We start from the raw sequence: 57,671 nt of genomic DNA on the forward strand, positions 1-57,671 counted from the left end.
TTTCTAAAGACGAAGGTGGCCGTCACACTCCATTCTTAAATGGTTACCGTCCACAGTTCTACTTCCGTACTACGGACGTAACTGGTGCGATCCAGCTGAAAGAAGGCGTTGAAATGGTTATGCCAGGCGACAACGTTGAAATGTCAGTAGAATTAATCCACCCAATCGCAATGGACGCTGGCTTACGCTTCGCGATCCGTGAAGGTGGTCGTACTGTAGGTGCGGGTGTAGTTGCTAAAGTAACTGCATAATTATAAAATAAGTTTCACAAGCCGAAGTTTGCGGATTTCGGCTTGTTCTACAGGCCAGTAGTTCAATTGGTAGAGCGTCGGTCTCCAAAACCGAATGTTGGGGGTTCGAGTCCCTCCTGGCCTGCCATTTTTCAAAAAAAGCTTGATGCTGGCAAAACTGGTCATATAATAAGTCGCGAATCCTACGACGAGTACAAAAATGTCGAATGATAAATCGCGTGACGCATTAAGCGAAGCGCCAATTCCTCAAAGAAATAATCCTGCTGAAGTTGTAAATTCGGGTTCTCCATTAGACTACGTGTTGTGGATTATCGCCTTGATTTTATTCATTGCGGCAACCATGGTGAATCAGCATCTACCAGCGTACTGGGCACCGGCAAATGATATTTGGGTGCGCGTTGGGGTAATTTTGGCTTGTATCGTAGTGGCTTTAGGTTTATTATACGCCACCCATCAAGGCAAAGGCTTTGTTCGTTTATTGAAAGATTCACGAATCGAGCTGCGTCGAGTGACTTGGCCAACCAAGCAAGAGACAGTGACCACATCTTGGCACGTACTTGCAGTTGTAGTTGTAGCATCCATTTTATTGTGGTGTTTTGACTACGTTTTAGGTTGGGCAATTAAATTTATTATCGGGTAAGAGAGCTATGAAACGTTGGTACATTATTCATGCCTATTCTGGTTATGAAAAACAAGTGATGCGTTCGCTTAATGATCGAATCCAGCGTAGCGCTGTTGCCGATAGCTTTGGTGAAGTCCTGGTTCCTACCGAAGAAGTGGTAGAAATGAAGGATGGTAAGAAACGTAAATCTGAGCGTAAATTCTTTCCGGGCTATGTGCTAGTCGAAATGGAAATGAATGATGATACTTGGCACATTGTAAAAGAATGTCCAAAAGTATTAGGTTTTATTGGTGGTACACCGGAAAAACCTGCGCCAATTACGCAGCGTGAAGCTGATGCAATTCTTGCACGTGTACGCAATACTGGTGAAGCACCTCGTCCGAAGACGATGTTTGAACCAGGCGAAGAATTACTGGTAATTGACGGTCCATTCACCGACTTTAAAGGCGTGGTGGAAGAAGTCCTTTACGACAAGTCACGTTTAACGTTGACGATTAATGTATTCAATCGACCAACACAGGTTGAGCTGGAATTTCGCCAAGTCGAAAAATCAGTTTAATTCACTGCTGGTTGAAAACGCCCGATTTGTTATGGATCGGGCATTGTTGTTGTAACGGTATCGTTACTTAGAAATCATTGGGGAGCCTAGCGGCGTTTGTACCCAGAGGTAATTGAAAATGGCTAAGAAGATTGACGGCTATATCAAGCTGCAAGTTCCAGCTGGTAAAGCAAATCCATCTCCACCAATTGGTCCTGCACTAGGTCAACGTGGTGTTAACATCATGGCATTCTGTAAAGAATTCAATGCTGCGACACAAAAAGTTGAAGCTGGTCTTCCAATTCCAGTAGTGATCACTGTGTACAACGACAAGTCGTTCACATTCATCATGAAAACTCCACCTGCTGCTATTCTGCTTAAGAAAGCTGCTGGTATCCAGAAGGGTTCAGCTGTACCAAACAAAACTAAAGTTGGTAAGTTGACTCGTGCTCAGTTAGAAGAGATCGCGACTACGAAAGAACCAGACTTAACTGGTGCTGACTTAGACGCGCGTGTACGTACCATCGCTGGTTCTGCACGTTCTATGGGCTTGGAAGTGGAGCTATAAGACATGGCAAAGTTAACTAAACGTCAAAAAGCCATTGCTGCTGCTGTAGAAGCAAACAAAGTTTATACTTTGGAAGAAGCAGTACAAGTTCTTAACAGCCTTCCTGCAGCTAAATTCAAAGAATCTTTGGATGTATCTGTAAACCTAGGTGTTGACCCTCGTAAATCTGACCAGGTTGTTCGTGGCGCGACTACACTTCCTGCAGGTACAGGTAAAACTGTACGTGTAGCTGTGTTTGCTCAAGGCGCTGCTGCTGAAGCTGCTAAAGCTGAAGGCGCGGACGTAGTTGGTTTTGATGACCTGGCTGAAAGCATCCAAGCGGGTAACCTTGACTTTGACGTAGTAATTGCTGCTCCAGATGCAATGCGCGTTGTAGGTAAATTAGGTACAATCCTTGGTCCACGTGGCTTAATGCCAAACCCTAAAGTGGGTACGGTTACTCCTGACGTAGCAACTGCAGTTAAAAATGCAAAAGCTGGTCAAGCACGTTACCGTGTAGACAAAGCGGGTATCATCCACGCTGCGATCGGTCAAGTAGGTTTCACTGCTGAAGCTGTTCGTCAAAACGTTGAAGCTCTTGTAGCTGACCTGAAGAAAGCAAAACCTGCGACTTCTAAAGGTGTATACATCAAAAAGATCACTCTAAGCTCAACTATGGGTCCTGGTCTGACTGTTGATGTAAACAACGTTTCTAACTAAGTTTAACTTAGACAGAATTTTAAAGTCCTGAAAGGTCTCCTTCTCCCTCTGGGAGAAGGTTGGGATGAGGGTTAAACCTCTCCCTAGCCCTCTCCTGAAAGGAGAGGGGACATTCAGGCGGACTTTGAATTGGTAAATGAGAATTTATCAGCGTCAAAGACCTCAGGCGAGGGGAGTTTTATGCTCTTCTCTTAAAATCCCAGCCTGCGTAGACGCGGTGGTGTGATTTATTCCTCCTCCGCGTGTGAGTTCAGTGATGAATTCACGAATTGGGAGTGTATCCCTTGTGGGTACATAAATCACCGTTAGGAGGTTTTACAATGGCTCTTCTTATCGAAGACAAAAAACAGATCGTAGCAGAAGTAAACGAAGTTGCTTCTCGCGCGTTCTCTGCTGTTGTTGCTGACTATCAAGGTTTAACCGTTGAGCAATTAACTGCTTTACGTGTTGAAGCGCGTAAGCTTGGTGTTACGACTCGTATCGTGCGTAATACTTTGGCTAAGCGTGCATTCGAAGGTACTCAATTCGATATCTTGAATGCAACTCTTGTTGGTCCAACAATCTTAGCTTTCTCGACTTCTGAAGACGACATGGGTGCAGCTGCACGCTTGTTCGAAGATTTCGCTAAAACAAACAAAGCATTTGAACTTAAAGCTGCTGCATTTGACGGCAAGGTTTATGAAGGTGCTGAAGTTAGCGTGATTGCAAATCTTCCGAACCAAGAAAAAGCGCTTACTATGCTTGCAAACGTTCTTCAAGCTCCTATTTCGAAATTGGGTCGCCTTATTACAGCACTCAAAGAGAAAAACGAGTCAGAAGCAGCTTAAGCTTAAATCAATTTACACACCATTCAATTTCCATTTGGAGTTATTCTCATGGCTTTAACTAACGAAGAAATTTTAAACGCAGTTGCTGAAAAAACTGTTCTTGAACTTGTTGAACTGATCTCTGCTTTCGAAGAGAAATTCAACGTATCTGCTGCTGCTGTTGCAGTTGCTGCTGCTCCAGGCGCTGGCGCTGCTGCTGCTGAAGAGCAAACTGAATTCAACGTTGAGTTGACTTCTTTCGGTGCAAACAAAGTTGCAGTAATTAAAGCAGTTCGTGAAGCGACTGGCCTTGGTCTTAAAGAAGCGAAAGACATGGTTGAAGGTGCTCCAGCAGTACTTAAAGAAGGCGTTTCTAAAGAAGAAGGCGAAGAGCTTAAGAAGAAACTTGAAGAAGCTGGTGCTACAGTTACACTTAAGTAATAGCTTAAGCGGAGTCGATTTTTTTATAATCGACTCCAAAAAATGGCTGATGGCTCTTGGGTCATCAGCCTTTTTGCGTTACAATAATCGGCTCGATTTTTGTTTGCATGATATAAATTTCATACAAATTAAAAATAAAGATAACAATCAAACGCTTACCAATATTTTTCAATGTTAAAAAATATTGTTAAGCGTTTTAATACCACTAAAAATTGCAGCATTTGTAAAGAGTGGTGGCCATATCGGCCTGCGTAATTCCTTCTGAGCCCGTTCTGCAGGCGGGCTTGGTTTACTTTCCGAGGACTCCAGATGGCATACTCATATACCGAAAAGAAACGGATCCGTAAGAATTTTGGTAAATTGCCCCAAGTCATGGAAGCACCGTACCTGTTGGCGATTCAAGTCGACTCGTACCGTACTTTCTTGCAAGATGGCAAATCTCCAAAAAACCGCGAAGATATCGGTCTCCAAGCCGCATTTCGTTCAGTTTTTCCTATAGAAAGTTATTCTGGCAATGCTGCTTTAGAATTTGTTGAGTATAGTCTTGGTAAACCAGAGTTTGATGTACGCGAATGTATCCTTCGCGGCTCAACTTATGCGGCACCAATGCGCGTTAAAATTCGTTTGATCCTGAAAGATCGTGAAACGAAATCAATCAAAGACGTACGTGAACAAGAAGTCTATATGGGCGAAATGCCATTGATGACGGATAACGGTACTTTTGTGATCAACGGTACCGAGCGTGTAATCGTATCGCAATTACACCGTTCACCAGGCGTATTCTTTGACCATGACAAAGGTAAGACTCACTCAAGCGGTAAAGTGCTGTATTCAGCGCGTATTATTCCTTACCGTGGTTCATGGTTAGACTTTGAATTTGATGCCAAAGATTTAGTCTATGTACGTATCGACCGTCGTCGTAAATTACTGGCGACTGTGGTTCTGCGTGCCCTGAACTATAACAACGAACAGATTCTTGACCTGTTCTACGAAAAAGTTCCTGTTTACCTGGATATGGGTAGCTATCAGATCGACTTGATTCCAGAACGTCTGCGTGGCGAAATGGCACAATTCGATATCACTGATGCCGATGGTAAAGTCATTGTTGAACAAGGTAAGCGTATCAACGCACGTCATGTTCGTCAAATGGAAGCCTCTGGTCTGACCAAACTGTCAGTGCCGGATGAATACCTGTATGAGCGCATTACTGCCGAAGACATCGTGCTGAAAGATGGCGATGTGATTCCGGCCAACACACTGTTAAGCCATGAAGTGATGGTGAAGCTGGCTGAAGGCGGCGTGAAGCAGTTCAATATCCTGTTCACCAACGACATCGACCGCGGTTCATTCATTGCAGATACGCTACGTGCCGATACGACTACAGGTCGTGAAGAAGCACTGGTTGAAATCTACAAAGTGATGCGTCCAGGCGAGCCACCAACCAAAGAAGCAGCTGAGAACCTGTTTAACAACCTGTTCTTCTCTTCTGAGCGTTATGACCTGTCACCAGTCGGCCGTATGAAGTTCAACCGTCGTCTGGGTCGTCCTTATGAAGTCGGTACTGACCAGAAGTCGCGCGAAGTTGAAGGCATCCTGTCGAACGAAGACATTACCGATGTACTTAAAACATTGATCGAAATCCGTAACGGTAAAGGTGAAGTCGACGATATCGACCACTTGGGTAACCGTCGCGTACGTTCAGTGGGCGAGATGACTGAAAACCAATTCCGTGTTGGTTTGGTACGTGTTGAGCGTGCTGTAAAAGAGCGTTTGTCACAAGCTGAAACAGACAACCTGTCTCCGCAAGATTTAATCAATGCGAAGCCAGTGGCTGCTGCAATCAAAGAATTCTTTGGTTCAAGCCAATTGTCTCAGTTCATGGAACAAAACAACCCGTTGTCTGAAATTACCAACAAGCGTCGCGTATCTGCGCTTGGTCCAGGTGGTTTGACCCGTGAACGTGCAGGCTTTGAGGTACGTGACGTACACCAAACTCACTATGGTCGTGTGTGTCCAATTGAAACGCCTGAAGGTCCAAACATTGGTTTGATCAACTCGCTGTCTGTTTATGCAAAATGTAATAATTTTGGCTTCTTGGAAACGCCATACCGTAAAGTGGTTGATGGTCGTGTAACAGACGAAGTTGAATATCTGTCTGCGATTGAAGAAGTGGGTACCGTGATTGCACAGGCCGACTCGGTTGTAGATCAGGACGGTAACCTGACTGAGGAATTCGTCTCTGTACGTCACCACGGTGAATTCGTACGTATGTCACCTGAAAAAGTGACCCATATGGACGTATCTGCTCAGCAGGTGGTTTCTGTTGCAGCATCACTGATTCCATTCCTTGAACACGATGACGCCAACCGCGCATTGATGGGTTCCAACATGCAACGTCAGGCGGTACCTACACTAATCGCGGACAAACCGCTGGTTGGTACCGGTATGGAAGCCAACGTGGCACGTGACTCAGGTGTGTGTGTGGTTGCAGGCCGTGGTGGTGTGATCGAGTTTGTTGATGCATCACGTATCGTAATTCGTGTGAATGAAGATGAAATGATCGCGGGTGAAGCAGGCGTAGATATCTACAACCTGATCAAATACACGCGTTCAAACCAGAACACCTGTATCAACCAGAACGTTGTGGTACGTTTAGGCGATAAAGTTGCACGTGGTGACATCCTGGCGGATGGTCCATCGACAGATGGCGGTGAACTGGCACTGGGTCAAAACATGCGCGTGGCGTTCATGACCTGGAATGGTTACAACTACGAAGACTCGATCTTGCTTTCTGAGCGTGTACTTCAAGAAGACCGTTTAACGTCGATTCACATTCAGGAACTGTCATGTGTTGCACGTGATACCAAACTGGGTGCTGAAGAAATCACGGCTGATATTCCAAACGTTGGTGAAGCTGCGCTGTCTAAACTGGACGAATCAGGTATTGTTTACATCGGTGCAGAAGTGACTGCCGGTGACATCCTGGTGGGTAAAGTTACGCCAAAAGGTGAAACCCAGTTGACGCCTGAAGAAAAACTGCTTCGTGCCATCTTCGGTGAAAAAGCAGCGGATGTGAAAGACTCCTCTTTACGTGTTCCATCGGGCACCAAAGGTACAGTCATCGACGTTCAAGTCTTTACCCGTGATGGTCTGGAAAAAGACGAACGTGCACTGGCGATTGAGAAAGCGCAGCTTGATGCATACCGTAAAGACTTGAAAGAAGAATACAAAATCTTCGAAGAAGCAGCACGTGAACGTATTGTCCGTCTGTTAAAAGGTCAGGAATCGAATGGCGGTGGCGGCACTAAACGTGGCGACAAACTGTCTGAAGATATGCTGTCTGGTCTTGAACTGGTTGATCTGCTTGAAATCCAGCCAAGTGACGAAGCGATTGCGGAACGTTTAACGCAAATTCAAACCTTCCTGAAAGAGAAGAGCTTTGAAATTGACGAGAAATTCGCTGAGAAGAAACGCAAACTGTCTACAGGTGACGAACTGACCACTGGCGTACTGAAAGTGGTTAAAGTTTACCTTGCAGTGAAACGTCGTATCCAGCCAGGTGATAAGATGGCGGGTCGTCACGGTAACAAGGGTGTTGTATCCAACATTCTGCCGGTTGAAGACATGCCACACGATGCCAACGGTGTGCCGGTAGACGTGGTACTGAACCCGCTGGGTGTACCATCGCGTATGAACGTGGGTCAGATTCTGGAAACGCACTTGGGTATGGCAGCCAAAGGTCTGGGTGATCAGATCGACAAGATGCTGAAAGAACAGCGCACCATTCTTGAACTGCGTGAATTCTTGGACAAGATTTACAACAAGGTGGGCGGCGAGCAAGAAGATCTTGACAGCCTGACGGATGATGAAATCTTGGCGCTTTCTGACAACCTGCGTGCTGGTGTTCCATTGGCAACACCTGTATTTGACGGTGCTGAAGAAGGTCAGATCAAAGACTTGCTTGAACTTGCGGGTCTGTCACGTACCGGTCAAACCGTATTGTATGATGGCCGTACGGGTGAGCGTTTCGACCGTCCAGTTACTGTTGGTTACATGTACATGCTGAAACTGAACCACTTGGTTGATGACAAGATGCATGCGCGTTCGACAGGTTCTTACTCATTAGTAACACAGCAGCCGCTGGGTGGTAAGGCACAATTCGGTGGTCAGCGTTTCGGTGAGATGGAAGTCTGGGCACTGGAAGCATACGGTGCAGCTTATACGCTTCAAGAAATGCTCACTGTGAAGTCGGATGACGTTGAAGGCCGTACCCGCATCTATAAGAATATTGTAGATGGCAACCATTATATGGATCCGGGCATGCCTGAATCGTTCAACGTATTGACCAAAGAGATCCGTTCTTTAGGTATCAACATTGAACTGAAAAATGGTGACTAAGAATCTCCATTAAATCTCCCTAAATCCCTCTTTGTAAAAGAGGGACTTTTCTCCCTTTGAAAAAGGGGGATTAAGGGGGATTAAAATTCAGTTAAAAAACAATATTTGTGACCCAGTCGGAAAGTGAAAATCTTACCGGCACACGGAGAAAAAAATTGAAAGACTTGCTCGATATCATGCGCAAAAAGACGGACTCAGACGGTCATGCTCCTGTAGAGTTTGATCGCATCCGTATTGGTCTTGCGTCACCAGAAATGATTAAGTCGTGGTCTCATGGTGAAGTTAAAAAGCCTGAAACCATTAACTACCGTACCTTCAAACCAGAACGTGACGGTTTGTTCTGTGCCAAAATCTTTGGTCCAGTCAAAGATTACGAATGCTTGTGTGGTAAATACAAGCGTATGAAATACAAAGGCGTCATCTGTGAAAAATGTGGCGTTGAAGTAACAACTGCAAAAGTTCGTCGTGAACGTATGGGTCACATCGAGCTGGCATCTCCAGTAGCACACATCTGGTTCTTAAAATCACTGCCGAGCCGTATCGGTCTGTTATTAGACATGACCTTACGTGATATCGAACGTGTTCTGTATTTCGAATCTTATGTAGTGACTGACCCAGGTATGACTCCATTTGAGAAATACCAGCTTCTGAACGATGAAGAATACTTCAATGCGTTGGAAGAGCACGGTGATGAATTCACAGCGAAAATGGGTGCAGAAGCAGTTCAGGACCTGTTAAAAGACATCGATCTTGAAAACGAAATCTCACGCCTGCGTGAAGAAATTCCACAAACAACCTCTGAGACGAAACTGAAAAAAGCGTCTAAGCGTTTGAAATTGATGGAAGCGTTCAAAGAGTCGAACAACAAGCCAGAATGGATGGTGATGAATGTACTGCCAGTACTTCCGCCAGACCTTCGTCCGCTGGTTCCGCTTGAAGGTGGCCGTTTCGCAACGTCTGACCTGAACGACCTTTACCGTCGTGTGATTAACCGTAACAACCGTTTGAAGCGTCTTCTTGACCTTGCAGCGCCAGACATCATCGTACGTAACGAAAAACGTATGTTACAAGAGTCTGTAGATGCATTGCTTGATAACGGTCGTCGTGGTCGTGCGATTACCGGTTCGAACAAACGTCCGCTGAAATCTTTGGCCGATATGATCAAAGGTAAGCAAGGTCGTTTCCGTCAGAACTTGTTGGGTAAACGTGTTGACTATTCAGGCCGTTCGGTGATTACCGTAGGTCCTACTTTACGTTTGCACCAATGTGGTCTTCCGAAGAAAATGGCGCTGGAACTGTTCAAGCCGTTCATCTTTGCGAAACTGCAAGCCTCTGGTCAAGCCACTACCATTAAAGCTGCGAAGAAAATGGTTGAGCGCGAGACGCCAGAAGTTTGGGATGTTCTTGCATCTGTGATCCGTCAGCATCCAGTGATGTTGAACCGTGCGCCAACCCTTCACCGTTTGGGTCTGCAAGCGTTTGAACCGATCCTGATTGAAGGTAAAGCGATCCGTCTGCACCCGCTCGTTTGTGCTGCATTTAACGCCGACTTCGACGGTGACCAGATGGCGGTACACGTACCATTAACACTTGAAGCGCAATTAGAAGCGCGTGCGTTAATGATGTCGACCAACAACATTCTGTCTCCAGCCAACGGTGAGCCAATCATCGTACCGTCTCAGGACGTGGTCTTGGGTCTTTACTACATCACCCGTGATGCGGTAAATGCCAAAGGTGAAGGCATGGTGTTCGCGGATACGCATGAAGTTAACCGTGCCCTTGCAACCGGTCAGGTTGATTTGCATGCTCGCGTAAAAGCGCGTGTATACCAAACTGTCATCAATGACAACGGTGAGCGTGAGCAACAAACTATTGTTGTGGATACGACACCAGGTCGCTGCCTGCTTTGGGAAGTTGTGCCAGAAGGTTTAAGCTTCGAGCAAATTAACGTTGAGATGACCAAGAAAAACATCTCCAAGTTAATCAACTCTTGCTATCGTAAACTGGGTCTGAAAGACACGGTCATCTTTGCTGACCAATTAATGTACTTGGGCTTCCGTCAAGCGACGCGTTCAGGTGTATCGGTTGGTATGGAAGATATGGTTATTCCACCAAGCAAACAGGCGATCATTGACAAGGCAGAAGCTGAAGTTCGTGAAATCGAACAACAGTTCGAACAAGGTTTCGTCACTGCTGGTGAACGTTATAACAAAGTCGTCGATATCTGGGCACGTACCAATGACCAGGTAGCGAAAGCGATGATGGACAACTTGTCTTTCACCACTGTGAAAAACAAACAGGGTGAAGACGAGAAGCAGAAATCATTCAACTCGATCTACATGATGTCGGATTCTGGTGCCCGTGGTTCGGCAGCTCAGATTCGTCAGCTTGCAGGTATGCGTGGTCTGATGGCGAAGCCGGATGGCTCGATCATTGAAACGCCAATTAAGGCGAACTTCCGTGAAGGTTTGACCGTACTTCAGTACTTCATTTCAACGCACGGTGCGCGTAAAGGTTTGGCCGATACTGCACTGAAAACTGCGAACTCGGGTTACCTGACGCGTCGTCTGGTTGACGTTGCGCAAGACTTGGTGATCACTGAGCCAGATTGTGGCACCATGGCTGGTCTGGTGATGACACCATTTATTCAGGGCGGTGACGTGATCGAGAACCTGGGTACGCGAGTACTGGGTCGTGTGGTTGCTGAAGACGTGAAGAAAGCCGGTTCAGATGAAGTGATCCTGCCACGTAACACCTTAATTGACGAAAAACTTGCCAACTTCCTGGAAGAGCAAGGTGTCGACGAAGTGAAAGTACGTTCAGTAGTATCATGTGAATCGACCTTCGGTGTGTGTGCGAAATGTTATGGTCGTGACCTTGCACGCGGTCACTTGGTAAACCCAGGTGAATCTGTGGGTGTTATGGCGGCACAATCAATTGGTGAGCCAGGTACACAGTTAACCATGCGTACCTTCCACGTGGGTGGTGCGGCAAGCCGAACTTCTGCTGCCAACAGCGTTCAAGTGCGTAACAAAGGTACCGTACGTTTCCACAACGTGAAAACCGTACAACATGCCAAAGGTCACTTGGTATCGACTTCACGTTCAGGTGAAATCGGTATTGCAGATGACTTAGGTCGTGAGCGCGAGCGCTATAAACTGCCTTACGGTGCATCTATCTTGCTGAAAGATGGCGAAGCTGTAGAAGCTGGCGGTATCGTGGCAACTTGGGATCCGCATACACATCCATTGGTAACAGAAGTTGCTGGTAAAGTACGTTTCAGCCAGATCGCTGATGGCGTAACCGTAACGTCGAAAACTGATGATGCAACAGGTATGTCAACAATCGAAATCCTGCCAGTGACTTCACGTCCTGCGTCAGGTAAAGATTTGCGTCCTGCGGTTGTATTAGACACAGTGGATGGTGGTGAACAGTTCTACTTCCTGCCACAAAACACCATTCTTTCTGTCCGTGATGGCGAAACAATTGGTGTCGGTGACGTTATCGGTCGTGTACCACAAGAATCTTCACGTACCCGTGATATTACCGGTGGTCTGCCGCGTGTAGCTGACTTGTTCGAAGCACGTAAGCCGAAAGAGCATGCGATCCTTGCAGAAGTGTCTGGTATCGTAAGCTTCGGTAAAGAGACCAAAGGTAAGAACCGTCTGGTGATTACTCCGGATGATGGTTCTGAAATCTACGAAGAGCTGATTCCGAAATGGCGTACCATCAACGTGTTCGAAGGTGAGCATGTGAACCGTGGTGAAACCATTTCTGATGGTCCACAAAACCCGCATGATATCTTACGTCTGAAAGGTGAAGTGGCGTTGACCAACTACATCGTGAACGAAGTTCAGGACGTTTACCGTCTGCAAGGTGTAAAAATCAACGACAAGCATATTGAAGTCATCGTACGTCAAATGCTGCGTAAAGTTGAAATCACTGACGGTGGTGATACCAGCTTCATCAAAGGCGAACAGGTGGATTACATCCGCGTGGTTCAAGAAAACCAGGCTGTACTTGCACAGAACAAGTTCCCAGCGAAGTTTGATCGCCAGTTGATGGGTATTACCAAAGCATCGCTGTCGACGGATTCGTTCATCTCTGCTGCATCGTTCCAGGAAACCACACGTGTGTTAACTGAAGCGGCTGTAACCGGTAAAGAAGATGATCTACGTGGTCTGAAAGAAAACGTCGTTGTTGGTCGTCTGATCCCAGCGGGTACAGGTTTGGCTTACCACTTAGAGCGTCGTCGTCAGGAAGCAGAAGCTGCAGAATTTGAACTGCAAAATGACTTCTCTGATGTAGACCAAGCATTAAGTCAGGCATTTAACCAGGAATTCTAAGCTGGCGAAATGACAACCAAGAGACGCCTTCGGGCGTCTTTTTTTATGCCTGAAAAAAGGGTATCGCGCTGTACTTTGGCGTTAGATGGGCCGGGTTGCTGCTGCAAAGCGGGTGTTTTTACATAAATCCTCTATTGGTTACCAAGTTGGTAACATATTGCTCAGATTCGACCCATCAATATCGAATAAGCTAAAGCTATGACCAAAACAGGGGAAGAGCGATCATGAAAAAAGTTATCGGTGTTATGGCAGCCGCCACCTTATCTACCTTTATGCTGGCCGGCTGTGAAAGTATGTCTCCAAATGAACAGCGTATTGGTGCAGCGGCCTTAGGTGGTGCAATTGGTGGTGGTGTCGGTGGTAATGTCGGCGGTACTGCAGGTGCAGCCATTGGTGGTGGTGCCGGTGCAGCGGTCGGTAGTAAAACCCAGGATGGTTCAAACCGTAACGCGACCTATAGTGGTGTCGGCGGTGCAATTGGTTCTGCGGTAGGTAAAAGCATCTTCGGTGGTAGTACTGGTGCAGCGATTGGTGGTGCGATTGGTGGCGGTGCAGGTGCCGCGATTGAGCAGAACCGCTAAGTCTGGTTTAGACGATCTCACATAAAAAAAGCGCTTAAAGATAAGCGCTTTTTTATTTAGCCGGCAGCATGCGGCTTTTTGCGGCGGATGTATACCGTCTTTTCTACCTCGGCAATACGTACGCCGGCTTCATCAAAAATATTCAGGCGGTAGTTGCGATATACCGGTGCATAATTCTCGGCCAGTTCGCGAATGGTGTCGACTTCCATGGCATTGAGGCGGATATCGGCATAGACCATACGGCGACCGGGCGCTAAAAAGCGGATGGTCGCGGCTTTATCCCAGACAATATATTTTGAGCCAAGATGATGCATCAACAGCAGCATATAAAACGGATCAACCATGGCATACAGGCTACCGCCAAAATGTACCCCGACAATATTCTGGTTTTTACGTGTCAGTGGCATTTTGACACGAATGTGGTAATTGGCCAGATCCATTTTCTCGACCGCAATACCGGCGCCGCGATAGGGGGCATAGCGATTGATCAGGAATTTGGACAGGGTCGGAATTGTCTGTAGTTTTTTTAAAAGGCTCATAAGGGTCAATTATTTTTATTGCACTGATCTGCATACTAGAACAGAAACCGGCAGGTGGCATTGATTTGATTGACTGCGCTTGCCAATAAACAGCCAATACAAGAAATCACCCATAAACAGAACAGGATGTCATCATGCACGCTCATACGCAGTGGATTCATACCTCAGACCAGCAGCGCCTGTATGTCAAAAGCTGGGGCAAGCCCGACAATCCGGCGCTGGTACTGGTTCATGGTTATCCCGACAATCAGGAAGTTTGGGAAGCTGTTATTGCCCAGCTGATTCAGGATTTTTATATTGTGACCTATGATGTGCGTGGGGCCGGTCAGTCTTCCATTCCAAAGCATATTCGTGATTATCGGCTGGCACGCCTGTCTGAAGATTTACTGACCGTGGTGGATGCGGTGCTACCTAACCGGCCATTTCATCTGGCTGCGCATGACTGGGGTTCAATTCAGTCCTGGGAGTCGGTGACCGATGCCCGGTTTCGCCAGCGGATTCTCTCTTACAGCAGCATTTCCGGGCCTTGTCTGGATCATGCTGCATTCTGGATGCGCGCCCAGTTACAGCAGGGTAAGGCCAAATTCTTAAAACAGCTGGGCAAGTCCTGGTATATCGCTGTGTTTCAATTGCCCTTACTGGCACCGACGGTGTGGCAATACATGAGTGCAGAGCGCTGGGGCAAAATGCTACAGCAGCTGGAGCAACGCCCGGGTCTGGCCTTAAACCCGAATATCCAGCAGGATGGTCAATATGGCGTCAATCTGTATCGGGCCAATTTTATCCCGCGTTTGCTCAAACCACGTCAGCGTGTGGCGATTTGTCCGGTACAGGCCGTGGTGCTGACCGAAGACCGCTTTGTCAGTCCGGAGCTGATTGATGAAGTGCCGAACTGGGCAGCAGACTTCCAGCGCGTGGAGATTGCGGCCAATCACTGGGCAATTTTAAGCCAGCCGGAGCGGATTGCCCAACATCTTCGGGATTTTGCATTTTCAAAATCAGGCAGTTAATTTGACTGTTACTGGCAAGGTCAAGACAAATATCGGACAGCGCAACAACAGCAGCTAAATAGCGATCAATCTCTGATAAAATAGCGTTTTTTCTCGATCCGTCTTTTCTTATGTTTGCAATTCTTGCCGCCATCGCAGTCATGTTCGGGCTGTCGTTGGCACGTGTTCCTGTTGTTTTTGCACTGGTCATTGGTGCCGTTACGGGTGGTTTGCTGGCTGGTTTGGGCCTGCAAGGTACTTTAGAGGCGTTTAATAATGGCCTGGGCGGTGGTGCTAAAATTGCTTTGGCCTACGGTATTTTAGGTGCTTTTGCACTGGCTCTGGCGCGTTCAGGTTTACCTGATTTATTGGCCTATAAAATGATTCACACCTTAAAGGGTGAGGCCGATCTGAAAGCGCAAAACCGGGTCAAATACTTTATTTTCCTGGTGGTGGCCATTGCCGCGGTATTCTCCCAGAACGTGATTCCGGTACATATTGCCTTTATTCCGGTATTGATTCCGCCATTGTTGATGGTATTTAACCACCTGAAACTGGACCGTCGTCTGGTGGCCTGTTTATTGACCTTTGGTCTGGTGGCCACCTATATGCTGGTGCCGGTCGGATTTGGCGCCATCTTCCTGAATGATATTCTGGGCCATAATATTAATACCTTTGGCAAGCCGTATGGATTTGAGATCAGCTATGACCAGATTCCAACAGCGATGGCCATTCCGGTATTCGGGATGTTTGTCGGTTTGCTGATCGCGGTGTTTTTCTCATACCGTAAGCCACGTGAATATAAAGACGTGCATATTGAAGAGCAGCAAAGCATTTCGGCTGAAATGGGTGTGGCACAAAAATCAGGTCAACCTGAAGTGGCGACGTTCACCATCTGGATGGCAGTCATTGCGATTCTGGTAACCCTTGGCGTGCAGCTGTATTCAGATTCGATGATTCTGGCCGGTCTGGTTGGTGTAGCGATTCTGAGCTGTGCCGGGATCTTTAAGTGGAAAGAAGCGGACGATGTTATTATTACCGGTATGCGGATGATGGCACTGGTTGGCTTTATTATGATTGCTGCGCAAGGTTTTGCTGCCGTGATTGAGGCAACAGGACAGGTTTCTGCGCTGGTTGAAGCGTCGGTTGACTGGATTGGTAATAGCCAGGCACTTGCAGCCTTTTTAATGTTGTTGATTGGTTTGCTGATTACTCTGGGTATCGGTTCATCATTCTCTACCATTCCGATTCTGGCGATTATTTATGTACCGCTCTGTATTCAATTTGGTTTTAGTCCTGCAGCAACTATTGCGATCATTGGGACTGCGGCTGCACTGGGCGATGCCGGTTCACCTGCTTCGGATTCGACCTTGGGGCCAACCTCAGGCCTGAATATGGATGGTCAGCATGACCATATGAAAGACAGTGTAGTGCCGACCTTTATTCACTTTAATATCCCGCTGATGATTTTTGGCTGGATTGCCGCCATGGTGCTTTAACCTGAAATATCCCGGGAATAAAATCCCGGGATTTTTTTTGAATCATAGATGTATTTATAATGAATCTTATAATCATTCTGATAATCTAATAATAGATGTATTTAAAATATATATTATAGAGCGTTTAAAATAAACCTGAGTATTTTAATCTGAATATTATTATTTAATCTTGATAAATCAGGTTGGTATTTAAAACCAAGTTGTGTGGTTGGTTAAAATAAATTAATTTAATAATCAATAGTTTGAAAATAATATAAAATTATTATATCGGATAAGTATTGCATATTAATTTATAACGTGTTTATTATTAATTAATGTTTAATTTTTGAATAAATAATCTTCCAGTGGGGTATTAAAATGTTAAAGCAAATTACACTCGTTGCATTAATGGGTCTTTCTGCTTCTGCGATGGCAGGCCAATGGCAAGTCAAGCTGGGTGGTTCGGTTGTAGCACCTACTCAGGATACTCAGACTGCGTTAGGTGTTGTTGAAGCTGATCATGAATATGCATTTACCCCGTCAGTTGAATATTTCTTTAATGACAATATTTCGACAGAACTGCTTTTAGCTGCACCAATTAGCCATGATGTTCAGTTAGCGGGTACAGATGTGGTACGTATTAAACATTTACCACCAACGCTGACGGCAAAATACCATTTTAAAAACAATACCGGTTTTACACCGTACATTGGTGTCGGTGGTACCGCATTTGTGGCTTGGGATGAGCGTACCAAAGGTCTGGGTGATACCGATGTGAAAGTAAAAGAAGATTTTGGTTTTGCCGGCCAGATTGGTTTTAACTTCCAGCCAGCAGATGCCAAAAACTGGGGCGTATTCTTTGATGCACGTTATGCACAAATCAGCCCAGAAGTTCAAATTGAAGGTCTAGAAAGCTTCGATTTAGATATCGATCCAATGGTGTACACCATCGGTTATAGCTACAAATTCTAATTATAAAAAAGTACCAATAATAAAATTCAGCGTAGCCCCATCCTGGTGATGGGGCCTTTTTATTGCAAAATGATAACAATAGAACAAAATCAGAATATTGAGTTAAGTATTCGTTTTCATTTAATTTGTAGTGAAAGAAATGAAAGAAATGAAAAAGTGAGAAGATCAAATATGAATAGAAATACAACCTTTGCCTTGGTCTTCGCCAGTTTGATCAGCCTGCCTGCCGCTGCAGCCAGCTTTAATTGTGAACGTGCTCAAACCCCAACCGAACATGCCATTTGTGAACATCGTAATGTTAATGATGCCGATGTGAAGATGGCCACCACCTATAAAATTATTAACCGTCTGGTACCGATGGGGACACGTTCGGCCATACGGGATGAACAGGTGCGCTGGCTGGCCCTGCGTGACCGCTGTGGCCAGTCGGTTGAATGTCTGACCCAGGTTTACCAGATGCGTCAGCAAAAGCTGGAGCAGTATATGCAGCGGGTCTATCAGCAGGGCCCATTTTAATATTTTTTTGTTTTCCTATTGAAAAATCGTCGCCTCACTCCAATTCATAAGGCATTCCAATACAACAATGCTGTCAATTTAAGGAGTGATGAATGAGCGAACAAAGCGCACAAAAACACAGTTTCCAGGCTGAAGTGGCTCAGCTTTTACATTTGGTGACGCATTCTCTTTATTCCAACCCTGAAATTTTTCTGCGTGAACTGATTTCTAACGCCTCTGATGCCTGCGATAAATTGCGTTTTGAAGGCATCAACCATCCTGAATATTATGAAAATGATCCGGACCTGCGCGTACGTGTACGTCTGGATGCCGAGAACAATACCCTGACCATTTCCGATAACGGTATTGGTTTAAGCCAGCAGGAAGCGATTGATAACCTGGGCACCATTGCCAAATCGGGCACCAAAGACTTTATGTCCAAGCTGACCGGTGATCAGAAGGCCGATGCCCAGCTGATTGGCCAGTTTGGGGTGGGGTTCTACTCCGGCTTTATTGTGGCCGATAAAATTACTGTGGAATCGCGCCGTGCCGGTCTGGATGCATCGGAAGGTGTACGCTGGATCAGCGGTGGCACCGGTGAATTTGAAGTCGAGCAAATCAACAAGGAAGGTCGTGGTACCGACATCATCCTGCATTTACGTGAAGATGCGCTGGACTATCTGCAAAGCTATAAAGTGAAGCAGATTATCAATAAATATTCTGATCACATCAGCCTGCCCATTCAAATGCAAAAAGAAGTCTGGCAGGAAGAGGAAGTGGCGGAAGGCGAACAGCCAAAAGGCGGCCAGTATGTGAAAACTGATGAATGGGAAGTGATTAACTCGGCCAGTGCTTTATGGACCCGCAGTAAAAACGAGATTAGCGAAGAACAGTATATCGAGTTTTATAAAAACCTGAGCCATGATTTTGAAGCGCCGCTGGCCTGGTCGCATAACCGTGTCGAAGGCAGCACCGAATATACCCAGTTGCTGTATATTCCACCAAAAGCACCACATGATATTTTTACCCGCGAAGCCAAAGCTGGCATCAAGCTGTATGTCAAACGCGTGTTTATTATGGATGATGCTGACAACCTGATTCCAAACTATTTGCGCTTTGTACAGGGTGTGGTGGATAGCGCCGATTTACCGCTGAACGTCAGCCGTGAACTGCTACAGGAAAGCCGCGATGTGAAAACCATACGTGAAGGTAACGCACGCCGTGTGCTGACCATGCTGGATGGTCTGGCCAAATCTGAAGATGAAAAAGACCAGAACAACTTCAAGACTTTCTATCGTGAATTTGGTTCGGTCTTAAAAGAAGGCCTGGGCGAAGACTTTGGTAACCGTGAGCGTATCCTGAAATTATTACGCTATGCGACCTCCACCCAGGATGAGGTCAGTACCTCACTGGCAGATTACAAAGCGCGGATGCAGGACGGCCAGAAAGCCATTTACTATGTAACCGCAGATAGCCTGACCGCGGCCAAGAACTCGCCGCAGCTGGAGCTGTTCAAGAAAAAAGGCATTGAAGTCCTGCTGATGACTGAACGTGTTGATGAATGGGCCATGAACTTCGTACATGAGTTTGATGGTACACCGCTGCAAAACGTGTCTAAAGGTGCGGTCGATTTGGGCGATCTGCAAGATGCTGAAGAGAAGAAGGCACTGGAACAGGCGGCAGAGCAGTTTAAGCCAGTGGTGGAGCAGCTGTCTGAATCGCTGAAAGATAAAACCAAAGAAGTGCGCGTGACCACACGATTGGTTGATTCTCCGGCCTGTCTGGTTACGGCTGACGGGGAATTGTCGCCACAGCTGATCCGGATGCTGAAAGATGCCGGTCAGCCGGTGCCAGAAATGAAACCGATTCTGGAAATTAACCCGCAGCATCCGTTGGTGCAAAAACTGCAAGGTTCGGCTCAGTTTGATGATCTGGCCAATGTGATTTTTGATCAGGCCCTGATTGCAGAAGGGGGACTGCCAGAAAATCCGGCAGAGTACCTGAAACGCATCAACAGTCTGCTCTTAAAATAAGCCTATTAAAAAAACCTCCTGCGGGAGGTTTTTTAATGCACGATTATATTGTTGACGGCTTTAGAACAGGGCTTCTAAACGCAGCAAGACACTCGGGTAATGGCTGCGGTCTTCACGGTCATCATTATAGTAATTCAGGTCGCCCTGCACAAAAAACCATTCGCGCAAGAACGGCTGACGCCAGGACACAAATGGCCCCCAGCTGTTCAGGCGTAAATCATCATTATGATAATAACCGCCGGTGTAGAGCCCGTAGTTAAAACGGTTGCCGTGGAAGAACTGGTGCTGTCTAAAGCTGTAGTTGTCCCATCTGAGGTCATCATCCTGTTCATCGGCATAGGTCAGGCTAAACTGGTTGCTTAAAAACGGATGATCAGGCCGGGCATGAATAAGTTCCAGGTTGGTTCTTAAATAGTTTTCACTGTCGAGACCGTAACGGTAAATCTGCTCGGCATGAAAGGAAAAATCATTGACCAGTTCCCAGTCCTTGGCAATTTTTAAACGGGCATAAATATCATCGCCAGAACGCACCCCGAGGTCGGCATCAGTTTCAAAGGGTAAGCGTTCAGTGAAGTCAGACCAGCGTAAGGCCAGAGAGCTGTTGTCTTCACGTGCCCGTCGGCCATCCAGGGTTTTGTCCGGGCTGTTGCTGGGGTTTTCATTGGTAATGGCAACACTATTTTGCAGTTCGTTATCCAGTGAGTCATCACCAAAGACCAGACTTAATTTGCGTTCCAGCGTCGGCAGTTTAATCCGGCCACGTACCCGCGGTTTAATATCGTAGTCATCATATTTGTTCCAGCGACTGTCGACCAGAATACGCAAGGTCGCAGAGGCCGGTTCCTCCGGGCTGGTTTCTCCAAACCAGTTATCAATTTTATGTGCGGTATTGTCTGCCCAGTGGCGAATCTGTTTCTGGCGCCGGTCTACCCAGCTTTGTTCTTCGGTTTCATGCGTGGGCGGTACAATCGGTTCATTCGACTGTTCCGGCAAAATGGTCGGGGTGGCATCAATCAGGCGCGGCAGGGTATAGAAAAAACCATTACCCGCCTCACTTTCGGGCACCAGTGGCACCTCATAACCTGGTGGTGCGGTCTGCTGTTCTGTCTCCAGGTTGGTATTGTTGTCTGCAACCGTATATCCACTGCCTAACAGGCAAAATAATAATAATGGCGCTATAAAATGTACTTTTCTTGGCATTATTTACTGATCTTTAAGCTCTTTTTGCTAGTGTTGAAAATCTTCAGGCGAAAAGCAAGATGCAGCTACAAAAACATAAACATTAACTGGCGGTGAGCCGTTGAATGGCCTGAACCAGACGTAAAGGGTCGACCGGCGCAGGCAGGTGATTCAAGACTTTTTGAATGATTTGCCAGCTCACGCCCTGCTGACGATCGAGCAGAATATAGGGATAGGCCGGTTCGGTACGCGCCAGTTGTAAACGCTGCTGGCCATGAATCAGGCGAATTTTTTGTCGCTCTTTTAATAAAATCAGCGGGGTGGCCAGCGTGGCTGCTGTTTCCTCAAACTGGATAAATTTCTGGGTATGAATCAGGTGCAGCGGAATAAACGGATAATAATCTTCTTTGTGCCAGATCATCTGCTCGGCATGTTGATAGCACTGAAACAGGCTGTCCAGCGCAAACAGCTGGCTTTCCAGTACAGCGCTGTCTATTTCACGAATTGCGGCAATTTCATGTTCATGCTGCTGGCTAAAGGCGTGGGCAAAACGGGTGGCTTGCATGGCATCCAAGGCGCCAAACAAGACCAGATATTTAATAAAACGACCTTGGGCATTGATCTGCTCGGCCACATAACCGGGGCGCTTGAGCAGAGCTGCTTGCTCTGCATCATGAACCAGCACATCGGCATACTGCATCACTTCAGGCCGGTCTGGTAAAAATACCCGGCACAGTTTTTCCGCCGGCAGATGGTCCAGGGGTAATTCGGAAATCGGGCAGCTGAGCTGATTGAGCAGCAGATGACGGGCGCTAGACTCTGCTTGCTGTTCAGGCTGAACAGGTGCGGCTTTGGTAGGCTTGAGTTGCTGAGCTGCTGCTTCAGGTTCTATCGCTACAGCTGTACGTACTGCGACGGTATGCTGAAAGGCCTGCGTTGCGGCATAGTTTTGCTGGTTAAGTAATTCCAGATCGGTGTGCAGACTGCGATACTGATGCTGCTGTTGCAACATCCAGCGATAGACCTGTTCCAGATTGCCCCAGTCACTGAGCAGGGCAGTACGTGCGGGTGCCGGAATCAGCCAGATTTGCCAGCCGGAGGCGGGCTGATACAAGATAGCCCAACCTGAATCGGGCTGGGTATATAAAGCTTGTTCTAGAGCCTCAACCTGCTGAAACACCCCCCGAAAAGAACATGCATAAATGGTGTCGCGCGCAAATTCTTCGGCAGAACGTTCCGGCTGCACCTGTGCCTTATAGGCCAGAATCTGTTTTTTAAACAGCGGCTGGTCGCATTCAACAAAAATACTTTTAATCCGGCTTTTGGCCTTGGCGGTTTCATACAGACTCAAGGAACGACGCTCCAGTGCGCCCGTCAGGTCATGCAGTTCTTTAATCAGCCGGGATTTTTCTAAAGTATTCATGGTGGAAACTTAAACCAGTTGTTGTGCTTTTTCCAGATAACTGGCCAGGACAATATTCAGGGCCAGTTCAACCAATTTGTATTCGGCAGAATGCGGCTGTGAATAATGTTCCGCCAGCGCCACCAGATTTTCTACATTAATCTCTTGTGGAGAAATTTTTCTCTGAATCAGGGCTTGAAGTTCGTGCATTGCTCTCTCATCAACCTGTACTTAAATAATTGTTTTGGATCACTTTGATTATAGGTATTTCACTAAAAATTACATGAAAAAAATGTCAGCTTTTGTGGATTTTTAGGCATTTATGACATAAATTGGGATTTCAATATAAGAAATATTAAAAAATTTTTTAGATAAATTTCAGTTAAATCAGAGAATAAACAGATCATGCTGCCGAATTGACAAAAAATGTCAGTCTCAAATTGTCCGGTCGGATCAGGTGTCAGCCGCAGAATTGTTCTAACCCGCAATAAAAAAAGCAGACCTGAGGTCTGCTTGTATTTAAAGAAGTGCTTAAGCTTCTTTGTTCTGTTCAGCGCTTACAGGCTGATCGTTGCTCACGGTTTCAGTGTGGGCTTTTTCAGTCGGGAAGCTTGGTACATAAACCATTTCTGCTGATACATTGGCTGCATACAGGGTGACCATAAACAGGCCAAGCGCTTTTAAAAAGTTCATCAATCTTACCTTCACAAAAAAGGATGACTTGGGAGAAAAGTCATCGTGAGAGAGTGTATTCAAACAACAGCTATGATAGCGCGTTGTGATTGAGAGAAAATGATCATATCGGCAAGTTTAAGACTTTTTGTTAAAAAATAACATTTAAAAACAATAAATTAGAATAATTGCTCTAATCATTTAGCTACAAGATTTAAATTAATGATGATTTTTACAAGAACGAGATCATCCTGTTTTAAGATGAAAAAATCTCCAGATTTTTTGCCCCATCCATGCGTCATCTCTGTACAAATCCCTTGATCTGTATAGAGATGTAAGTTTTTGACGCGGTATGGTTAAGCGCTCTTTTATTGTCTATTTTTTATTCTAAGATGAACGTTTATACCAACACTGAGGGATCAATCATGGCGATTGCAAAAGTAGTAGAAGTGAATGCCAGCAGTAATAAAAGTTTTGAAGATGCCATTCAAAGCGGCATTGCCAAAGTCGGTGAAACAGTCAAAAACCTGCAGGGTGCCTGGATTAATGAACAGAAAGTGGTGATTAAGGACAATAAGATTACCGAGTATCGGGTCAATTTAAAAATCAGTTTCCTGGTGGAATAAGGCACATAGAAAAAATCCCCGTAAGGGGATTTTTTTATGGCAGCGATGCTTAAAGATACAACTGCTTATTGTTCCGGTACATCGCACTGGTCATCCTGACATTGCGCGCCGTTGTCTGCAGGTGTTTCCAAAGCTTTTTTCAGCACCTGTTCAAACACTTCCCGTGGCTGTGCACCGGCTAAAGCGACGCGCTGGTCAAATACAAAAAATGGGACGCCCGTCACTTTAAGCTGATCACGTGCTACATCCTGATCAAATTTCACAAAATCGGCATAGGCATCGGAATCGAGCACATCATCGACTTCCACCGGGTTTAAACCGATACGTGCAGCGACATCTTCCAGCGTTTCGCGTTCGCCAATGGCCAGACCTTGGGTCATATAGCTGTAGAAAAAAGCCTCTTTGGCTTCATTGCCCAAGCCTTTGCTTTGCGCCAGATGAATCAGACGGTGGGCATTCAAGGTATTGCCGGAATTGGCCTGTTCCCAGTTAAACTGGATGCCTTCTTCAGCAGCCATGCTGGCAATATTGCGCTGCATGTCTTCTACTTCTGCCAGGGTACGGCCATATTTTTGTGCCAGACGTTCAGAGTTGGAAATTTCCTGACGTTCCGGTGCCTCCGGGTCAAGCTGGAAGCTGTGCCAGTGCACCTCAAGTTCTACGCCGACCTGTGCTGCCGCGGCTTCAAGACGTTTTTTGCCGATATAACAGAAAGGGCAGACCACATCGGACCAGATATCTACACGCATGAATATTCTCTTTGCCTTGTTTTCAACTATTGATGGGGATGATTTGCCTGAATTAAAGCCGAGATGGGTACTTTGCCGCCAGCAAACCGTATTTTTCATCCTCATCACTTTATATTTTTTGAAAATAAGCTAAACGATAAAAAATTAGCTGAATAAAATAAATCACTTAAGTCATTTTTATTGTTTGATCTTTTGTGTGCTTTGTTGAATAATTTTGTCTAAAAAACAGGCGATACAACAACAAAGCGTTATGATAACGAGAACTACAACAAGAGGACAGGATATGCGACGTATAGTGTGGATCATCGTCCTCGTGACCTGTGCCGTGTTTGGATTGATGTTTTATCAATATCAGGCACAACAAAAAGAACTGACCCAATTACACGAATATCAGAACGTACTGTATGACAAGGCCGAGCAGATTTATGTACAGGCGCAGGATTGGTCGACCCCGATTCAGGTTGATCCGTCCGATCCGCGTTTAAGCGGTGATTATGCCCTGATGGCTGAATTTGTGATTAGCCATCTGGTGCAAAGTGCCGAAGCGCGTAACAGCTATTTACGTGAGCTGAAAGCGCTGCAATGGGATCAGTTTCTGGATATTAAACGCCTGAATGAAGATAAAAAACAGGACTATGCCGAAACTGAAGCCATGCTGTCACAGGTCAAAGCCATGATGGAGCTGTATCAGGAGCATCTGACTGAACATGAAGCTCAGGCGCTGGCCCAAATTGAAGAATTACCGATTAAATCGCATCTACGCCGTCAGTTAAGTGAATCTCTGCTGGAAAGCCGCCAGAATGATGAAGGCACAGTGCTGTTTGAGCTGGAAAAACAGAGCCTGAGTCAGGCCTATGTGCTGCTTGGGATTCTAAAAAATAATCGCTGGGAAATGAAAAACAACCTGTTTATGTTCTATGAAGATGCAGGCCTGAAACAGTTTAATCAGGCCTATCAGGACATGCTCAAGCTGAATCAGCAAATGCAGGAGATTACCCAGGCGCATCAGCAGGCATTGGCTGAAAAACTGTAAGTAACAGCTCAACTTCTTGCACCTGTTTTAAGCCAAAGCTTAATACTGCCCCAACACCGTCATGGGGCAGTATCGGCAGATGCAAGGTGCATTCTTAATGATCACCTGGCCACAGGCTCAGGACATATTTTAGTGCTGCTGCTGGCCGAGATGGCTATGAAAATGCACTGTGACTGTACAGTCTCTAGCGCTTTTTCAGGGTGTGGATGGCTACAAGTTATATAAATGGACAGCATCGTGCGTGATCTACTTAAACAGAGTAGAAAAATAAAATTATGAATAAAAAAAATTGGTCTAAGTAATTGATAAAGTTTTGAAATTTTAGAAAGTATCTCTCTATTTTTTCCTGTCTTTAACTAGTTCATCTCATCCTCATGTTGGTGCCGATTTACCAGCAAAATCCGGCAGATTTTTTAAAATGGCATAGTAATTGCTCCAATCCCGCAGGAATCGCGCTTGTCTGCAACATGCAGGCAAGGGCCAGTATATTTTTAAGGATGGCTTCAGAGAAAAGCATCACTAGGCTGCGGCGTGGGGCTACATATGACAACGAGCAAACAGAATATTTCGCCCGAAGATGAATTTTTAGGGACAGGAAAAAGCCTGACTTATGGCTTACAGCATGTATTAACCATGTATGGCGGTATTGTGGCGCCGCCATTGATTGTTGGCACAGCGGCCGGTTTAACTGCTGCGCAAATCGGGATTTTGATTACTGCCTCATTATTTATGGGCGGACTGGCGACTTTGTTACAGACCTTGGGGGTGAAATATTTCGGGGCACGCTTGCCACTGGTGCAAGGCGTGTCTTTTGCCGGTGTAGCCACCATGGTGGGTATTGCCACCACGGGTGGCGGTTTTAATGCCATTCTGGGCGCGGTGATTGCCTCCTCCTTAATCGGGTTATTGCTGGTACCGTTTTTTGCCAAGATTATCCGTTTCTTTCCACCGGTGGTGACTGGCTGTGTGATTACCATCATCGGCCTGTCTTTATTGCCGGTGGCCGTGCGCTGGATTATGGGTGGCAATAGCAATGCACCTGACTGGGGTTCTATGCAGAATATTGGTCTGGCCGCCATGACCCTGGGGATTTTGCTGCTTTTAAGCCGTTTTGGTTCTGAAACCATTCGCCGTACCGGAATTTTACTGGCGATTCTGATCGGTTCGATTCTGGCCTATGTCTTGGGTTTTGGCGATTTTTCCAAAGTGGGTGAGGGTGCCTGGTTTGCCTTTCCTGACTTTTTGGCTTTTGGCGCACCGACTTTTCATCTGTCTGCAATTCTGGCCATGACCATTGTGATGGTGGTGGTGTTAACTGAAACCACGGCCGATATTATTGCAGTGGGAGATATTGTCGGTGCCAAAGTCGATGACAAGCGTATTGCCAATGGCTTGCGCGCCGATATGATTTCCTCAGCAGTAGCGCCCTTCTTTGGCACCTTTATGCAAAGTGCCTTTGCTCAGAATGTGGGGTTGGTGGCGATTACCGGTGTGAAAAGCCGTTTTGTGGTAGCTGCCGGTGGCTTGATTCTGGTGATCTTGGGCTTGCTGCCGATTATGGGCCGTATTATTGCTTCCATTCCTACGCCGGTATTAGGCGGCGCTGGTCTGGTCCTATTTGGTACAGTGGCGGCCAGCGGGATTCGTACTTTATCTAAACTGGACTATAGCGACCAGAAGAATCTGATTATTGTGGCAACGTCTTTAGCCGCCGGGATGATTCCAATTATTGATCATTCTTTCTATGCCCAGTTTCCAACCTGGTTTAAAACCCTGTTCCATTCGGGCATTAGCTCGACCTGTGTGATGGCGATTTTCCTGAATATCCTGTTTAACCATCTTCATTTTGGTAAAAGGACAACGGTTGAGCCAGTGTTAACCACAGTGGCCAAGCCCGAACATTAAGGCGATGAGCTGAAGCTTGCTTCAGTCGTGATTGAGATGCAATTTAAAAATGCCCGATGTAGCACATGGGGCGTTTTGTTTTGAATAATTTTCGCGAATATAAAAAATCCCCGTATCAAACGGGGATTTTTTTATCTAAGTATTTAAAGATTAAACGCGTTCGATAATTGTCGCGATACCTTGACCAAGACCGATACACATGGTCGCAAGACCAATTTGGGTATCTTGCTGTTCCATCACGTTAAGCAGCGTTGTAGTGATACGCGCACCCGAACAACCCAATGGGTGACCTAGTGCAATTGCACCACCGTTCAAATTCACACGATCTTGCTGATCATAAATGCCTAAGCCTTTAAGAACAGACAAACCTTGTGCAGCAAACGCTTCGTTTAATTCAAAGGTTTGAATGTCTGCAATTGACAAGCCTGCACGTTTAAGCGCTTTTTGTGTTGCAGGTACAGGGCCATAACCCATGATTGCTGCATCGCAGCCTGCAACTGCCATAGAGCGAATCACCGCACGTGGTTTTAAACCTAAAGCTTGTGCACGTTCAGCAGACATAAGCAGCATCGCAGATGCACCATCAGACAATGCTGAAGATGTTGCCGCAGTGACCGTACCGCCTTTCGGGTCAAATACAGGACGTAAAGCTTGGAACGCCTCAAGGTTGGCATCTGGACGGATCACTTCGTCGATGTCGCATAGCTGTTTAAAGCCATTTGCGTCATGACCTTCAATGCCAATGATTTCGTTTTTAAAACGACCTTCTTGTGTTGCAGCCCATGCACGACGATGTGATTCCACACCAAAGGCATCTTGCTCTTCACGCGAAATACCGTTCATGCGACCCAACATTTCAGCAGTTAAACCCATCATGTTTGATGCTTTGGCATAGTGCTTCGATGCAGCAGGGTTGATGTCGATACCGTGCATCATGCCCACATGGCCCATGTGCTCTACACCACCAATGATGAAAATATCACCCTGATTGGTTGCAATTTGTGCTGCAGCCGTGTGGATTGCTTGCATTGAAGAACCACACAGACGGTTTACGGTTTGACCCGCTACTGTTTTTGGAAGATCAGCCAATAATGCAATATTACGACCAATGTTCATACCTTGTTCTAGGGTTTGGTTCACACAGCCCCAGATTACATCTTCAACTTCGTTGACATCAAACTGGTTACGAGCAACTAAAGCACGAACCAATTCAGCCGATAGACTGTCAGCACGTACATTGCGGAACATACCGTTTTTGGTTTTACCCATTGCAGAACGTACGCCATCAACGATGACAACGTCACGTGGATTTAAAGTAGCCATTCACGTTGCTCCTTAACCGTAGAATTTTTTGTTGTTAGCAGCCATGTCACGCAACATTTGTGGCGCTTCATAAGCTTTTCCTAAGTGTGCATATTTGTCGCAAAGCGCAACATATTCAGCAACACCTGTTTGGTCGATGTAACGGCATGGGCCACCACGGAATGGAGGGAAACCTACACCCATAATCATCGCCATATCTGCTTCAGATGGTGTTGCCACGATATTGTCTTCTAAGCAACGAACAGTTTCGTTACAGAACGCCAACATCATACGGTCAATGATTTCTTGTGCATCAAATTCGCGTTTTTCAGATGTTGCCACAGATGCCACAAGCTCGTATGCAGTTGGATCAACCACTTTGGCTTTTTTGCCTTTGCGATCCAATTCATATTTGTAGAAACCTACGTCATTTTTTTGACCAAGACGTTTGTTTTCGTACATGACTTGGATTGAGCCTTTATAGTCTGGCTTCATACGGTCCGGGAAACCTTCTGCCATAACTTCTGCACCGTGAACGCCAGTGTCGATACCAACCACGTCCATCAGGTAAGCAGGACCCATTGGCCAGCCGAATTTTTCCATGACTTTGTCGACTTGCTGGAAGTCTGCACCATCTTTAAGTAACAAGTCGAATGCACCAAAGTAAGGGAACAATACGCGGTTCACCAAGAAGCCTGGGCAGTCGTTCACAACAATTGGTGTTTTACCCATTTTCTGAGCAAGAACCACAGTGGTCGCAATTGCTTCAGGTGAAGTTTTTTCACCACGGATCACTTCTACCAGTGGCATCATGTGTACCGGGTTAAAGAAGTGCATCCCCACGAAGTTTTCAGGACGTTCCAGGTTTTCAGCCAGACGCGTGATCGAAATTGTAGACGTATTCGAGGCAATGATCGTGTTTTCACGAACTTTGGCTTCAGTTTCTTTCAGTACGATGCCTTTGACTTTTGGATTTTCAGTCACGGCTTCAATCACGATGTCGACTTCTTTAAACTCGTCATAGCTTAAAGTCGGGCGGATACGTGCCAGGGTTTCACCCATTTGCGCCGGTTTCATCTTCTTGCGTTCAACCTGCTTGGTCAGCAATTTGTTTGCTTCAGACATCCCTAATGCTAATTGTGGGTTGCCGATGTCTTTCATGATAATTGGTGTGCCTTTGCTTGCCGCTTGGTAAGCAATACCACCGCCCATGATACCCGCGCCGAGTACAGCCGCTTGGTTCACAGGATGTGCACCTTTTTCATATTTTTTCGAGGTCTTTTTCACCACTTGGTCGTTGATAAACAAACCAATCAACGCACCTGCTTGAGGCGTTACAGCAGCTTTAGCAAAGCCTTCAGCTTCTGCTTTGAGTGCGTCATTACGTGGCAAGCTTGCACCAGCTTGTAAAGAATCCAGCATGAGTTTTGGTGCTGGGTATTGTGCAGGATTCGCTTTGGCTAATACCGCACCTTTCGCCGTGTTGAACGCCATCATTTGTTCAAGTGGGTTCAATTTTACAGGGTCTAATTTTTCTTGGCGTTTTGCTTTCCAGTCCAGACGGCCAGCTGCTGCCTGTTTAGCCAGATCAACTGCGGCTTCAGTCAGTTTGTCCGCGGCAACAACGGCATCTACTGCACCATCTTTTAATGCTGCGGCTGGTTTTTTCGGATTGGCCATTGCCATCCATTCCACCGCATTGTCGATCCCGATTAAACGGCTTAAACGTACTGTACCACCAAAGCCCGGGAAAATTCCCAGTTTGATTTCTGGCAGGCCGACTTGCGCCTGTTCGGACATGACACGGTAGTCACAGACCAGACACATTTCAAAACCGCCACCCAGCGCCATACCATTAATGGCAGCCACTTTAGGAATATCTAAATCTTCAAAGCTGTTGAAGATGTTGTGAACAGGCAAGGCCCATTCCACAATTGCTTGTTCGCCTTGTGCGAAGTTTTCACCAAACTCAGTGATATCTGCACCCACGATGAAGGTCGATTTACCTGAAGTGACCACCAAGCCTTTAATTTCACTATTGGCTTTGACAGCGTCAATTGCAGCTTTAAAATCTTCAATCGTTGCACGGTTAAATTTGTTGACCGACTCACCTTGTAAGTCAAAGCGGAATTCTGCAATTCCGTCCGAAAGCATTTGGACGGTAATGGCATTGCCAGCGTGGATCATGCCTGATCTCCTTTATTTTGGAGGATTTCTAAGTTGATGTTGTGAAGCGAGTGTGCATTTCCCGCACACTTCTATGCCTCGCTAATCTTACGATAACTATATCGAAAAAGAATATAACAAGTTGTATCAAGCCGTGACGCTAGGGTCATCAATTTTTCTATGCCCAATCAAGGTCTTGTTCCCTTTCTTCTCCTGCTTATTTCGCTTAAAAGCCAATGAAGTACTTGTTTCAGTTTTACTTTTTGGCGCAGTTGCCTTCTGTTTATAACGGAAAAAGCTGGCGCTGCCCATGCCGGAGTTGTGGTGTTTTGGTCAAAAAAGTCAATTCGTGTGAATGGGCAGGGCAGTACAGGTACCTGAACAGCGCCAGTTTTGCAACGCTGTGTCTTAAACGACCGGTTGATTGGCCTGGCTAAATTTGTTATACTCGCCGATATTTTGGCTTGTCTGTCGTCCCTGTACAGGGCGGCAATTTCCCGGATGTTGCTATGCTTAAGTGGATTATTCTGGCCATCTTTGTCATTTCAGCGTTTTATATCCAGCAACGCGGCAAAGTTCGGCATTCGTTTTATCGTCAGTTCTTTGACCATTCGACCCTGTTCGCCCCGATTAATTTTCTGATGTACCGTTTTTCACGCGTACCGAATCAGCCCTACATCGACACCCAGCATTTTCAGGATTTAAAAGTGCTGGATGAACATTGGGAGATGATTCGCGATGAGGCCAAAGCGCTGTATGAACAAGGCGGCATCAAGGCCTCCAGCAAATATGATGATCTGGGGTTTAACTCTTTCTTTAAAACCGGCTGGAAACGCTTTTACCTGAAATGGTATGACACCGCGCATCCTTCTGCGGCCGAGCTGTGCCCGAAAACCACAGCTTTATTAAAAACCTTGCCAAGTATTAAAGCGGCAATGTTTACCGAACTGGCACCAGACAGCCGCCTGGTCCGGCATCGCGATCCTTATGCCGGTTCGCTGCGTTATCATTTGGGCTTAATGACCCCGAATGATGAGCGCTGCTTTATTGATGTCGATGGCCAGCGCTATTCATGGCGTGATGGTGAAAGTGTGGTATTTGATGAAACCTATATTCACTATGCTGAAAACGGCACTACGCAGAACCGGATTATTTTCTTTGCCGATGTCGAGCGGCCGTTAACTACCCGTTGGATGCAAAAGTTTAATCACTGGTTTGGTAAAAAGGTGATGACGGCGGCCAGCTCGCCCAATGAAGTCGGGGACCGCACTGGCGGCCTGAATAAAGTCTTTGCCTATGTTTATCAGATCCGGATTCAAGCCAAGGCCCTGAAAGCCAGAAACCGGACCCTATATTACATTTTAAAATGGGTGCTGATGCTGGGGCTATTCTTCCTGATTTTTATCCGGCCTTATCTGTTTTAAGATGACATGCTGATCTTTTGCACTCCAACCAAAACGCCCACATGGGCGTTTTTTTTCTGCACGGCCCAATACAGCAGCCCCCATAAATTTTGTGTAAGATACAGACAGTAAAGGGGAAAATAATGCAGAAATTTCGTTCCAAAATTGACTGGTGGGTGCTGGCCTTTCTGATCTGTATGACCGGGCTGCTGGTGCAATTGTTGCTGACCATGCAGGCCAAAGGCACCATGCAAGCGTATCCGGTGCATACCGCGGTGTATCTGCTGACCATTGTGGTGATCTGGTGGCCGGTGTGGAATACCCGCTATCGTGTGAGCGAAGACTGCCTGACCATCCGCTGCCTGTTTTTAAGCTGGCGCATCCCATTGGCGCAGATTCAAAAAGTATCACCGACCAATAACTCGGTGGCATCTCCGGCCATGTCCTTAAAACGCTTAAAGATTGACTATCAGCAAGATGGCGTGAACAAGTTTGTGCTGGTGTCGCCGCGGCATCCGGAGCAATTCTGCGCCGCGATTAAACAGCCTTTATCGTCCTGATTCAGTGCTGGTCGCTGGGTCCGGCTGAATCAACAGCTGCTGATCCTGACAGTCCAGACACAGACTAAGCTGCTCTGGATGACTGAGGAAATACAGCGCCAGAATCGGTTCCAGTTCGGTGCGCATGCGGCGGCCCAAATGCCGAGCGCCATAGCGAATATCATGTCCTTGATAAAAATAAGCCTTGGCGGCATCGGTCAGCTGCACCTGACGTTTCTGATGCTGCAGGCGTTTGTTCAGTTTTTCCAGTTCAATCTCGACCAGTTGCGGCAGGGCATTTTCCTGGACCGGCGCATAATGCAGGGTCCGGTCAATCCGGTTGAGAAATTCCGGATCAAAACGGCGCTGCATCACCTTTTCAATAATCTGTCTGGCCGGCAGACGTTTTAGACAGAGGTCCTGCATTTTTTTCGGGAACAGATTCAGCTTGTCCAGATATTGCTGCGCAGCTTGAGCACCGACATTACTGGTCATGAAAATCATGCAATTGCGAAAGTCGATGGTTTTGGTGCCAGAAGTCAGGGTCAGTTTGCCGGTGTCCAGCACATTCATTAGCCCGCGCAGTACTTCAGTCGAGGCTTTTTCCAGTTCATCAAACAGCACAATGCCGGGGCGGGTGTGACTGCCTGCAATCGCAGTTTCATCAAACAGGCTATGGCCTTCTTTGGAGCCAACATAGCCCGGCGGTGCACCGGTGAGTGCTGCTGCATAATGTTCCTGTGCCAGCGTGTTCATATCAATCCGGCAAAAAGCATCCGGGCGGCCATAAATCGCTTCACTGATCAGCCGGACAGTTTCAGTTTTACCGACGCCAGTTGGCCCCAGCATTAGCGTCACCGACAGCGGACGTTCCGGGCTGGAAAAATCTGCCTTGACCACATGCAGCATTTTTTCAATTTCAGTTAAGGCTGTGTCCTGTCCAATAATCCGGGTTCTGAGCAGCTGCATCACTTCAAGCGGTTCAAAATGAAAGCGCGGTTTGCCAATCAGGCGGTCTTTTTCCGATGTCGCATGTGTTGAGGTGGTCGGCTGAATAATATGCATGGCAGAGTGGGCGGTGTGCATAAACTGAATCCTGAGCGGGACAAGCTGTTCAGCATAGCAAAATTTGTCTGTGGCACTAAGACTTTGTAGCAATCATGTCATTTCTGCCGGCATGCTTGCGCGGCAATGCTTGAAAATAGCAGAATCACCATCACATCATGCTAGAGCAGACGAGATCGATAAATAGGCTGAATGTGAACGAAAACGCACGCGAACATATTGTCAAAATTCTGGCCAATATGACCACCTTGCCCGGTATTTACCGCATGCTGGGTAAAGATGGGGAACTGTTATATGTGGGCAAGGCCAAGAATCTTAAAAATCGCGTGTCCAGCTATTTCGTAAAAACCATCGAACATCCGAAAACCCAGGCGCTGGTGGCGCGGATTTATGATATTGAAACGCTGGTGGTACGCTCTGAAACCGAAGCCTTGCTGCTGGAACAGAACCTGATCAAGCTGCATCGGCCGCCGTATAACATCATGCTGCGCGATGACAAATCTTATGTCTATATTTTTGTCTCCAGTGACAAGCCTTATCCGCGGATTGCCAGTGGCCGTGGCAAAGGCAAGCATCAGGTGGGTAAATTTTTCGGGCCTTATCCAAGTGCCTACAACGCCCGTGATACCTTAATTGTGCTGCAAAAGCTATTTAATGTGCGCCAGTGCGAAAACAGCTATTTTTCCCAGCGCAAACGTCCCTGCCTGCAATATCAGATCAAACGCTGTTCGGCGCCTTGTGTCGGGCTGATTTCACCGGAAGCCTACCAGGAAGATGTGCAGAACTCGATCCGCTTTTTACAGGGCGATACCCGTGAACTGAATCAGGAACTGATTGCCAAAATGGAAGCCGCGGCGGAAGCACTGGAGTTTGAAAAAGCGGTGTTTTATCGGGACCGGATGGCCTTGCTGCGCGATGTACAGGCACAGCAGGCGATTTATAAGGTCAAAGGTGAAGCCGATATTCTGGCGATTGCTTATCAGGCCGGGGTGACCTGTGTGCAGATTATGCATGTGCGCAATGGCAAGATGCTGGGCGGGAAAAGCTATTTTCCGGATATGCTCGGAGATGATCAGGGGCAGATGCTGTCTGACTTTATTGCCAATTTCTATTTTCAGGTCGCCGATGAAGTACCGGCCGAGCTGATTGTGAATGTGGAACTGCCAGATGTCAAAGAGCTGGAGCAGGCGCTACAGCAGCAGTTTCAGCAGAAAGTTCAGATCAAGCACAAAGTCCGTGAAACCCGGGCCGAATGGCAGGAACTGGCACAAATGAACGTGCAACATGCGATTAAAGGCAAGCTGGCCAATCACTTCGAGCTGAATGAGCGTTTTCATCAGCTGGAGCAGGTGGTGGGGCGTCCTATTGACCGGATTGAATGTTTTGATATTTCCCACACCATGGGTGAAGCGACCGTGGCGTCTTGCGTGGTGTTTGATTCGGGTGGTGCGCGCAAACGCGATTATCGCCAGTTTTCCATCAATGACATTACCGAAGGCGATGACTATGCCGCAATGCGTCAGGCCCTGACCCGGCGCTATAAAAAAGCCATGCTGCCGGATTTACTGCTGATTGATGGCGGTAAAGGCCAGCTGCATATGGCGATGGAAGTGATGCAGGAACTGGGACTGGAAGCCTTTATGGTCGGCGTGTCCAAAGGCGAGGGGCGTAAACCCGGACTGGAAACCCTGCATTTTACCGATGGCAGCAAAATCCAGCTGCCGGAAGACCATAAAGCCCTGCATCTGATTCAGCAGGTGCGGGATGAAGCACACCGTTTTGCCATTACCCGGCATCGGGCCAAACGTGATAAAAAACGCGGCAGTTCGGTGCTGGAAGTGATTCCCGGCCTGGGCCCGAAACGCCGCCGTGATTTGCTGACCCATTTTGGCGGGATTCAGGGCGTGCTAAAAGCCTCGGAAAAAGACCTGATGCTGGTACCGGGACTGGGGCAGGTCATGGCGCGGACCATCTATAAAATTCTGCACGAATAAGTCCGGCATATTTGACCTATTGGCAAAAATAGTCACTGGCCAGTATACGATTGATCATTCACATCCACACTGAAAAGCTGCAAGATGAAGCGCACTCAATAAAAAGGAAAATATATGTCGCTGCGTTCTGTATTTGCCGCAATCGAGCAGGATGAATGGATTCAGATTCCAACAGGCTGGTTACAGGGCCGAACCATCTATGGCGGACTGGTGGCCGGACTGATGATGCAGAAAGCCCTTTCGGTGATTGCCGACCCGGATAAACGTCTGCTCAGTGCATCGGTGACCTTTGTCGGGCCGGTGCGGGAAGACCGGGCCAGAATCAGTGCAGAAATTTTGCGACAGGGCAAGTCGGTGACCACGCTGGAAGTGCGCTTATGGCAGGATGATGCGGTACAAAGCATCTTGCTGGCCAGCTTTGGCGCGGCGCGTGAGTCCACTATTCAGGTACAGCAGGAACCGGTGGCGCCGGATTATCCTGCACCAGCGCAGCTTAACTATTTACCGGTGCATCAGCTGATGCCGGAATGTTATCAGCAGTTTGAGGTGTGCTGGGCCGAAGGCGATTATCCGTGTACCGGCAGCCAGCAGTCCGATTTTGGCGGCTGGTGCCGCTATACGCCAGAAAAACATGCCAACCGCGACTTTACTGTGGCCGATCTGGTCACACTGATGGACATTTGGCCACCGGGTGTACTGCCTTTATTTAAAACCTTGTCACCGGCCAGTTCGCTGACCTGGCATATCACTTATGTGCATCCGATCCGCCACCAAGTGCATGATTGGTTTAAATATAAAGTGATTACCGAGCATGCGGCAGATGGCTATTCTACTGAAACGGCGCATCTTTGGGATGCTGAAAACCGGCTGATTGCCATTTCGCGGTAAACCGTAACGGTCTTTGCCTAGTGACACTTTCTGCCATTTCGTATAAAGTGAAGCCTATTAACGATGGATAAACCCTCAAAAAATATGTGCATTTAGCTCGTGCATAACGGGGAAGCATTGGCGGTGTCTATGACAACAGGTCGAATCCTGAACATTCCAAATATTTTAACTTTAGCGCGTATAGCCTTAATTCCCGTATTTTTATTGGTGGCCTACTGGCCGCCTGCCATGGGAATCCATGATCATGATGCAGGGATGACCCGGCATCTGATTCTGACCGCGATTTTTGTGATTGCTGCCGTCACTGACTGGTTTGATGGCTATCTGGCACGAACCTTAAACCAGACCTCAGCCTTTGGCCGTTTCCTGGATCCGGTGGCGGATAAACTGATGGTGGCAGCCGCCCTGATTGTCTTGGTGCAATGGCAGCCGACCATTTCCATAGCCTTTGCCGCGATTGTAATTATTTCACGTGAAATTACCGTGTCGGCCTTGCGTGAATGGATGGCAGAACTTGGCGCGCGTACCAGCGTGGCGGTCTCTACCGTCGGGAAATATAAAACAGCATTTCAGATGATTGCGATTTCCGTGTTCTTGCTGAACTGGGAGCCACTGGAATTGCTTGGTTATGCCTTACTCTATACTGCGGTGGTGCTGACTTTGTGGTCGATGTTTATTTATTTAAAAGCCGCCTGGCCGTATTTAAAACAGCCTTAAGGCAAAAAAGCTCCTGTACAGGAGCTTTTTTTATGGATTAAAAAATACAGAATCATTCCTTCATCTTTAACCGGATTGCGGTTTAACTATGGGTTTCTTCTTCTGCGTCATCTTCAAAGGTTCGGGCAATCTTTTCAATATTCAGGCTTTTGGCCATCGCATCAAAAATTTCTTTATAGACACCGTCCTGATGGTACAGCGTGTCATGTTCGCCGTGTTCGGCAATCGCGCCTTCTTTCATGACATAGGTGTAATCGGCATCAATAATCTGCGACAGACTGTGTGAGATAATCACCACGGTACGGCCCTGTTTAATTTCATCCAGACTCTGCTTGATCTGCTCGGTGGCAATGGCATCCAGACTGGCGGTTGGTTCATCCAGAAAAATAATCGGTGGATTTTTCAGGAACATCCGCGCCAGTGCAATCCGCTGCTGCTGACCGCCCGAGAGCATCAGGGCATCACTATCATAGCCTTGCGGGAGCTGCAAAATCTGCTCATGAATCGAGGCTTTCTGGGCCGCCTGTATCACTTCTTCCTGAGAAGCATCGGTTTTGCCATAGCGGATATTGTCAAAAATACTGCTCTGGAAAATATGGTTTTTTTGCAGCACCAGCCCGATATGGTCACGCAGGTATTGGGTGTCGATGTCTTTTAAATCCACTCCATCTAACTGAATGCTGCCCTGCTGCGGTTCATAGAATTTATCCAGCAGGCTGATCAGGGTCGATTTCCCTGCACCGGACAGGCCGACCAGCGCGGTAATCTTGTTGGGCTGAATGCACATCTCAATATTTTTTAAGGCATGATGCCCGTTCGGATAATAAAACTCGACCCCGCTTAAATTGAATTGCCCGCGAATTACCGGTTTTTGTGCACCGCTGGCTTCAATTTCATCATCGGCCTCCAGAATCTGGAAAAAGCTTTCCGAGTAGATCATGGCATCATTCACTTCATCATAAATCCGGTGCAGTGAACGGATTGGTGCAGATACGTTATTAAACAGCAGCACGTGATACATGATCATACCGATACTCATCTGGCCATCCAGCACAAAATAGGCAGTCAGGATAATAATCAGCACAATCCCGATCTGTTCAATAAAGGTTTTCAGGCCATCAAACAGGAAGCTGGTCTGCCGGGTATGCATCTGGTTATCGGTCAGTTCCTTTTGCAGTTTTAGCTGCTTGTCCGATTCGATATGTTCCCGGTTAAAGGATTTGATCACGGTAATCGAGTTGATAATACTCAGGATGCCCTGGCTTTTCCGTTCACGGCCATCACGCAAATTGCGGCGCCAGCTGCCAAGTTTTTGGGCCTGTTTATAGGTCAGCCAGAAATAAATGGGCACAATGGCCGAGGCCACCAGCCCGACATAGAAATTGGCCCAGTACATCAGCCCTAAGGCAATAATCGCACTGGTAAATAACGGTAAAATATCAATAAAAAAGATTTGTACCAGCCGGGTGAGGGAGCCAATGCCGCGGTCAATCCGGGTTTGCAGCTTGCCGGCCTGATTGTTGTCCTGATTAAAAAACGCCAGCCGGTAAGTCAGGAACTTTTCAATAATACCTTGGGCCAAATCCTGCGACACAAAAATCCGCAGTTTTTCACCATAAAATTTCTGCCCGAATTGGACAAAGGCATTAATGATTTCCTTGCCCAGTAAAATGGCGCTAATGGTTATCAGAATCTGCCAGCCTTCAGCCAGCCCCTGACCGGCTTCTACCAGCCGGTTAATGCTGTCGACGGCATATTGCAGGGTCAGGGCATTGACCTGTGCGGTCAGAGAACCAATTAAAGTCAGAATCAGCGTGGCAATCACCAGCAGCCGATACGGCCGCACAAAGGGCTTGAGCTTCTGAAAGAGCTGCCATAAGTTCATAAGCAATTATTTTTTATTCTAAAACCTGTTTTTCAGTCTATGTCGATTTGGCGTGGCTCACAAGCACAGAGAATGTTTTGATTTGTGAAGCCGTTTTGGGTTTAAACTGAAGTTCCGCTTCGCAGGAAAACGCCACAATGAATCTGGAACTGTTTCCGCCCGAGCCGCGGCAGAATCTGTTGCCCTATGAGGGGATCGTGCAGGATTATGGGCTGATTCTGTCCGCTGAGGACAGTCACGCTTACTTGCAGCAATGTTTACAGCAGCTGGCCTGGCAAGCCGATGAAGTCACCTTATTTGGCAAACATTATGTCACCGCGCGGAAAATTGCCTGGTATGGTGATGAGTATTATCAGTATCGTTATTCGGGCAGTTTGAAGCAGGCACAGCGTTGGCATCCGGCTTTGTGGCAGTTAAAACAGCAGATTGAACAGATCGTGGGACATCCATTTAATTCCTGTTTAGCCAATTTATATGCAGATGGCAGTCAGGGACTGGGCTGGCACAGTGATGATGAACCGAGTCTGGTCGCATCTCCGGGTGCAGAAACGGTGATTGCTTCTTTAAGTCTGGGTGCAACCCGTAAATTTAGCTTTAAGCACAAACACAGCGCAGCAAAAGTCGAGCTGCTGCTACAGAGTGGTCAATTAATTGTGATGCGTGGGCAGACCCAGCGCTACTGGAAGCACAGCCTGCCCAAATCCAGCCGTGTGGTGACGCCGCGAATCAATTTAACCTTTCGCTATTTTTATCCACTCTAATGCTGGTTGTGATCCAAAGGCCGGGCAGGGCAGAGATTTATCTCACCACGCTGATCTTAACAGCTGTATTTTGATAAAGATCAATCTAGGTATGTGGATTCAGACTTTCAACTTTCTGTTCAATCAGCGCGGCATTTTCCTGCAAAATGGCAATCAGCTTTTCGACATTGACAAATTCAAAGCGGTTTTTGGAGGCCAGTAAGGTCAGGGTGAATGGTGCTGTTTTATTGGAGAGTCTGATCGGCACCGACAAGCCGGCCAGTTGCGGTTCCAGTTCACCACTAGAATAGTAATAGCCCTGTTTTTTGATCTTTTTCATTTTGCTGATGAACTCGGCTTCATCCTGGGCAAAACCGGACTGACGGAACTGCACGGCAAAACGCTGATAATAATTCAGCATTTTCTGTTTTGGTAAATGCGCCAGCATGATTTTCGGTGACGAACCCATATACACCGGACGTGGGCAGCCGCGGCCATAGGACAGCAGATTCATATGCTGGAATACTTCATCATGCAGGTCGATACAGGCATCCTGATTCAGATAGGTCAGTACGCAGCAAAATTCTGTACGCTGCACAATATCCTGCATAAACGGAATGCTGATTTGCACCAGTGGATCGGTGGTGCGGGAAATATAATCCAGCACTGCAATTTTCGAGCCGAGGGTGTAATCGCCCGAAGTCCCACTTAAACGCTGCAATAATTCGGCCGAAACCAGTTCTTTTAAATAGCGGTAGCTGGTCGGTTTGGACAGGCCCAGTTCTTCACTGATCATATCGACATTAATCACCGGACGTGACACTGAAAATAAATTCAGAACCATCAAAATTTTGCCAAAACTCGATATTGCCATCAGTGATTACTCTACAACGTGAAAAAAGATCAATGAAAAAATCCGGTACTGACTATCATAACAGACCGGATTGAGCTGAAAACCAAGAGAAAGGGGATTTGGACGTCAACAGCGAGATTTTAAGGCTGGACGCCTTGCGGATAACGATACCAGCTTTCAATGAACAGGGCGGCCGCAATACTGTCGGCGGCAATTTTTTTACCGCGTCCCTGAGCCTGATAATGATCCAGTTCATCACGGGCTTCACGCGTGGTCAAACGTTCATCTACCATCAGGGTTTCGATATTGGTCTGATGACGTAAACGTCGGGCAAACTTGCGCGCCCGGGTCGACAGCTCTGACTCGCTATCATCCATGTTCAGTGGCAAGCCAACCAGAAATAAATTTGGCTGATACTGTTTCACCAGTTTCAGCAGTTCGTCCCAGTTTGGAATACCATCTTTCATGGGAAACAGGGCCAGCGGCGTGGCGCTTTCAATCAGGGATTGACCCACCGCCATGCCCATTTTCTGGGTGCCAAAATCGAAGGCCATAATCAGGTGTACAGCAGACTCAGGCATGGCCAATCTCTGATGCAAGCCAGGTGCGGTCAATTCCGATTTTCCGGTAGGCGGCATCCCAACGGTCGCTATAGGGCAGATTAAAAATCAGATCCATATCTGAATCGCAGATCAGCCAGTCACCACGCGAAATTTCTTCTTCCAGCTGGTTTTTACTCCAGCTGGCATAGCCGAGGGCAATCTGGTAACGGCCTACGCCTTCGTTATGGGCAATAGCATCCAGAATATCTTTGGAAGTGGTAATACAGACATTTTCACCAACCGCAATGGATGAATGCCAAGTTGGCTGGCCAGTATGCAGCACAAATCCGGCTTCCGGACGCAGCGGCCCGCCTTGCAATACTTCATGTGGATGGACATGATCGGCTTCAATATCCAGATCATTCAGTAACTCTTTAATTTGAATCCCTGCCGGACGATTGAGAATAATGCCTTGCGCCCCGTCTTCATCATGACGCGCCAAATAAATGACAGTATTCGCAAAAAAGTCATCATTTATCTCGGGTGGCGCAATAAGACAGCGATGTGTCAGATATTGTTTGGTCACCTAAGCCTTTCTCCTAAAATGTATGTTCTGATATAGATATAGGTCTTAATCATCACGTTACAAGAGGATTGCTATTTCACCAAACATTTTTTGTGGTTTTTCAGTGATTTTATACGCCAGATTGAAACTTGAGCTGACGTAACTGCTTGGCATGCTGCAAGGTGGTTTCGTTAATTTCGACGCCACCAGTCATCCGTGCCAGTTCCAGAATCCGCTCTTCTTCTTGCAGCATTAAAATAGTACTACTGGCCGGATCAGTCTGCTGTTTCTTCACCAGCAGGTGCTGGTCAGACTGAGCCGCAACCTGCGCCTGATGGGTAATACACAGAATTTGTACGTGCTGCCCCAGACCGGCCAGTAAACGCCCCACAATTTCTGCAGTACCACCACTAATCCCGACATCAATTTCGTCAAACACCAGCACTTCTGCTTCGGTTTTTTCAGCATTCATGACCTGCATCACCAGCGCAATACGCGACAGTTCACCGCCCGAAGCGACACGCGCTAGTGGTTGTGCTGGAATGCCTTTATTGGCTGTAAACAGCAGCTGGATAAAGCTTAAGCCTTCACTCGATGGCTGCTCTAAAGGCTCAAATTTAAATTCAAAATGTGCTTCTGGTAAGGCCAGCTGTTTCACCTGTTCGGTCAGCTGTTTGGCCAAAGGTCCGGCAGCTTCACGTCGAATCTGGTCTAAATGTTCGGCCTTGGCCAAAAAGTTCTGATAGGACACTTCGACCTGTTCGGCCAGGGTTTCCGGATCTTCCAGCTGATGCAGTTGTTCCAGCTCGGCCTGCCAGTTGTCATATTCGGTTTTCAATAATTCTGGCTGGGTGCGATATTTACGGGCCAGACGATGGAAAATTTCCAGTTTGGAATTCAGTTCTTCCATCCGCTCCGGATCGAAACTCTGCCGGTCAATAAAATGACGCAAACTGGCAGTGGCATCTTCAATTTCACTTTGCGCATTCAGCAGGGAAGTATAAATTTCTGACAGCTGTTCACTGCGGCCGGCATGGCTTTCCAGACGGCGTAAAATCGAGGACAGTTCCTGGCTCAGGTTTGGCTCTGCTTCATCCAGCCCGTTCAGGCTATAGGCACAGTCCTGCATAATCGCTTCATGATGGCTTAAGCGATCAAATTCCTGTTCGATGTCGGCATAATCGACCTGGACCACTTCTTCTAATTCTTCCAGCTGCAGTTCCAGTGTGTCGATGCGCTGTTTACGCGTCGCCTGGGCATCCAAAGCTGCCTGATGCTGGCGAATATCTTTTTGCCACTGGCTATAGGCATCGCGTACGGCCTGGGCTGGCGCATAAAAATTGCTATAACGATCCAGCCAGTGTTTTGGATAAGGCGGTTCTAACAGCTGCTGCTGGCTGTGCTGGCTATACAGCTGCACCAGCAAACGGCCAATTTCTTTGAGCTCAGACAGACTGCTCGGACGGCCGTTAATCCAGGCCTTGCTGCGTCCGGTGGCGAAAATTACCCGGCGTAAATGAATTTCGCCCGATTCATCATCCAGTTCCTGCTGTTTTAGCCACTCGGCTTCTGGACTACCGTCATGATAGCTGAAGGTGGCAGTGACATCGGCCTTGTCTGCGCCATAACGAACATAATTGGTGTCGGTGCGTTCGCCTAGACAGGCCGAAAGTGCATCCAGCAATAATGATTTTCCGGCACCTGTTTCCCCGGTCAGGACGTTAAAACCAGATTCAATATCAATGGCTAAACGGTCGGCTAAGGCAAAATTGATCAGGGTTAAATGTGTCAGCATAAACGCATCCAGGCTGCGAAAAGTTTGAGTTGAAGAGTGTCAGGTTGGGCAGTGCAAAGCATTGCCCTTTATTTTAAGCAACTGAAAAAACACAATCATTCTAGCTTAATTTTTGCAGAAAAATAAAACTTCTCGGTACAGAATATTCAGCGGCATGCTGTGAGCAGAGGTTCTATATCCACCATGTAGATCAAGTCGCTACTGTTGCAATCGAAAGATCAGCTGTTATCTTCATCTGAAACAGAAAACTGTGTCCAGTTTCATGTGCTTGCAATACAGCGTCGGCAGAATGTTGCATAACTTTATCTGCCAATCATCAAATTTTTTATGATTATCAGACAAGCTGAAAACGAGCAGAAAAGTGCTCACTATATTTAGAGATTCAGATGAAAATCAGTCAGATGCATAACCCGAATTGAACCAGTTCGGCGCAGGATTTGTCAGGCTGAAAATACAGATGGTCGGAGAGTGCAATGGGGGCGTTGAACTTTAGTTCATCTGCGATTAAAAGGTATTTGTACTTGCCTGAAAGTTGATTTAGACTCTCGCAAAAATGAGGTGAATTTATTCGCGTGCCAGGCAAAATGACTTGCCTGAAACGACAGGAAATAGAGTGATTTACCTTAGATGAAGATTGATTGATTAGTTCAGTAGGCAGCATTACACTACCTCAATCATAAAATATAAAAACGCGTTAGCTGGAGAATACGCATGTCAGCTCAGTTTGATCATGTATCAGTGGTAAAAAAATCCAATGTTTATTTTGGCGGGCTCTGCATTAGTCATACGGTGCAATTTGAAGATGGCACCAAAAAGACGCTGGGTGTGATTTTACCGACTGAACAAGCCTTAACTTTCGAAACGCATGTTCCTGAACGGATGGAAATTATTTCAGGTGAATGTCGTGTGCAAATCGCCGATAGTGAAGAAAGTGAGCTTTTCCGCGCTGGTCAGTCTTTTTATGTACCGGGCAACAGCCGTTTTAAGATTGAAACTGATGATGTACTGGACTACGTTTGTCATTTAGAAGGCTAAGCATTTTTAGCTCAAATCGGTTAAACTAGGCCGACACAGAAATCCTGTAAAGTTTCCTTTGCAGGATTTTTCTTTTGGATTTACAGCACAGCGTTGAGGTCATTCATGGCAAAACCAGAATATTATTATGGCGTTCATTCGGTAGAGTCATTGTTAGAACTTGAACCGGAGCGTGTATTAACCCTGTTTACCCTCAAAGGTCGTGATGACCAGCGTTTACAGCGTATTCTGGAACTGGCAGAGCCGTTTGGTATTAGCGTACAAAAAGCCAGTCGTGACAGCCTGGAAAAACTGGCCGGTTTGCCATTTCATCAGGGCGTGGTGGCTGCGGTGCGTCCGCATCCAACCTTAAATGAAAAAGATTTGGAACAGCTGTTGCAGCAGTCCAATCAGCCACTGTTACTGGCTCTGGATCAGGTCACCGATCCGCATAATCTGGGCGCCTGTATCCGTACGGCAGCAGCCATGGGTGTAGAAGCGGTGATTGTACCGCGTGACCGTTCAGCCAGCCTGACCCCAACGGCGCGTAAAGTGGCTGCTGGTGGCGCCGAGAAAGTTAAATTTATTCAGGTTACCAATCTGGCCCGTACTTTGGGGCAAATCAAAGAGCAGTTTAATGTGCGCGTGGTCGGCACCATGCTGGATGAAAAAGCCTTGCCGATCCAGAAGTTTGACTTCACCGGTACGGCGGTGTGTGTGGTGATGGGAGCCGAAGATACCGGTTTGCGCCCAATCACCCAGTCGCAGTGTGATCAAACCGTGTATATCCCGATGATGGGCAATCTGCAAAGTCTGAATGTTAGTGTGGCCACCGGCATGGCGCTGTATGAAGCCTGCCGTCAGCGTCAACCGGCTTAAGCGCTCTTTCCATCTTAATGATCAACGCACGCCAGCAAGGCTATCTGTTACTGGCCATCACCATGTGTATTTGGGGTGGCTTTACCCTGAGTACCCGTTTAAGTGCCCTGTGGGGCATTAGTGCTTGGGATCTGGTGGCCTTGCGTTTTATGCTGGCCTTTTGCTTGCTGATGCCGGTTTTGCTGTATCGCAAAGATACGGCATTTTTATGGACTAGACAGTCCTTTATCCTGGCGATGATTGGCGGGGTCGGTTACTGCCTGACGGCTTATAGTGCATTTCATTTTGTGCCAGCGGCGCATGCGGCGATTTTCTTAAATGGCTGTATTCCCTTGTGTACCGCGCTGGCAGCCTGGTTGCTGTTTCGACAGCCCTTTGACCGGCATACCTGGATTAGCGTATTGATCATGCTGCTGGCGATTGCTGCCATGAGTCTGCTGATGTATCAGGAAACCGGTGTCGCTTTCGGTTTTGGCGATCTGCTGTTTTTCCTGAGTGCCTTGTGGTGGGGCGTCTTTACGGTGCTGTTGCGGCAATGGAAGCTGTCGGCCTGGCATTCTATGGCCAGTGTAGCCATCTGGTCAGCTTTGGTGTATGTACCTATTTATTGGCTATTTTTTCCGAAAAACCTGAGTGGTCCTGAACCACTGCATTTAATCGGCCAGACCCTGTTTCATGGAATTTTTGTGGTGATTATTGCCACGCTCAGCTATGTCGAAGCGATTAAGCGTTTAGGTGCTTTTAAGGCTGGCAGTATTGTGACCTTGGCACCGTTTATTGCCGCTATTCTGGCGGTACCGTTACTGAATGAGCCTTTGAGTCTGGCGATTGTCTGTGGACTGCTTGGTATGGGCATTGGGGCGTTACAGCCTTGGCGCTGGTGGGGCCGGAAAGACAGCTTAAGCCAGCAAATCGAACGACAAAACAAGCCGTCTTAAACCGACTGCTGCTGTTGCGCCAAAGTCAGATAGTGTTGATGTAAGGGTTGAAGCTGGGCATAGAGATGCTCCAGATGACCATCATTCAGCACAATATCATCTGCCCGCTGGCGTTTGTCTGCGCGTGACATCTGTACCTGAATAATCTTGCGAATTTGTTCGATACTTTGTCCATCGCGTTGTGAGGCGCGTTGAATCTGCAGTTCTTCAGAGGCATCAATTAACAGGTTGCGCTGGGTCAGTTCATGCTGGTTGCTTTCAAATAACAGTGGAGACACCAGCACCACATAGGCACTGCGGGCTGCCTGTAACTGCTGGATGATCGACTGGCGAATGGCCGGATGGGTAATCGCTTCCAGGGTTTTGCGTGCTGCCGGTTCTTTAAAAATATGCTCGCGTAAGGCACGGCGGTTGAGCTCGCCATTGAGCAGGACCCAGTCGCCAAAGGCCTGATGAATCTGGGTCAGGGCCGGCTGGCCTGGCTCAACCACTTCACGTGCCACCACATCTGCATCGACCACCACAATGCCTTGGGTTTCAAACCAGTGACTTGCTGCCGATTTACCGCTGCCAATGCCGCCAGTTAAACCCAAAACAAATGTCATCCTGTTGTCCTTATTGACCTAAATAAAGCTTCATGATTGCATCACCCCACAAAAAGGCGATCCAGCCGGCAATGGCAATATAAGGGCCAAAGGCAAAAGGCTGGTTCTCTTTGCGGATTTTCAGCAAAATAATGCCAATGATTGCACCAACCAGAGAAGATAGCAACACAATCAGCGGCAGCATCAGCGGGCCCATCCAGGCACCTAAGGCGGCCAGCAATTTAAAATCGCCATAGCCCATACCTTCTTTGCCAGTCAACAGCTTAAACAGGTAATACACCACCCACAGACATAAAAAGCCAATGATATATCCCCAAATGGCAGAGCTAGCGGAGGTGTACAGGGCATAGCTGTTCACCCCCAAGCCGAGTGCAGCCAGGGGGAGGGTATAGCGGTCAGGCAGCAGCTGGGTGTCAAAATCAATAAAGGTCAGGGCAATTAACACATAGGTCAACACCAGGCCAAACAGCATTTGCAGGGTCGGGCCAAAAACCGCGGCTACGGTTAAGGCACACACTGCGGTCAGCAGTTCAATAAAAGGATAACGAATACTGATCGGGTTTTGGCATTGGCCACATTTGCCACGTAGAAGCAGCCAGCTGATTACTGGAATATTCTGATACCAGCGAATCGGGCTGTGGCATTTCGGACAGGTCGAGGCTGGCTGACTGAGGCTGATTTTGCTTTCATCAATGATGGCCTGTTCAGGATGCAGCAGCATTTGACAGTCATTGCGCCATTCCTGTTCCATCATTTTTGGCGTGCGGTAAATCACCACATTCAGAAAACTGCCAATACATAAACTAAAAATCCCAACTACGAAATACAGCGCAGTTGGGTGTTGAATCAGATAATGAATGAATTCTTGCATTAAACCACAGAGCCCATTTGGAAGATTGGGAGATACATCGCGACCACCAGACCGCCGACCAGAATCCCGAGAACGGCCATAATCAGTGGTTCCATCATCGAGGTTAAGCCATCGACGGCGTTATCGACTTCGTTTTCGTAGTGAGTAGCGACTTTATCCAGCATCGCATCCAGCGCACCGGATTCTTCACCAATCGCAACCATCTGCACGGCCATGGATGGGAATTTATCCGTGACCCGCATGGCAAACTGCAACTGCTGACCGGTGGCGACATCTTCACGGATTTTCATTACTGCTTCTTCATAAACCACGTTGTTGGTGGCGCCGGCAGTGGATTCCAGTGCATCAATTAAGGGAACACCGGCAGCAAAGGTGGTGGCCAGGGTACGACTATAACGCGCGATAATCGCCTTATACACCAGATCACCAAAAATTGGTGCTCTCAGGGCGGCTTTGTCCAGCAGGTCACGGAATTTCTTGCTGCGTTTCTTGGCTTCCAGAAAAGCTGCAATCGCAAAGCCGACCACAATAATCAGCACAAACCAGTATTTCTGGGTCCACTGCGACATATTCACCACCATCTTGGTGAAGGCCGGTAAGTCGGCACCAAAAGAGCTGAAGAGTTCTTCAAACACCGGTACCACTTTGACCATCAGGATAATGGTGACAATCACTGCCACCACAATCACCGTTGCCGGGTATTTCATGGCTTTCTTGATTTTTTGTTTGAGTAATTCGCTCTTTTCTTTATAGATCGCTACCCGGTCCAGCATAGTTTCTAGAGCACCCGACTGTTCACCCGATTCAACCAGCGAGCAAAACAGATTATCGAAATGTTGCGGATATTTACGCAGTGCACCAGCAAAGGTATTGCCCCCTTCGACTTCGCCTTTAATCCCCAATACCACTTCACGCATGGCCGGGTTTTCCAGACCTTCAGCCACAATTTCAAAGCTTTGCACCAGCGGTACACCGGCTTTCATCATGGTCGCCAGCTGGCGGGTAAAAATCGTGATGTCCAGGGTCGAGACTTTTTTCTTCATCAAGCCTTCAAGAATATTTTTCTTCTTCTGGCGGATGGTTTTGATGGTGATCCCTTGCTTGCGCAACGTGACCTTGGCCAGCGCCATATTACGTGCTGGCAGTTCCCCTTTAAGTTTTGCCCCTTTGCGGTCAATCCCTTCATAAATAAAGGTGGGCATCATCTGTGCTTTTTTGACAGCCATGCGTGTTTATCCTTATTTTAAATGCTTCATCTATTCGCTGGTCACACGATTCACTTCCTGTAAAGAAGTGACCCCCTGCATGACCTTGATTAATCCTGAACGGCGTAAATTGTTAAACCCGGATTTTGCCGAGGCTGCTGCAATCTGCAAGGCATTGCCATCTTCCATAATAATGCGTGAGATTTCCGGGGTGACTTTCATTACTTCATAGACCCCGACACGGCCTTTATAACCTTCACGACATTCCGGGCAGCCAACCGGCTGATACAGCTGGAACTCTGGCTGGTTTAAATCTTCTTCGGTAAAACCGAGTTCCAAGAGGCTCTGGCGTGGAATCTCCACCGGGGCCTTGCATTTCTGGCAGAGACGACGTGCCAGACGCTGGGCAATCACCAGGTTCACCGAGGTGGCGATGTTAAATGAGGGGACGCCCATGTTGCGTAAACGGGTCAGGGTTTCGGGTGCACTGTTGGTGTGCAGCGTCGACATGACCATGTGACCGGTTTGTGCGGCTTTAATGGCAATTTCTGCAGTTTCCAGATCACGGATCTCACCGACCATGACAATATCCGGATCCTGGCGCAGGAATGATTTTAGTGCTGCGGCAAAGGTCAGACCCACTTTCGGGTTGACGTTGACCTGATTGATGCCTTCCAGGTTAATTTCCACCGGATCTTCGGCGGTAGAAATATTGGTGTCTTCGCGGTTGAGGATATTTAAGCCGGTATATAAAGACACGGTTTTACCAGAACCGGTCGGACCGGTAATCAGCAACATGCCTTGTGGTTTGTCCAGCGCCTCCATAAACAGCTCTTTTTGCTCCGGTTCATAACCGAGTGCATCAATCCCCAGCATGGCACTAGATGGATCGAGAATACGCAGTACAATTTTTTCCCCGAACAGGGTGGGCAGTGAGTTGACACGGAAGTCGATGGCTTTGTTTTTTGACAGCTTGAGCTTGATCCGGCCATCCTGCGGAATACGTTTTTCCGAGATGTCCATTTGTGACATAACTTTTAAACGTGAGGCGAGCCGTGTGGCCAGCTGTAACGGAGGATTGGCAATCTGGCGCAGTACGCCGTCAATCCGGTAACGGACCCGGTAGCTTTTTTCATAAGGCTCGAAGTGTAAATCCGAGGCGCCCATACGGATTGCATCGACCAGTAACTTGTTAATATATTTGACGATTGGGGCTTCATCGCCTTGTGGCTCATCGTTATCTTCTTGTGTTTCGGGAGCGTTGTCGCCAACTTCTAGATCAAAGTCTTCATCAAAGTCAAAGGTGCTGTCTTCGGTAAAGTTCTGTTCAATCAGCCGTTCCAGCTTGTCATGCTCAACAATCACCACTTCAATATTCAGCTTGCTGTTAAAGCGGATCGCATCAATGGCTTCGATATTGGTTGGGTTACTGGTAGCAATATAAAGCTGATTGTGACGTCGGAAAATGGGCAGAATTCGGTATTTGGTGAACAGTTTTTCATCCAGACCTTCACGTACAATCAGACGCGAATCGTACACCGCCAAGTCAAAAATCGGTTCACCAAATTCATAGGAAATTTTTTCAGCAATGGTCAGCGGTGAAATCTGCAACTGCTGAATTAAATACGGCACAATATCGGTCTCGGCTTTTTTCGCCGCGACAATGGCTTGCTGCATATTTTCAGCCGTCACAAGCCCTTCTTCGACCAGTCGCCGAATAAAACCTGTAAATCTAGGCATTGCTTGTTGTACTGACATTCCCCAACGTCCTTAAAAAAAATCAAAAAAGTTTGTTTATAATTGGTATCACAAAATTATACTTTTGTTGCATAAAAATACCATATCTGAAAATGATGTCACCACCTAAGTATCCCCTAAAAGCATGAACCAGTCGCAATTAATCGGCAAAGATTTTTTGTTAAGCCGGTGTTCAGATGGGCTTATTTAGACTGTAGATCTAAAAATGCTGCAACAAATTGTTCTGCCCTGAACCGATTTACGTGTAGAATGTGCGCGATTGAAACATAGGTATTTGAATAGGTATTGTATGTCGGGTTCGGCGATTACGCCTTGGGTGATTGGCAATTGGAAAATGAACCCAGTGCAAGCAGAAGCGCAACAGCTGGTTTCAGAATTTAAAACATTATTAGAACAGCAGGCCATTGATGCCGCACAGTGTCATTTAGGGGTTGCGCCAGTTGCAATCGCATTGGGCAGTGTTCAGGAACAGCTGAAAACTGCGGTACGTCCGGTGTATACCGTGGCACAAGATGTTTCACGTATTGCTGGTTTAGGTGCTTATACTGGTGAGGTGAGTGCCGAGCTATTAAAAGACAGCCAGATTGGCTTTGTACTGGTCGGTCATTCAGAACGCCGTGAAATTTTTGCTGAAAATGTGCAAATTCTAAATGCAAAAATTCAAAATGCACTGGCAGCCGGTCTGACCGTAATTTACTGTGTCGGTGAAAGCCTGCAGCAGCGTGAAAGTGGCCAGGCCGAGCAGGTGGTGTTACAGCAGATTTGTGACATTGCAGCAGTGGTTGAGGCAGAGCAGTGGCAGAATATTGTAATTGCCTATGAGCCAATCTGGGCGATTGGTACCGGTAAAACCGCTTCGCCTGAAGATGCACAGGCCATGCATGCCAAAATTCGTGAAGGTCTGACCCAGCTGACCAGCTATGGTCCGCAAATGGCTATTCTGTACGGTGGTAGTGTTAAGCCGGAAAATGCAGTAGAGTTAGCAGCCTGCCCAGATATTAATGGCGCGCTGGTCGGCGGTGCTTCTTTAAATGCGGCATCGTTCCATCAAATTGCGCAGGCCTTTGCCAATACACAATAATTAGGAGTTCAGCATGCAAACTTTTGTGCTGGTAGTACATATTATTTTAGCCGTCTTGATGATTGTGCTGATTCTAGTTCAGCACGGCAAAGGGGCAGATGCTGGTGCTTCTTTTGGTGGCGGCGGTGCGGCGACCGTATTTGGTGCCTCTGGTTCGGGTAATTTTATGACCCGTTTGACTGGAATTTTAACGGCTTTGTTCTTTATCACCAGTCTGACCCTGGCGGTATTTGCCAAACAGCAAACCACCGATGCCTACAGTTTAAAATCAATTCCGGCGACCACAACCGCGCCGGCAACATTGCCTGATTCTTCACCAACTACACCTCAAACTGGCGAATAATTGCAATTAGGCCTTTATTTTTCGCGGTGATGCGACTAGAATGCGTCACAGCTGCGGTGGTGGTGGAATTGGTAGACACGCTACCTTGAGGTGGTAGTGCTTTCGGGCGTGGGGGTTCAAGTCCCCCCTTCCGCACCAAACTTATAATCCAGAACATAAGTTTGGTGTATGCAGCAAAACTTCTGTTGATGCGGGATGGAGCAGTCTGGTAGCTCGTCGGGCTCATAACCCGAAGGTCGTTGGTTCAAATCCAGCTCCCGCTACCAATCAATCCTTTTTAAAGATGCAAACTTTAAAAGGCGGCTTAAGTTTCTTGAGCTGAGAAGAGTTATTTGTACGCTGATGCGGGATGGAGCAGTCTGGTAGCTCGTCGGGCTCATAACCCGAAGGTCGTTGGTTCAAATCCAGCTCCCGCTACCATTTTTAATGGTTGAGTAATATATTTCCATGTTGGTTGAATCTGACGCTTGTTACTCATTCTTCAGCGATAAATAACGCCATATACAGGACATACGATTTTCATTGAAAATTGTGCATATTTTGTATATAATTTTTGCACGTTGATGCGGGATGGAGCAGTCTGGTAGCTCGTCGGGCTCATAACCCGAAGGTCGTTGGTTCAAATCCAGCTCCCGCTACCAAGTTTCTTAAGAGGCTCACAACAAGGTGGGCCTTTTTGCACAGTGGACATTGGTTTTTCTGTGTAATAATAGGGGCGATTTACGCCCTTTTTTATTGGCTATCGTGTAGTGTCGATATGAGCCGGATACGGCATAAACTCAAGTGTCATGTTTCACTACTACTATAGCTTGAATGAGACTGTAGTGGTCAGATCAGGCCATTGAATCGCACCCATATGACGAGAGTAAATGAAGCTATCAAATAAAACCCAGGCACTCCAGGACTTGATTGCACCCGCAGTTGCAGCCTGTGATGTAGATTTGTGGGGAATTGAATTCCTGCCACAAGGTAAACGCTCACTATTGCGTATTTATATCGACAAAGCGGTTGATGAAAATGCCGCACCGGTCCTGAATGAAGACGGTGAACTCGAGCAGGGTCGTGGTGTAGGCGTACAGGATTGTGTGCGCGTGACTCAGCAAGTGGGCGCCATTTTGGACGTTCATGATCCGATCTCAGGTGAATATGCACTCGAAGTGTCTTCACCAGGTTGGGATCGTCCGTTTTTCCAGCTGGAACAGCTTCCTGCCTATATTGGCCAGACCATTGCCTTGCGTTTGATTAGCGCGGTAGAAAACCGTCGTAAATTCCAGGCGAAACTGGTGGCAGTTGACCTTGAAAATGAAACCATTCAGGTTGAAGTTGAAAAACAGCAAGTGCTGGAAATTGACAGCCACAATATCGATAAGGCCAATCTGGTTTATCAAGATTAATTCAATAAATAAGAATCTAAAATAGGTGACTTATGGCACGCGAAATTCTTACCGTCGTTGAAACGGTTAGTAACGAAAAAGGTGTAAGTCGTGAAGCAATCTTTGAGGCGCTAGAGCAGGCTCTTGTTGCTGCGACGAAAAAGAAATTTTACGAAGGCACAAATGCGGAAGAAGCACGTTTACGTGTAGAAATCGACCGTAAAACAGGTGACTACCGTACTTTCCGTCAATGGGAAGTGGTGGCGGATGAAGATCATGAAATGCCAGCATGTCAGGATGCGATTTCTGATGTCGATCCGGCGCAGTGGTCAATTGGTGACATTCGCGAACTTGAAGTGGAATCAATTGATTTCGGTCGTATTGCGGCGCAAATTGCCAAACAGGTAATTGTTCAGAAAATTCGTGAAGCAGAACGTGCACTCGTTGCCGATGCTTATGAAGCCAAAGTGGGCGAGCTGATTTACGGTGAAGTGAAAAAGCAGACCAAAGATGGCTTTATCATTGATTTAGGTGACAATGCCGAAGCGTATCTGGCACGTGAAGAAATGATTCCAAAGGAAATTCTGCGTCCAAAACAGCGCGTGAATGCCATTTTATTTAACGTCAACCGTGAAGGTCGTGGTGCGCAATTACTATTGTCACGTGCGAAACCTGAAATGCTGATGGCGTTAATGAAAAAAGAAATTCCTGAAATTTCTGAAGAAATCATTGAAATCAAGGCGGCTGCGCGTCAACCAGGCGTTCGTGCTAAGATTGCAGTGAAAACCAACGATCATCGTATTGATCCGGTTGGTGCATGTATTGGTATGCGTGGTACGCGTATCCAGGCAGTCCAGCAGGAGCTTAATGGTGAGCGTATTGATGTGGTGGTGTGGTCAGATGATCCGGCACAGTACATTGCCAGCGCATTAGAGCCGGCTGATGTATCGAGTATCGTGATTGATGAAGATGCACGTACTGCCGACATTATTTTTGCCACCAGCGATCAATTGGCCCGTGCCATTGGTTCACAAGGTCAAAACGTACGTCTAGCATCTGAACTGACCGGTTATAAACTGGACATGATGCTAGAAGAAGAATATTACGCGCGTCAGCAAAATGAAGCGCAGCAATATCTGGATATGTTTGTATCGCGTTTGGACATTGCAGAAGACCTGGCGATGGCACTGGTTGAAATGGGCTTCACTTCACTGGAAGAGATTGCCTATGTACCAGCAGAAACATTTGATGAAATTGAGCTTGATGCCGAGCTGGTTGAATTATTGCAAAGTCGTGCCAAAGAAGTGGCTTTGGCAGATGCGTTAAAACAGCAAGAAAATATTCAGGATCCGAGTGACGAACTTCTGGCAATGGAAGGGATGACACAAGAGATCGCCTATGCGCTTGCTGCTCGTGGTGTAGTGACCGTTGATGACTTGGCAGACCAGGCCACCGACGATATCGCAGATATTGAAGGTCTAGGTGCTGACAAAGCGGGTCAACTCATTATGAAAGCACGCGAATCATGGTTTAACTAGGAGGTAATGTATGACGGACAAGACGATTAAAGAGTTAGCGCTCAGCGTAGGACGTCCAGTTGAGAAACTCCTGGAGCAGGTTCGTGATGCAGGTTTACCGCAACGTAAAGCTGACGACATTATTTCCACTGAACAACAAGATACCCTCGTGACCCACTTGAAAAAAGTACATGGTCAAGATGCGGGTAATGCAGGACAAATCACGTTGAAACGTAAAACTACCAGTACTGCTAAAGTGGCAAGTACGTCAGGTAAGGCGAAAACAATTAATGTAGAAGTGCGCAAGAAGCATACATTTGTCAAGCCAGACCCTGAGCAAATCAAAGCAGAAGCTTTGGCCAAAGCACAGGCTGAAGCAGAAGCCAAAGCAGCTGAACAGCAAGCCCGTGAACCGGCGAAGCCAAAAGCTGCGCCAGAAGCTGCCAGCAAAGGCGAATCTAAAGCCAAACAGGCCTTAGAAGCAATGCGTGCTGCTGCGAAACAGGAAACCGCCAAACAGGAAACTTCTAAAGCCGCTGTGGTGGTGAAGCGTAAATCAACCAACAAGCCAGTGGTGAAAGCCCAGGTTAAAGTGGTTGAAACGCCTGAGCAAAAACGCGCCCGTGAAGAACAGGCAGCACAGTTGAAAGCGACTGAAGAAGCTGCACGTCGTAAGGCAGCTGAAGAAGCGCAGCAACGTACCCTTGAGCAAATGCGTAAAATGGCATCGAAGTATTCATCTGATGATGCTGCACCGACCATTCGCGTAATTGATGATTCACCATTGGCCGCAGGTCTGGTGGGTCAGGCGTATGAAGATTCATTTGCCAAAGAAGACCGTGAAATCAAACGTGGTGGCGGAACCAAAGATACCCGTGGCCAGAAGAAAGGCGGCCGTCGTGGTGAAGAACAGTCATTCCGTGACAACTCGCATAAACGTGGTTTAAAAACCAGTCAGGCCAACAAGCATGGCTTTGAAAAACCGGTGAAAAAACAGGTTTATGATGTAGAAATTGGTGAAACCATTATTGTGGCTGACTTGGCTGCGAAAATGGCAATTAAAGTACGTGAAGTAATCAAGACCCTGATGAAGATGGGTGAGCTGGTCACACAAAACCAGGCCATTGATCAGGATACTGCGGTGCTTGTGGTTGAAGAAATGGGCCACAATCCGGTGCTGGTGTCTGAAACTGCGGCAGAAGACAACCTGCTGGAAGCGGCTGAAGAAGCACGTGGTGAGCAAACTACGCGTCCACCTGTTGTTACCATCATGGGTCACGTTGACCATGGTAAAACCTCGCTTCTTGACCGTATCCGCCGTGCTAAAGTGGCACAAGGCGAAGCCGGTGGTATTACCCAGCATATCGGTGCTTACCATGTGACAACAGACAAAGGTATCATCACCTTCCTAGATACTCCGGGTCACGCCGCGTTTACCGCGATGCGTTCACGTGGTGCCAAAGCGACTGATATCGTGGTGTTGGTGGTTGCAGCAGATGATGGCGTGATGCCACAAACTGCAGAAGCGATTGACCATGCGCGTGCAGCGGGTACGCCAATCATTGTTGCCATCAACAAGATGGACAAAGATTCAGCTGATCCAGACCGCGTACTGAACGAATTAACCACCAAGGAAATCGTGCCTGAAGAATGGGGCGGTGATGTTCCAGTCGCCAAAGTTTCCGCGCATACCGGTGCCGGCATTGACGAATTACTTGACCTGATTTCAATTCAAGCAGAAATGATGGAATTGAAAGCCTCTGAAGAAGGTGCAGCACAAGGTGTGGTGATTGAAGCACGTGTTGATAAAGGCCGTGGTGCAGTGACCTCGATTCTGGTTCAAAACGGTACCCTGAAAGTGGGTGACTTGGTACTTGCCGGTTCATCTTATGGCCGTGTACGTGCCATGACCGATGAAAACGGTAAACGCATCAAGTCTGCTGGTCCATCAATTCCAGTGGAAATTCTGGGTCTGCCAGAAGCGCCAATGGCGGGTGATGAAGTACTGGTGGTCAATGACGAGAAGAAAGCGCGTGAAGTTGCTGATGCGCGTATGGATCGTGAACGTCAGAAACGTCTTGAGCGTCAGTCTGCAATGCGTCTTGAGAACATCATGGCGTCTATGGGCAAGAAAGATGTGCCGATTGTGAATGTGGTACTGAAAACTGACGTACGTGGTACGCTGGAAGCATTACACGTGGCACTGGCCGAGCTTTCAACGGATGAAGTGAAAGTCCGTGTGATTGGTTCAGGTGTCGGTGCGATCACTGAATCTGACGTAACGCTGGCTGAATCTTCAGAAGCGGTACTG

General features: G+C 47.2%; 49 protein-coding genes, 5 tRNA genes and 1 pseudogene (1 of these 55 running past the window's edge). 37 read left to right on the forward strand and 18 right to left on the reverse strand.

The annotated features are described in order from the left end of the window. The 11 genes and pseudogenes from FTT63_RS04300 to FTT63_RS04350 form a co-directional block, all read left to right on the forward strand. A pseudogene (locus FTT63_RS04300) lies at window positions 1-251 on the forward strand (elongation factor Tu); the annotation flags it as partial. Between the two features lie 51 nt (window positions 252-302). Continuing rightward, window positions 303-378, forward strand: a tRNA-Trp gene (locus FTT63_RS04305). A 72-nt stretch (window positions 379-450) separates the two neighbouring features. Then, window positions 451-891, forward strand: a complete 441-nt coding sequence (gene secE, locus FTT63_RS04310; protein ID WP_005181678.1) for a preprotein translocase subunit SecE — start codon at window positions 451-453, stop codon at window positions 889-891. Between the two features lie 7 nt (window positions 892-898). Further along, window positions 899-1,432, forward strand: coding sequence for a transcription termination/antitermination protein NusG (gene nusG, locus FTT63_RS04315; protein WP_005181681.1), 534 nt, complete (start codon window positions 899-901; stop codon window positions 1,430-1,432). 118 nt (window positions 1,433-1,550) lie between these two features. Continuing rightward, window positions 1,551-1,979: a 50S ribosomal protein L11 gene (gene rplK, locus FTT63_RS04320; RefSeq protein WP_004868049.1), complete on the forward strand. Its 429-nt coding sequence runs from the start codon at window positions 1,551-1,553 to the stop codon at window positions 1,977-1,979. Between the two features lie 3 nt (window positions 1,980-1,982). Then, window positions 1,983-2,678: a 50S ribosomal protein L1 gene (rplA, locus tag FTT63_RS04325; RefSeq protein WP_005181684.1), complete on the forward strand. Its 696-nt coding sequence runs from the start codon at window positions 1,983-1,985 to the stop codon at window positions 2,676-2,678. A 320-nt stretch (window positions 2,679-2,998) separates the two neighbouring features. Further along, the gene (rplJ, locus tag FTT63_RS04330; protein WP_005181686.1) at window positions 2,999-3,505 is read left to right on the forward strand and encodes a 50S ribosomal protein L10; all 507 of its coding nucleotides are present in this window, start codon (window positions 2,999-3,001) and stop codon (window positions 3,503-3,505) included. 48 nt (window positions 3,506-3,553) lie between these two features. Continuing rightward, complete coding sequence (gene rplL / locus FTT63_RS04335) at window positions 3,554-3,925, forward strand: 50S ribosomal protein L7/L12 (protein WP_004774018.1); 372 nt, start codon at window positions 3,554-3,556, stop codon at window positions 3,923-3,925. Window positions 3,926-4,234: 309 nt separating this feature from the next. After that, on the forward strand, window positions 4,235-8,323 hold the full coding sequence (gene rpoB, locus FTT63_RS04340; protein WP_127801116.1) for a DNA-directed RNA polymerase subunit beta: 4,089 nt from the start codon (window positions 4,235-4,237) through the stop codon (window positions 8,321-8,323). Window positions 8,324-8,478: 155 nt separating this feature from the next. Beyond that, entirely contained in the window at window positions 8,479-12,669 is a 4,191-nt protein-coding gene (gene rpoC, locus FTT63_RS04345) for a DNA-directed RNA polymerase subunit beta' (RefSeq protein ID WP_075167624.1), read from the forward strand. Window positions 12,670-12,893: 224 nt separating this feature from the next. Beyond that, window positions 12,894-13,250, forward strand: a complete 357-nt coding sequence (locus tag FTT63_RS04350) for a hypothetical protein (protein WP_005181692.1) — start codon at window positions 12,894-12,896, stop codon at window positions 13,248-13,250. Between the two features lie 56 nt (window positions 13,251-13,306). Here FTT63_RS04350 and FTT63_RS04355 read toward each other — a convergent pair whose 3' ends face one another. After that, on the reverse strand, window positions 13,307-13,789 hold the full coding sequence (locus FTT63_RS04355; RefSeq protein ID WP_127800950.1) for a DUF4442 domain-containing protein: 483 nt from the start codon (window positions 13,787-13,789) through the stop codon (window positions 13,307-13,309). 134 nt (window positions 13,790-13,923) lie between these two features. Between FTT63_RS04355 and FTT63_RS04360 the strand changes: the two genes are divergently transcribed. From FTT63_RS04360 to htpG, 5 genes are all read left to right on the forward strand, one after another. Then, the gene (locus FTT63_RS04360) at window positions 13,924-14,799 is read left to right on the forward strand and encodes an alpha/beta fold hydrolase (protein WP_104473333.1); all 876 of its coding nucleotides are present in this window, start codon (window positions 13,924-13,926) and stop codon (window positions 14,797-14,799) included. A gap of 110 nt (window positions 14,800-14,909) precedes the next feature. After that, on the forward strand, window positions 14,910-16,277 hold the full coding sequence (locus FTT63_RS04365) for a Na+/H+ antiporter family protein (protein WP_005181697.1): 1,368 nt from the start codon (window positions 14,910-14,912) through the stop codon (window positions 16,275-16,277). A gap of 357 nt (window positions 16,278-16,634) precedes the next feature. Next, entirely contained in the window at window positions 16,635-17,228 is a 594-nt protein-coding gene (locus tag FTT63_RS04370; protein WP_127801114.1) for an OmpW family protein, read from the forward strand. 171 nt (window positions 17,229-17,399) lie between these two features. Further along, window positions 17,400-17,744: a lysozyme inhibitor LprI family protein gene (locus FTT63_RS04375; protein WP_016659674.1), complete on the forward strand. Its 345-nt coding sequence runs from the start codon at window positions 17,400-17,402 to the stop codon at window positions 17,742-17,744. Window positions 17,745-17,836: 92 nt separating this feature from the next. Further along, window positions 17,837-19,756 (forward strand): molecular chaperone HtpG, encoded by a 1,920-nt coding sequence (gene htpG, locus FTT63_RS04380; RefSeq protein WP_104511477.1) that lies wholly within the window; start codon window positions 17,837-17,839, stop codon window positions 19,754-19,756. A 60-nt stretch (window positions 19,757-19,816) separates the two neighbouring features. Here htpG and FTT63_RS04385 read toward each other — a convergent pair whose 3' ends face one another. The 4 genes from FTT63_RS04385 to FTT63_RS04400 all read right to left on the reverse strand — a co-directional run bounded on the left by FTT63_RS04385 (window position 19,817) and on the right by FTT63_RS04400 (window position 23,030). Next, the gene (locus FTT63_RS04385) at window positions 19,817-20,911 is read right to left on the reverse strand and encodes a hypothetical protein (protein WP_373685667.1); all 1,095 of its coding nucleotides are present in this window, start codon (window positions 20,909-20,911) and stop codon (window positions 19,817-19,819) included. 127 nt (window positions 20,912-21,038) lie between these two features. Beyond that, on the reverse strand, window positions 21,039-22,358 hold the full coding sequence (locus tag FTT63_RS04390) for a hypothetical protein (RefSeq protein ID WP_127801112.1): 1,320 nt from the start codon (window positions 22,356-22,358) through the stop codon (window positions 21,039-21,041). 9 nt (window positions 22,359-22,367) lie between these two features. After that, window positions 22,368-22,547, reverse strand: a complete 180-nt coding sequence (locus tag FTT63_RS04395) for a hypothetical protein (protein WP_005181710.1) — start codon at window positions 22,545-22,547, stop codon at window positions 22,368-22,370. Window positions 22,548-22,868: 321 nt separating this feature from the next. Then, window positions 22,869-23,030: a hypothetical protein gene (locus FTT63_RS04400; protein WP_164844932.1), complete on the reverse strand. Its 162-nt coding sequence runs from the start codon at window positions 23,028-23,030 to the stop codon at window positions 22,869-22,871. Between the two features lie 404 nt (window positions 23,031-23,434). Between FTT63_RS04400 and FTT63_RS04405 the strand changes: the two genes are divergently transcribed. Next, window positions 23,435-23,635 (forward strand): dodecin family protein, encoded by a 201-nt coding sequence (locus tag FTT63_RS04405; protein WP_005181715.1) that lies wholly within the window; start codon window positions 23,435-23,437, stop codon window positions 23,633-23,635. A 65-nt stretch (window positions 23,636-23,700) separates the two neighbouring features. Here FTT63_RS04405 and FTT63_RS04410 read toward each other — a convergent pair whose 3' ends face one another. Next, the gene (locus FTT63_RS04410) at window positions 23,701-24,384 is read right to left on the reverse strand and encodes a DsbA family oxidoreductase (protein WP_075175020.1); all 684 of its coding nucleotides are present in this window, start codon (window positions 24,382-24,384) and stop codon (window positions 23,701-23,703) included. Between the two features lie 283 nt (window positions 24,385-24,667). Between FTT63_RS04410 and FTT63_RS04415 the strand changes: the two genes are divergently transcribed. Together FTT63_RS04415 and FTT63_RS04420 are read left to right on the forward strand one after the other, a co-directional pair. Beyond that, the gene (locus FTT63_RS04415) at window positions 24,668-25,417 is read left to right on the forward strand and encodes a hypothetical protein (protein WP_104471815.1); all 750 of its coding nucleotides are present in this window, start codon (window positions 24,668-24,670) and stop codon (window positions 25,415-25,417) included. A 543-nt stretch (window positions 25,418-25,960) separates the two neighbouring features. Continuing rightward, window positions 25,961-27,322 (forward strand): nucleobase:cation symporter-2 family protein, encoded by a 1,362-nt coding sequence (locus FTT63_RS04420; protein ID WP_127801111.1) that lies wholly within the window; start codon window positions 25,961-25,963, stop codon window positions 27,320-27,322. A 150-nt stretch (window positions 27,323-27,472) separates the two neighbouring features. Here FTT63_RS04420 and fadA read toward each other — a convergent pair whose 3' ends face one another. Together fadA and fadB are read right to left on the reverse strand one after the other, a co-directional pair. Beyond that, on the reverse strand, window positions 27,473-28,645 hold the full coding sequence (fadA, locus tag FTT63_RS04425) for an acetyl-CoA C-acyltransferase FadA (protein ID WP_004975824.1): 1,173 nt from the start codon (window positions 28,643-28,645) through the stop codon (window positions 27,473-27,475). Between the two features lie 12 nt (window positions 28,646-28,657). Beyond that, on the reverse strand, window positions 28,658-30,811 hold the full coding sequence (gene fadB, locus FTT63_RS04430) for a fatty acid oxidation complex subunit alpha FadB (RefSeq protein WP_127801110.1): 2,154 nt from the start codon (window positions 30,809-30,811) through the stop codon (window positions 28,658-28,660). 488 nt (window positions 30,812-31,299) lie between these two features. On the opposite strand from fadB, the gene lpxO reads away from it, so the two are divergent. Further along, window positions 31,300-32,214 carry a lipid A hydroxylase LpxO gene (lpxO, locus tag FTT63_RS04435; protein WP_075167599.1) on the forward strand — a complete coding sequence of 305 codons (915 nt, stop codon included), beginning with the start codon at window positions 31,300-31,302 and terminating at the stop codon, window positions 32,212-32,214. 122 nt (window positions 32,215-32,336) lie between these two features. Further along, window positions 32,337-32,753: a PH domain-containing protein gene (locus FTT63_RS04440; RefSeq protein ID WP_005181729.1), complete on the forward strand. Its 417-nt coding sequence runs from the start codon at window positions 32,337-32,339 to the stop codon at window positions 32,751-32,753. Here the strand turns inward: FTT63_RS04440 and FTT63_RS04445 are convergent. Next, complete coding sequence (locus tag FTT63_RS04445) at window positions 32,742-33,818, reverse strand: AAA family ATPase (protein ID WP_180192018.1); 1,077 nt, start codon at window positions 33,816-33,818, stop codon at window positions 32,742-32,744. The genes FTT63_RS04440 and FTT63_RS04445 overlap by 12 nt on opposite strands. A gap of 173 nt (window positions 33,819-33,991) precedes the next feature. On the opposite strand from FTT63_RS04445, the gene uvrC reads away from it, so the two are divergent. The 3 genes from uvrC (at window position 33,992) to pgsA (ending at window position 37,396) form a co-directional block, all read left to right on the forward strand. Next, window positions 33,992-35,791, forward strand: a complete 1,800-nt coding sequence (gene uvrC, locus FTT63_RS04450) for an excinuclease ABC subunit UvrC (protein ID WP_127798515.1) — start codon at window positions 33,992-33,994, stop codon at window positions 35,789-35,791. A gap of 114 nt (window positions 35,792-35,905) precedes the next feature. Beyond that, window positions 35,906-36,679: a thioesterase family protein gene (locus FTT63_RS04455; RefSeq protein ID WP_180192019.1), complete on the forward strand. Its 774-nt coding sequence runs from the start codon at window positions 35,906-35,908 to the stop codon at window positions 36,677-36,679. A gap of 129 nt (window positions 36,680-36,808) precedes the next feature. After that, window positions 36,809-37,396 (forward strand): CDP-diacylglycerol--glycerol-3-phosphate 3-phosphatidyltransferase, encoded by a 588-nt coding sequence (pgsA, locus tag FTT63_RS04460; protein WP_127801109.1) that lies wholly within the window; start codon window positions 36,809-36,811, stop codon window positions 37,394-37,396. Between the two features lie 82 nt (window positions 37,397-37,478). Here pgsA and FTT63_RS04465 read toward each other — a convergent pair whose 3' ends face one another. Continuing rightward, entirely contained in the window at window positions 37,479-39,281 is a 1,803-nt protein-coding gene (locus FTT63_RS04465; protein ID WP_127801108.1) for an ABC transporter ATP-binding protein, read from the reverse strand. Window positions 39,282-39,418: 137 nt separating this feature from the next. Between FTT63_RS04465 and FTT63_RS04470 the strand changes: the two genes are divergently transcribed. Further along, window positions 39,419-40,042 (forward strand): alpha-ketoglutarate-dependent dioxygenase AlkB, encoded by a 624-nt coding sequence (locus FTT63_RS04470; protein ID WP_016659661.1) that lies wholly within the window; start codon window positions 39,419-39,421, stop codon window positions 40,040-40,042. A gap of 85 nt (window positions 40,043-40,127) precedes the next feature. On the opposite strand, the gene FTT63_RS04475 is transcribed toward FTT63_RS04470, so the two are convergent. The 4 genes from FTT63_RS04475 to recN form a co-directional block, all read right to left on the reverse strand. Next, the gene (locus tag FTT63_RS04475) at window positions 40,128-40,895 is read right to left on the reverse strand and encodes an IclR family transcriptional regulator (protein ID WP_016659660.1); all 768 of its coding nucleotides are present in this window, start codon (window positions 40,893-40,895) and stop codon (window positions 40,128-40,130) included. A 119-nt stretch (window positions 40,896-41,014) separates the two neighbouring features. Next, window positions 41,015-41,455: a Holliday junction resolvase RuvX gene (gene ruvX, locus FTT63_RS04480; protein ID WP_075167604.1), complete on the reverse strand. Its 441-nt coding sequence runs from the start codon at window positions 41,453-41,455 to the stop codon at window positions 41,015-41,017. Further along, on the reverse strand, window positions 41,448-42,002 hold the full coding sequence (locus FTT63_RS04485; protein WP_005181761.1) for a YqgE/AlgH family protein: 555 nt from the start codon (window positions 42,000-42,002) through the stop codon (window positions 41,448-41,450). Before FTT63_RS04485 ends, ruvX begins: the two co-directional genes overlap by 8 nt. 109 nt (window positions 42,003-42,111) lie before the next feature. Continuing rightward, window positions 42,112-43,776: a DNA repair protein RecN gene (recN, locus tag FTT63_RS04490; RefSeq protein WP_127798521.1), complete on the reverse strand. Its 1,665-nt coding sequence runs from the start codon at window positions 43,774-43,776 to the stop codon at window positions 42,112-42,114. 711 nt (window positions 43,777-44,487) lie between these two features. Here recN and FTT63_RS04495 point away from each other — a divergent pair. From FTT63_RS04495 to FTT63_RS04505, 3 genes are all read left to right on the forward strand, one after another. Further along, window positions 44,488-44,811: a pyrimidine/purine nucleoside phosphorylase gene (locus FTT63_RS04495; RefSeq protein WP_005181767.1), complete on the forward strand. Its 324-nt coding sequence runs from the start codon at window positions 44,488-44,490 to the stop codon at window positions 44,809-44,811. 105 nt (window positions 44,812-44,916) lie between these two features. Further along, the gene (rlmB, locus tag FTT63_RS04500) at window positions 44,917-45,669 is read left to right on the forward strand and encodes a 23S rRNA (guanosine(2251)-2'-O)-methyltransferase RlmB (RefSeq protein WP_005181769.1); all 753 of its coding nucleotides are present in this window, start codon (window positions 44,917-44,919) and stop codon (window positions 45,667-45,669) included. A gap of 17 nt (window positions 45,670-45,686) precedes the next feature. Next, the gene (locus tag FTT63_RS04505; RefSeq protein ID WP_016659657.1) at window positions 45,687-46,607 is read left to right on the forward strand and encodes a DMT family transporter; all 921 of its coding nucleotides are present in this window, start codon (window positions 45,687-45,689) and stop codon (window positions 46,605-46,607) included. Here the strand turns inward: FTT63_RS04505 and coaE are convergent. Genes coaE through pilB form a run of 4 tightly spaced genes read right to left on the reverse strand, consistent with a single transcriptional unit; the run spans window position 46,604 to window position 51,046 of the window. Further along, window positions 46,604-47,212 (reverse strand): dephospho-CoA kinase, encoded by a 609-nt coding sequence (gene coaE / locus FTT63_RS04510; protein ID WP_005181773.1) that lies wholly within the window; start codon window positions 47,210-47,212, stop codon window positions 46,604-46,606. The two genes, FTT63_RS04505 and coaE, sit on opposite strands and share 4 nt — an antisense overlap. Window positions 47,213-47,222: 10 nt before the next feature. Then, window positions 47,223-48,083: an A24 family peptidase gene (locus FTT63_RS04515; RefSeq protein ID WP_127801107.1), complete on the reverse strand. Its 861-nt coding sequence runs from the start codon at window positions 48,081-48,083 to the stop codon at window positions 47,223-47,225. Further along, window positions 48,083-49,309 (reverse strand): type II secretion system F family protein, encoded by a 1,227-nt coding sequence (locus FTT63_RS04520; RefSeq protein ID WP_127801106.1) that lies wholly within the window; start codon window positions 49,307-49,309, stop codon window positions 48,083-48,085. The genes FTT63_RS04515 and FTT63_RS04520 overlap by 1 nt, the downstream gene beginning before the upstream one ends. Before the next feature lie 30 nt (window positions 49,310-49,339). Then, the gene (pilB, locus tag FTT63_RS04525) at window positions 49,340-51,046 is read right to left on the reverse strand and encodes a type IV-A pilus assembly ATPase PilB (RefSeq protein WP_016659655.1); all 1,707 of its coding nucleotides are present in this window, start codon (window positions 51,044-51,046) and stop codon (window positions 49,340-49,342) included. A gap of 289 nt (window positions 51,047-51,335) precedes the next feature. Between pilB and tpiA the strand changes: the two genes are divergently transcribed. The 9 genes from tpiA to infB all read left to right on the forward strand — a co-directional run. Continuing rightward, window positions 51,336-52,127, forward strand: coding sequence for a triose-phosphate isomerase (gene tpiA / locus FTT63_RS04530; RefSeq protein WP_005181780.1), 792 nt, complete (start codon window positions 51,336-51,338; stop codon window positions 52,125-52,127). Window positions 52,128-52,140: 13 nt separating this feature from the next. Continuing rightward, window positions 52,141-52,470: a preprotein translocase subunit SecG gene (gene secG / locus FTT63_RS04535; protein ID WP_005181783.1), complete on the forward strand. Its 330-nt coding sequence runs from the start codon at window positions 52,141-52,143 to the stop codon at window positions 52,468-52,470. A 53-nt stretch (window positions 52,471-52,523) separates the two neighbouring features. Then, window positions 52,524-52,608: transfer RNA gene (locus tag FTT63_RS04540), tRNA-Leu, on the forward strand. A 51-nt stretch (window positions 52,609-52,659) separates the two neighbouring features. Further along, window positions 52,660-52,736 (forward strand) — tRNA-Met (locus FTT63_RS04545). A 77-nt stretch (window positions 52,737-52,813) separates the two neighbouring features. Beyond that, window positions 52,814-52,890 (forward strand) — tRNA-Met (locus FTT63_RS04550). Window positions 52,891-53,034: 144 nt separating this feature from the next. Beyond that, window positions 53,035-53,111: transfer RNA gene (locus FTT63_RS04555), tRNA-Met, on the forward strand. 228 nt (window positions 53,112-53,339) lie between these two features. Then, window positions 53,340-53,864, forward strand: a complete 525-nt coding sequence (gene rimP / locus FTT63_RS04560) for a ribosome maturation factor RimP (RefSeq protein ID WP_005181784.1) — start codon at window positions 53,340-53,342, stop codon at window positions 53,862-53,864. A gap of 32 nt (window positions 53,865-53,896) precedes the next feature. Then, window positions 53,897-55,381 carry a transcription termination factor NusA gene (gene nusA, locus FTT63_RS04565; protein ID WP_005181786.1) on the forward strand — a complete coding sequence of 495 codons (1,485 nt, stop codon included), beginning with the start codon at window positions 53,897-53,899 and terminating at the stop codon, window positions 55,379-55,381. 10 nt (window positions 55,382-55,391) lie between these two features. Beyond that, window positions 55,392-57,671 carry the 5' portion of a translation initiation factor IF-2 gene (infB, locus tag FTT63_RS04570; RefSeq protein WP_005181788.1) on the forward strand. It continues 441 nt past the right edge of the window, so only the first 2,280 of its 2,721 coding nucleotides appear in the window; its start codon is at window positions 55,392-55,394; its stop codon lies off the right edge, out of view.

It is taken from the genome of Acinetobacter sp. C15 (genome assembly GCF_013420645.1).
GTDB classification, from domain to species: Bacteria; Pseudomonadota; Gammaproteobacteria; order Pseudomonadales; family Moraxellaceae; genus Acinetobacter; species Acinetobacter indicus.

What these genes read in the sequence shown, in the direction of transcription:
- secE (WP_005181678.1), top strand. Translation starts at nt 451, where the DNA reads ATGTCGAATGATAAATCGCGTGACGCATTAAGCGAAGCGCCAATTCCT.
- nusG (WP_005181681.1), top strand. Translation starts at nt 899, where the DNA reads ATGAAACGTTGGTACATTATTCATGCCTATTCTGGTTATGAAAAACAA.
- rplK (WP_004868049.1), top strand. Translation starts at nt 1,551, where the DNA reads ATGGCTAAGAAGATTGACGGCTATATCAAGCTGCAAGTTCCAGCTGGT.
- rplA (WP_005181684.1), top strand. Translation starts at nt 1,983, where the DNA reads ATGGCAAAGTTAACTAAACGTCAAAAAGCCATTGCTGCTGCTGTAGAA.
- rplJ (WP_005181686.1), top strand. Translation starts at nt 2,999, where the DNA reads ATGGCTCTTCTTATCGAAGACAAAAAACAGATCGTAGCAGAAGTAAAC.
- rplL (WP_004774018.1), top strand. Translation starts at nt 3,554, where the DNA reads ATGGCTTTAACTAACGAAGAAATTTTAAACGCAGTTGCTGAAAAAACT.
- rpoB (WP_127801116.1), top strand. Translation starts at nt 4,235, where the DNA reads ATGGCATACTCATATACCGAAAAGAAACGGATCCGTAAGAATTTTGGT.
- FTT63_RS04350 (WP_005181692.1), top strand. Translation starts at nt 12,894, where the DNA reads ATGAAAAAAGTTATCGGTGTTATGGCAGCCGCCACCTTATCTACCTTT.
- FTT63_RS04355 (WP_127800950.1), bottom strand. Translation starts at nt 13,789, where the DNA reads ATGAGCCTTTTAAAAAAACTACAGACAATTCCGACCCTGTCCAAATTC.
- FTT63_RS04360 (WP_104473333.1), top strand. Translation starts at nt 13,924, where the DNA reads ATGCACGCTCATACGCAGTGGATTCATACCTCAGACCAGCAGCGCCTG.
- FTT63_RS04365 (WP_005181697.1), top strand. Translation starts at nt 14,910, where the DNA reads ATGTTTGCAATTCTTGCCGCCATCGCAGTCATGTTCGGGCTGTCGTTG.
- FTT63_RS04370 (WP_127801114.1), top strand. Translation starts at nt 16,635, where the DNA reads ATGTTAAAGCAAATTACACTCGTTGCATTAATGGGTCTTTCTGCTTCT.
- FTT63_RS04375 (WP_016659674.1), top strand. Translation starts at nt 17,400, where the DNA reads ATGAATAGAAATACAACCTTTGCCTTGGTCTTCGCCAGTTTGATCAGC.
- htpG (WP_104511477.1), top strand. Translation starts at nt 17,837, where the DNA reads ATGAGCGAACAAAGCGCACAAAAACACAGTTTCCAGGCTGAAGTGGCT.
- FTT63_RS04390 (WP_127801112.1), bottom strand. Translation starts at nt 22,358, where the DNA reads ATGAATACTTTAGAAAAATCCCGGCTGATTAAAGAACTGCATGACCTG.
- FTT63_RS04395 (WP_005181710.1), bottom strand. Translation starts at nt 22,547, where the DNA reads ATGCACGAACTTCAAGCCCTGATTCAGAGAAAAATTTCTCCACAAGAG.
- FTT63_RS04400 (WP_164844932.1), bottom strand. Translation starts at nt 23,030, where the DNA reads ATGAACTTTTTAAAAGCGCTTGGCCTGTTTATGGTCACCCTGTATGCA.
- FTT63_RS04405 (WP_005181715.1), top strand. Translation starts at nt 23,435, where the DNA reads ATGGCGATTGCAAAAGTAGTAGAAGTGAATGCCAGCAGTAATAAAAGT.
- FTT63_RS04410 (WP_075175020.1), bottom strand. Translation starts at nt 24,384, where the DNA reads ATGCGTGTAGATATCTGGTCCGATGTGGTCTGCCCTTTCTGTTATATC.
- FTT63_RS04415 (WP_104471815.1), top strand. Translation starts at nt 24,668, where the DNA reads ATGCGACGTATAGTGTGGATCATCGTCCTCGTGACCTGTGCCGTGTTT.
- FTT63_RS04420 (WP_127801111.1), top strand. Translation starts at nt 25,961, where the DNA reads ATGACAACGAGCAAACAGAATATTTCGCCCGAAGATGAATTTTTAGGG.
- fadA (WP_004975824.1), bottom strand. Translation starts at nt 28,645, where the DNA reads ATGGCTACTTTAAATCCACGTGACGTTGTCATCGTTGATGGCGTACGT.
- fadB (WP_127801110.1), bottom strand. Translation starts at nt 30,811, where the DNA reads ATGATCCACGCTGGCAATGCCATTACCGTCCAAATGCTTTCGGACGGA.
- lpxO (WP_075167599.1), top strand. Translation starts at nt 31,300, where the DNA reads ATGCTTAAGTGGATTATTCTGGCCATCTTTGTCATTTCAGCGTTTTAT.
- FTT63_RS04440 (WP_005181729.1), top strand. Translation starts at nt 32,337, where the DNA reads ATGCAGAAATTTCGTTCCAAAATTGACTGGTGGGTGCTGGCCTTTCTG.
- FTT63_RS04445 (WP_180192018.1), bottom strand. Translation starts at nt 33,818, where the DNA reads ATGCACACCGCCCACTCTGCCATGCATATTATTCAGCCGACCACCTCA.
- FTT63_RS04455 (WP_180192019.1), top strand. Translation starts at nt 35,906, where the DNA reads ATGTCGCTGCGTTCTGTATTTGCCGCAATCGAGCAGGATGAATGGATT.
- pgsA (WP_127801109.1), top strand. Translation starts at nt 36,809, where the DNA reads ATGACAACAGGTCGAATCCTGAACATTCCAAATATTTTAACTTTAGCG.
- FTT63_RS04465 (WP_127801108.1), bottom strand. Translation starts at nt 39,281, where the DNA reads ATGAACTTATGGCAGCTCTTTCAGAAGCTCAAGCCCTTTGTGCGGCCG.
- FTT63_RS04470 (WP_016659661.1), top strand. Translation starts at nt 39,419, where the DNA reads ATGAATCTGGAACTGTTTCCGCCCGAGCCGCGGCAGAATCTGTTGCCC.
- FTT63_RS04475 (WP_016659660.1), bottom strand. Translation starts at nt 40,895, where the DNA reads ATGGCAATATCGAGTTTTGGCAAAATTTTGATGGTTCTGAATTTATTT.
- ruvX (WP_075167604.1), bottom strand. Translation starts at nt 41,455, where the DNA reads ATGCCTGAGTCTGCTGTACACCTGATTATGGCCTTCGATTTTGGCACC.
- recN (WP_127798521.1), bottom strand. Translation starts at nt 43,776, where the DNA reads ATGCTGACACATTTAACCCTGATCAATTTTGCCTTAGCCGACCGTTTA.
- FTT63_RS04495 (WP_005181767.1), top strand. Translation starts at nt 44,488, where the DNA reads ATGTCAGCTCAGTTTGATCATGTATCAGTGGTAAAAAAATCCAATGTT.
- rlmB (WP_005181769.1), top strand. Translation starts at nt 44,917, where the DNA reads ATGGCAAAACCAGAATATTATTATGGCGTTCATTCGGTAGAGTCATTG.
- FTT63_RS04505 (WP_016659657.1), top strand. Translation starts at nt 45,687, where the DNA reads ATGATCAACGCACGCCAGCAAGGCTATCTGTTACTGGCCATCACCATG.
- coaE (WP_005181773.1), bottom strand. Translation starts at nt 47,212, where the DNA reads ATGACATTTGTTTTGGGTTTAACTGGCGGCATTGGCAGCGGTAAATCG.
- FTT63_RS04515 (WP_127801107.1), bottom strand. Translation starts at nt 48,083, where the DNA reads ATGCAAGAATTCATTCATTATCTGATTCAACACCCAACTGCGCTGTAT.
- FTT63_RS04520 (WP_127801106.1), bottom strand. Translation starts at nt 49,309, where the DNA reads ATGGCTGTCAAAAAAGCACAGATGATGCCCACCTTTATTTATGAAGGG.
- pilB (WP_016659655.1), bottom strand. Translation starts at nt 51,046, where the DNA reads ATGTCAGTACAACAAGCAATGCCTAGATTTACAGGTTTTATTCGGCGA.
- tpiA (WP_005181780.1), top strand. Translation starts at nt 51,336, where the DNA reads ATGTCGGGTTCGGCGATTACGCCTTGGGTGATTGGCAATTGGAAAATG.
- secG (WP_005181783.1), top strand. Translation starts at nt 52,141, where the DNA reads ATGCAAACTTTTGTGCTGGTAGTACATATTATTTTAGCCGTCTTGATG.
- rimP (WP_005181784.1), top strand. Translation starts at nt 53,340, where the DNA reads ATGAAGCTATCAAATAAAACCCAGGCACTCCAGGACTTGATTGCACCC.
- nusA (WP_005181786.1), top strand. Translation starts at nt 53,897, where the DNA reads ATGGCACGCGAAATTCTTACCGTCGTTGAAACGGTTAGTAACGAAAAA.